Genomic DNA, 57,671 nt, shown 5'->3' with positions numbered 1-57,671 from the left:
CAGGAGAGGCCATCGGTGAGGAAATCGCAGATACGCCTCCAGGATGACCTCCGCAGCCCGCACATCCCGGGGGGCCCATCCGCTCGCCAACCAAACAGACCGAAGCCCATCGAGAAAAGGGAGCCATTCGTCCGGTTTGGCGATCATGAGATTCTCGGCCAGAGTAGCTGCATCGTACAGCGGCAAGTCTCCGATGGCCGCCCGGAGATCGCCCGGCCGCTCCCAAAGGGTCGCCACGGTCTCTAAACGCCAGCGACCCAAACAACAGAGACGGTTCTTCTGAGCCCGCTCCGACCATCTGCGGTAATCTCCTTCCTCCAACAACGCCAGGGCCTTCTGGCCCCCTTCTCGAAACGCCCTCACGGCGCCGCCGTCTGCATCCGGCGTTTCGGCGACCACGCGGTCGAGGGCAGTTAAACTCCGGCGGAATCCCGCTACCCAGGTTCCGTAGCGATCCGCCTTTCCGGATCCAGGCCGCGGGTGTCGGGCGAGCACCTTCACGAGCGCCCCCGTTACGGTACCGAGACTACGCCCATCCCCAGGGAGGATGACACTGGCCTCACCGGGGATCCACAGGCTGTACGTCCATCCGCCGGTCTCCACCCACAATCGCCCGCCAGGTCCCGCCGCCGGTCGGGGAAGAGCGACGACCCCTTCCGCTTCCAGGTCCTTCAAGACCTCCAGTCTCCACCGCAGGTTTTCGGGGGAAGAATCTCGGACGACGACGTAGCGGTGCCCGCCGCTCTCTACTTCAAACTCCCCATCGCCCTGGGACATGGGCACAACGTCGGCCAATCCGTACCACCAGGACACCGATTCCAGGATCGATCCCTTGGGTGCCATCCCTTGCCCCGTCATTCTTTCCGACGCCTCGGCACCACGAGCCACTGGCCCGGTTGGACGATTTCTCCGGACAACCCGTTGAGACGCATCAGATCGGTCACCGGCACCCGGTACTCTTCGGCAATCCCGAGCAGGCTCTCCTGCTCGTTCACCCGTCGGAACGTCAGTGTGGCGCTAGCGGGCATTTCCGCGCGTTGATACAATTTCGCCCAAGCGAAAGATTCGGGTCGCTCCTGTCCTGCCCTCACTGCGGTGACAGCAACCCGCTCACCTTCATCCACTGCCGTGGCAGCACCCGGTTCCTCCTCCATTTCTTCCCCAACCGATTCCTCGGTCAGCGGCACCTCAGGCAGCGAATCTGCCGGCCGCTCTTTTTCGCCGACCGCCCAGCCCGACCCTTTCTCCGTGAAATCCACTGGCACATCGGCCGGACCCGTATCTACAAAGCCCGAAGTGTCGTCCGCCACTCGCCCGTCTGGATGCTCCTCCCCGTCGACGCCCCTCTCCCCGGCGTGATCCGCATCCGCCTCCGGATCATCAGATCCACCCGCAGGATCGCCAGCTGGACTCGCCTGTTCTTCTCGAACGGACGACAGTTCCACCCCGGGTACCGGATCCATGGGACCCGTCGTCCACCCCGGCGGTGCACTCACAGGATCTTGACCGGCCTGGAACTCGAAAGAAGGTAAATCCTCCGCGGCTTCAGAAATCTCCTCCGGTTGGTCGGGCAACGACCTGCGGCCGACCTCCGTCGTTTCACCCGCCCCTTCCGGCCAAAACCCTTCTTCCTGGTCACCGCAGCGAAAATAATACCCCGTCGCTGAGAATCCGTCGACGATGAGATCCGCCCGGAGCTGAAGAACTCCGGGGCCGAGCACGTGAACGTCCCAGGAGCCCAGGCGCGTTTTGACGTGCAAGACCTCGCCCTCCTGGTCCTCCGCCCGCACCCGCAGCTCAAAGGGCAGCTTCTCTCGGATACTTTTGAGAGCGCCTTGATCCGCCACCGCATCGAACAAAAAACCCTCGGGCCGAGTCCAACCATCTCCCCGTCGATCCTCGGGAGGAGCGGCATACCCGATCACTTCAATATACCCTTCCAGGATGTAAGCGTCCCCCTCTCGGGAGAAGGAAGTGATCTCCGTGGCCAGGGCCATGTCCTCTAACGATTCATCCCCCTGCAACTCCGGGATTTCGCACTGGCGGTCGACACGCACCTGAATGGTCCGTTGCCGTTTTCCTTCCCGCACCCCGGTGCCCTCCCTTCATCGACCGCGCCCGCCCGCGGTCGCCCCGAGCGCCGCGTACGGGCAGTCTGTTCCCTTTAGGTCTATGTGTCCGGGAAATGTCCTATGACCGCTGGTCAAGCCATCCCATGCAAGAAGGCGGAACTTCGTCTCTCGCCCGAAGTTCCGCCCGACTCCTTGTGCCCGCCCAATTCCACACTCTCTCTTCACCGCACCGGAGATCTCCCATCGGTGTCGGTTACAACCGTTTCAGAGCATTCCGATGGGCCTCCAAAGTCCGATCCAGGTCCGCGTCACTGTGTGCCGTGGACAAAAACCGGGCCTCCAGTTGCGCGGGGGGCAGGTACACCCCTCTCTCCAGCATCAACCGGTGATATTTTGCAAAACGGCGCCCATCGGCCCGTTTGGCGCTTTCGTAATCCACCACCGGCTCCTCGCTAAAATAAAACCCGTACATGGAGCCGGACGCCGCCGCATACACCGGGATCCCCGTCTCCCGGGCCGCCTCCACAAGCCCGTCCACCAACCGTTTGCTCATCTCTTCGAAGCGCCGATACACGTCCTCGTTCAGATGGGAAAGGGTTGCGAGCCCTGCGGCCATGGCCAAGGGATTTCCGGAAAGGGTCCCCGCCTGATACACCGGACCCGCCGGTGCCACCAACTCCATAATCGACCGTTTTCCTCCAAATGCCCCGACCGGGAGGCCCCCGCCGATCACTTTACCGAACGTCGTGAGATCGGGATCGATCCCAAACCGCTCCTGGGCGCCCCCTCTGGCCACCCGAAACCCGGTCATGACCTCGTCAAAAATCAGCAACGCCCCGTACTCCCGGGTGATCTCCCGCAGTCCTTCCAAAAAGCCCGCCCGGGGAAGAACCAACCCCATGTTGCCCGGTACTGGTTCCACGATCACCGCGGCAATCCCCTCGCCGACCTTCGCAAACGTGTCACGAACAGCGTCGAGGTCGTTATAAGGCAAGGCTATGGTATTGGCGGTCACCCCCTCGGGTACGCCGGGGCTGTCCGGCAGTCCCAGGGTGGCAACACCAGAGCCCGCCTTGACCAGGAAACTATCCCCATGGCCGTGATAACAACCGATGAATTTCACCACCCGATCCCGGCGGGTGTAGGCCCGGGCCACCCGCAGGGCGCTCATGGTCGCCTCGGTGCCCGAGTTAACCATGCGGACGACTTCCACCGAAGGCATCAGTTGGCAGACCCTTTCCGCCAACTCGGTTTCCAATAGGGTGGGGGCTCCGAAACTAGTCCCCCGAGCGGCGGTCTCGGTGATCGCCCTCACCACATCCGGGTGGGCGTGGCCGAGGATGAGCGGGCCCCAGGACAAACAGTAATCAATGTACTCGTTTCCATCGATGTCGATCAGATGCGACCCCCGGCCCTCGGCAATGAAAACCGGGGGACCTTCCACCGCATGAAATGCCCGCACCGGACTGTTCACGCCGCCGGGCATCACTTTCTGCGCCGCTTCGTAGGCCCGCTCCGACCGTGTAGTCCCCTGAAACATCCCGACGCCTCCTATGCCCCGAGGCCGACCCGGGGCAGATATTTCTCCTCCCAAGCTTCCATTTCCGGGGTAAAGTATTGGACCCGGGTCTTTTTATATTCTTTCGTCGAATACAGAGCCCGCATCTCCCGGATGCCGGTCTCCCCGGCAATCGCTCCGAGAACGGCTTCACATTCCTTGACCGTGCGGCCGTGGACCATCGTAAAGATGTTATAGGGCCAGTCCTCGTAGGTGGGACGGAGGTAACAGTGGCTCACCGCCGCATACGACGCCATTTTCGCCCCCACCTCATCCGCCCGATCTTCGGGTACGGCCCAAACCCCCATGGCGTTAGCCCTAAAACCCGCCTCCCTGTGGTGCAACACGGCGGAAAACCGGCGCATCAGCTTTCGGTCGAGCAGGGACTGGGCCCCAGCCAAAAGGGCCTCGGTCTCGATCCCCAGGGCCTTGGCGGCGGGATCAAAGGGCCGCACCACCAGCGGAATGTCTTTTTGCAACTCCCGGATCAGCCCCTTATCCGCTTCGGTGAGGGGCTGTCCCTTGGGGATTTCCCGATCCCGGTCGCTGTAAGCCGCCTCCGTCGCCTTTCGGGTGACATTTTGCTTCCCCGTCACATCCAGTTGCACACCGATCTTGTACAACCGGAGCGTCGGCAGCATCCGAATCGAATCCACCCCGGCGAGCTCCCCTAGAAGCTGTACCGTCCGCTCCAGCCCGATCCGGCTATCCGGGGGTACGGCGATGGTGAACCACAGGTTGAACTCGTGATTCCGGCGGTAATTATGAGAAACTCCCGGGTGCTCATTAAACACCCGGGCCGCGTCTTCCAGCCGGGTGGGATTCACCCGGGCCGCCACCAGACTGGAACGGTACCCCAGGCTCCGGGTGTCGAAAATCGCCGAGATCTGCCGAATCACCTTGCCTTTCAGGCGTTGAATTCGCTCCAACGCCTCCTCCTGGCTCACGCCGCACCTTTCCCCCACCACCCGAAACGGCTCCGGGTCTAAGGGAAAGGACGATTGAATCAGATTCAGCAATTCCCGATCGATGTCGTCCATTTCAAATTTTGCCATTGTCCCGCCTCCTTATCCCCGATCTTCCCGGAGCCAACGGGCGACATCTTTCGCAAAATAAGTGATGATCAGATCCGCACCGGCCCGGCGCAGTCCCAACAGCGATTCCAAAACCACCGCCCGTTCATCGATCCATCCCCTCAAGCCCGCCGCCTTGATCATGGAATATTCCCCGCTCACCTGATAAGCGGCCACAGGGACATCAAAGCGCTCGCGAAGGTCCCGAATGATGTCCATGTAGGCCATGGCCGGCTTGACCATAATGACGTCCGCACCTTCATCGAGATCGCTCCGGGCTTCCCGGATCGCCTCCCGGCGGTTGGCGGGGTCCATTTGATGACTCCGCCGGTCGCCAAACTGCGGGGCGGAATCCGCCGCTTCCCGGAACGGACCGTAGAACGCGGACGCGTATTTCACCGCGTAGGACATGACGGGTACGTGCTCAAAGCCCCGCTCGTCCAGAGCCGACCGAATCATTTTCACCCGTCCGTCCATCATGTCGGAGGGCGCCACCAGGTCGGCCCCGGCGGCGGCGTGGGAAAGAGCGGTTTGCGCCAGGAGAGGGAGGGTTTCGTCATTGAGGATGACTCCATTCCGGACGATGCCGCAATGTCCGGCGGGATTGTACTGACAGAGACAGACATCGGTGGCGACCACCATCTCCGGAACTTCTTCTTTGACCGCCCGAATGGCCTGTTGCACGATGCCCCTCTCATCGTAAGCTTCGGAACTTCGCTCGTCTTTGTGGGCGGGGATCCCGAACAACAGAATCGACCGCACCCCGAGCTCCGCCAGTTCCACCGCCTCCCGGCGAAGTTCATCCACACTCAGGTGCTCCACGCCGGGCATGGAGGAAATCGGCTCCCGAACCCCGCTGCCGTGCACCGCAAAGAGTGGGTACATGAGTGTCTCTATCGAAAGGCGGTTCTCCCGCCACAGATCTCGCATGCCCGGCGTCCATCTCAACCGGCGATGCCGATCGAATTGCATGTGATCATCCCCCGTTTCATATGGCTCCGGCTTCCATCTCCCGGGCCAAAAGGTCCACCAAGCTATCAACGGTGGCCTGCTCGGCCACCCCCGCCACCTTCAGCCCCAGTTCCCGGGCAGTGGCTGCGGTCACCGGGCCGATGCAAAAGGCGGGAACATGCTCTAGCCATGGCCTCGCCTCTTCCCCGATGCCCTGGAGAAAAAATCGCACCGTAGACGAACTGGTGAAAGTCACGGCGTGAATCCGCCCCTCCCGGAGCAGGCCCCGAACCTCCTCCGCCCCTTCGCACCCGGGCTCCGTCCGGTACGCCTCCGCCTCGACCACCGCGGCTCCAGCCGCGGAAAGCACCTCCGGAACATCCCGGGACGCGAGGTTCGATCGGGGCAAGAGGACCACATCCCCGGAGGCGATGTGAGGAACAAGGGTCTCTGCCAAGGCTTGGCCCCGGTATTCCGAAGCCGTCAACTCAGGAATGACTCCCCGCTCCCGCAGTGCCTCCGCCGTCGCCGGGCCCACCGCTGCCATCCGAACCCCAGACAACCGACGGACGTCCAACTCCAGCGCTCTCATTCGGGACCATACGCTCTCCACGGCGTGACGGCTGGTCAACACGATCCACTTCAGGTCTGACCGGGTCAGCGCCTCATCCAAATCTGCCCAGGACGCCGGGGGTTCAATTCGGATCGCCGGGAACTCCACCGCTTCCCCGCCCAAATCCTCGATCTGTGCCGACAACGCAGAGGCCTGTTCCCGGGCCCGGGTCACGAGAATGCGCTTGCCAAAAAGCGGCTTCCGTTCGAACCAGTTCAGCCGCTCCCGGAGGCCCACCACTTCTCCCACCACAATAACCGCCGGGGAGCGAAAGTTCCGCCTCCGGACCTCGTCGACGATGGTATCCAAAGTCCCGGTCACCGTTTCCTGTTCCATTCGGGTGCCCCAGCGGATCAGGGCCACCGGCGTCGTGCCCGGACGGCCGTGTGCGGTCAACTGCTCGACAATGCCGGCGAGTCGCCCGACCCCCATGAGAAAAATCAACGTGCCCACCCCGGTGGACAGCCGGTCCCAATCGATCCACGACGTCTCTTTCTCCGGATCCTCGTGGCCGGTGACCACCGCAAAGGAAGGCGTATGGTCCCGATGGGTCACAGGAATTCCGGCATAGGCTGGCACCGCCACCGCCGAGGTCACCCCCGGCACCACTTCAAAGGGAATGCCGTGCTCCACCAGAAACTCGGCCTCTTCTCCTCCCCGGCCGAAAACAAAGGGGTCTCCCCCCTTCAGGCGGACCACCGTTTTACCATCCTGGGCCAGGCGCACCAACAGTTCCTGGATCTCATCCTGGGTCAGGGTGTGCCGGCCCTCTGCCTTTCCCACATAAATCCGCTCGGCGTCCGGCCGGAGGTAGCGCAACAGGCGGGGCGAAGCCAGGCGATCATACACCACGGCATCGGCCTTTTTTAGACACTCCATGCCCTTCACCGTGATCAACCCGGGATCCCCCGGACCAGCCCCCACCAAGTACACCGTCCCCGGTTTCCCGGTCCGCCCTTCCCCTTCACCCACCGAGTTCCGCCTCCTCCCGGGTTTCCTGTAGAATTCTGCCGGCACCGAGTTCAACGAGATCTGCCGCCGCCCGGCGGCCCACCTCAGCGGGATCTTCCCCTTGCACCACCACCCGAAACAATTCACTCCCGTCAGGCCGGGCCACCATGGCCGCCAATCGAATATGTCCATCCCGAATCTCCGCCAGGGCCCCGATGGGCACCTGGCAGCCCCCCTCCAGCGCCGCCAAACAAGTCCTTTCCGCTTCCACCGTCCTTCGGGCCGCCGCGTCTTCCACAGACGCCAGGGATCGCCGGGTGTCTTCATCGGCTTCCCGGCACTGCACGGCCAACGCTCCTTGACCGACGGCGGGCAGACAAATCTCCGGAGACAGGTACTCGGTGATGCGATCCCCGAGCCCGAGCCGCACAAGCCCGGCCGCTGCCAGAACCACCGCATCCACCTCTCCGGCCGCCAATTTGCGAAGGCGGGTATCGACATTGCCCCGCAGGGGAATAAATGCAAGGTCCGGCCGATATCGGCGCAGCTGGGCCACCCGGCGCAGGCTGCTCGTCCCCACCCGGGCGCCGGAGGGGAGATCATCAAAGGGCCGGCCATCCCGGGTGATGACCGCATCCCGGGGATCCTCTCGCCGGGGCACAGCACCGACCACCGTTCCCGGGGCCAACTGGGCCGGCAAATCTTTCAAACTGTGCACCGCGGCGTCGATCCGCTTCTTCAGGAGCGCCCGCTCGATTTCTTCGACAAAGAGGCCCTTGCCGCCCACCCGGGAAAGCGGCAGGTGAAGAACCTGATCCCCCCGGGTGGTCATGGGCACCACCTCGGCCGAAAGGCCCGGAACCCGTTTCTGCCACTGTTCAATCACCCAGCGGGTCTGGGTCATGGCCAGAGCGCTTTTTCGCGATCCGATCCGCAGAATCCCCATGATCCCCCGCCCCCCATCTCTCTAGAATGGCTTCGAGAACCGCCTTCGCCCCCGGCGCATCGCCGGAACGCCACCTGTCCAGCGCCTGAGACCTCCAAATCTCCGCAAAGGCTTCCCGCCGCTCCGAAACCCCGACCCCCGCTGCCCGCAACCTCTGTCTCGCTTCCACCATCTGCTCCACAAAAGGCCCATAAGCGGGGTCGATCACCTCTTCCAACAGCTTCCGAAACGCCTGAGCCAACCAGGGGCTTCCCCCGGCGGTGGAGACCGCCACCGTCAACGGCCCTCGGCGAAACGAGGCGGGAACCCGGAGATTGCCGAGTTCCGGCCGATCGGCGACATTGATCCAGACCCCCGAAGCCCGGGCATCCTCCGCCACCCGCCGGTTGACTTCCGGATTCCCGGCCGCCGCAAAAACCAACCGGTACGCCCCGGCTTCTCCCACGTGGTACTCCCGGGGTTCCCAGCGCACCGCCCCCTCCCGAACCCGGCGTTCGAGTTGTGGCGCCAGCTTCGGACTCACCACCGTCACCCGGGCGCCACACTGGATGAGCCCCTCAGTCTTCCGAGCTCCTACAGCCCCGCCTCCCACCACCAGGACCGGCAGCCCCCGCAAATCCAACGCGAGGAGGTAATCACACCGCAACTCTTTCTCCCCCGTCAATACGCCACCTCCGTTCACCAGCGGTGGAACTGGGAGAAATACATACCCACCACCAGATAATTCAGGACAACGCCGCCAAACCCCGCCACCGTAAGCCAGGCCGCCCGCCGAACCGGCCAGCGGGAGGTCACCCGAAGATAAATCACGGCCCCGTACAGAAGCAACAACAACAGGGACGCTAAGGGCTTTGCATCCCACAACAAAGGACGTCCATACTGGAGAACCGTCCAGATCGCCCCGAGAATCATCGAGATCAGCAGCAGTGGAAACCCGATCAAAACCATACGATAAGCCAGGCGGTCCAACCGATCCAGGGCCGGCAGGCGCCGGAATGTGGCGGTAAAACGTTTGGCTTTGAGAAGCCTCTCCTGAATGAGAAACATCACCGAAAAAATGCACGCCAATGAGAAGGCCGTATAACTGAGAAACGCCATCCCCACGTGCATGATCAACAGGTCCCCCTCCCGGGGCACCGACGCCGACGGCCCCCGGTGGGCAAACGTATCCAGTGCCACCACCGCGAATCCGATGAGATTCGCGAAAAACGTGAACAGGTCGATTTTATAAAAATAGTTCACCACCACAGAAACGGCCAGTAACACCCAGGCGAAAACGACCATCGACTCCGAGGTGGACCACACGGGGAAGTGCCCCAGTTCCCGTGTTCGAAATGCCAGAAAAAAAGTCTGCAGCCCCCATACGACGCATAACACAACAAACGCCGCGCGGTTCACGCGGGCATCGGGATTAAGAAAATCGAGAAAATAGAGCAATACGCTAATGGCATAAAGTACGGTCATCCCATCAAATATATAAGTCGCCAGTTGCACCGTGCGTCACCTTAGACGGAACCCAACCGCTGTTGTGCGGCCATGGACCCCAAGGGCATGTCCTGAACGCCCCTCTCCCGGGCCCCGACCTCCTGTTCGACGGCGGTTCCGGAATCGTCGGCCCCTCCAAGCGCAAACAACCGCCGGACCGTCTCCAGATAAAACGTCGCCTCCGGTTCGGTCGCCATCGCTTTCAACTGAAGGATGGGATCGCGAAGCAATTGGTTCACGATACTCATCGTGTGTTTGTGAAGGACCACCCGGTCTCGTTCGCTGAGGTCCGGAAACTTGTTCATCAGGCTCTCCATGACCGAACGTTGAACCTGCATGCCTTTCTCCCGCAAATCCCGTATGAGGGGGATGACCTCTTGCATATTGTACCACTGTTTAAACCCGCTTATCTCTTCTTCTAGAATATCTTCCACCCGGACGGCAGCCCGTTGCCGCTCTTGCAGGTTTTGGGCCACCACTTCCCGAAGGTCATCGATATCATAGAGAAACGCATCGGAAATCTCATTAATGGCCGGATCCATGTCCCGGGGCACTGCGATATCGATCAGCAACAAAGGCCGCTGCCTCCGTCGCCGGCATACCTTCGCCACCATGTCCTGATGGAGGACATACCCCGGCGCTCCGGTGGAACTGATCACGATGTCCGCCTCGGCCAAAGCCAGCGCCAGGGCGGACCAGTCGTAGGCCTCCCCCGAAAACCGATCCGCCAGTTCCCGGGCCCTTTCCCAGGTGCGGTTCACCACCAACACCCGGCTCACCCCTTGGTTCCACAGGTGAGTCGCCGTCAATTCGCCCATCTTGCCCGCGCCGATCAACAGCACCGCTTTATCCCGCATGGAACCGAACACTTTCCGGGCCAATTCCACCGCCGCATAGCTCACGGACACCGCGTGTTGACCGATCTCCGTTTCCGTATGGCCTCGCTTGGCCCCGGTGATCGCCCGCCGGAACAACTGGTTTAACACCGCGCCGGTGTTTCCAGCCGCTTGGGCGTGCTCAAAAGCATCCCGGACTTGGCCGAGAATCTGGGTCTCGCCGAGCACCATCGAATCCAGCCCCGCCGCCACCCGAAACAGATGATGAATCGCCGCGTCGTTCACGTGCAGATAGATGTATCTCGTAAAATCCGCCCGGTCAAGACCGGAAAGATTGGCGAGAAAAAGGCGAAGAAACTGCTCACCCGGGTGAAGGGCGTCCACCACCGCATAGATCTCCGTTCGGTTGCACGTGGACAAAATGACACTTTCAAGAACACTTCGCGTTTCCCGGAGCTGCCCGAGGACCCGTTCCATCTCCTCGGGACCAATGCTGAAACGCTCCCGGATTTCCACGGGCGCAGTGCGATGGTTGACGCCGATCACCAGGATGTGCATAACCTTCACCTCAATCATGGCAAGTCCGCTGCACGGGTCATTTGAATCTTATTATATCATCGACCCGTTCGATCTCCGGATGGAAATTCTGAACGATTTATGAAGGGGGGTGACCCTCCCGCCCTGATAGCCGCTCGACAACCCAGGTCCACACCTGGTCCCGCCCCGCACCCGTTTCGGCCGAAAATACGACGCACCGGCTCGGCTGCAGTGTCGCTTCTACCTGCCGGCGATGGCTTTCCCACCTGCTTCTGGCGATCTTGTCCGCTTTGGTGGCGACCACGAGGACCGCAAGATCATGGACCCGAAGCCATTCCGCCATCAACCGGTCATCGGCGGTGGGGGGGTGACGCAAGTCGACCACGTGGATCACCCCGGCCAAAGATTCGCGGTTCGCGAGAAAGTTCTCCACCATCGCCCCCCATCGGCGCCGTTCACTTTGCGATACTTGAGCATAGCCATACCCCGGTAGATCCACCAGATAGAAGCGAGAATTGATTCGATAAAAATTCAGCGTCCGGGTCCGACCCGGCGTGTTCGAGGTGTGGGCGAGTTTTTTCCGCATAACCAACCGATTAATGAGAGACGACTTTCCGACATTAGATCGCCCGACGAGAGCGAACTCCGGCAGACCGTCCTTGGGGAACCGATCGGGGGAAACTGCGGTCCCTGCGAGAATCGCCTCTGTCACCTGCATACTCCCTCACCCCTCAGGTCGGTTGCAAGACCGGCTCCCCCTGTTCGGCAACCGGGCGAAGGGCTTCTGCCAACACATCGTCCATATGAGACACGTACACAAAGGACAATTGCCGGCGAACTACTTCCGGTACGTCCTGCAGATCCTTCTCGTTATCTTTTGGAAGCAAGACCTTCTGGACGCCGGCTCGGTGGGCGCCAAGGCATTTTTCCTTCACGCCCCCGATGGGCAGCACCCTTCCCCTCAGGGTGATTTCCCCGGTCATCGCCACTTCCCGCGCCACAGGACGCCCTGTCAAGGCAGACACCAAGGCGGTGGCCATGGTGATTCCGGCACTGGGCCCATCTTTAGGAATGGCACCCTCAGGGACGTGGATGTGAACATCGTACTCGTCGGGAAACCCCGGCGGAATCTGTAGTTGCCGGGCCCGGGACCGAATGTAGCTGAAGGCCGCCTGGGCCGATTCCTTCATCACGTCGCCCAACTGGCCGGTGAGGGTCAGCTTTCCTTTGCCGGGAACCACCGCCACCTCAATGGATAACGTATCCCCGCCCGCCTCGGTCCATGCAAGGCCCGTGGCCACCCCCACTTGGTCCGTTTCCTCCGCGGTGCCGAAGCGAAACCGTTCGGGGCCGAGAAAAGCTTGAAGCCGGCTTTTCGTCACCGAAACTTTCTTCTTGCCGTCGACAATCATCCGGGCGGCCTTGCGACACACCGCCGCGATTTCCCGTTCAAGATTCCGGACCCCGGCCTCCCGGGTATAACTTCGAATGATTTTGAGCAAAGTCTCGTCGGAGATCGACAGTTGATCCCGGGTTAAACCGTGGGCCTCCAGTTGCTTGGGAACGAGATACCCCTTGGCGATCCGCAATTTCTCCACCTCGGTATACCCCGGGAGATGAATCACCTCCATACGGTCGAGGAGAGGCTGAGGAATCGTATACGCCACATTGGCGGTGGTGATGAAGAGCACCCGGGACAGATCGTAGGGCACCTCGATATAATGGTCACTGAAGGTATGATTCTGCTCCGGGTCCAGTACCTCAAGCAGAGCCGACGCCGGATCTCCGCGAAAATCATGGCTCATTTTGTCAATCTCATCCAAGAGGAAAACGGGATCCATTTCTCCGGCTTGTTTCATTCCTTGAATGATACGCCCGGGCAACGCCCCCACATAGGTGCGGCGGTGGCCGCGAATCTCCGCCTCATCCCGCACCCCGCCCAGCGAGACGCGGACAAACCGCCGTCCCAGGGCCCGGGCGATCGATTTGGCCAAACTCGTCTTCCCGACTCCGGGCGGGCCCACAAAACAGAGTATAGGCCCTTTTAACCGATGAGCCAGTTTTTGTACTGCGAGATATTCCAGGATCCGCTCTTTCACTTTCTCCAATCCGTAATGATCTTCGTCCAAGACTTGGGACGCCCGATCGATATCAATCTCCCGGGGCTCGGGCTCTTTCCAGGGCAGGGACATCAACCAGTCGATGTACGTGCGGACCACCGATCCCTCGGCCGACGCCTGGGGGATCTTTTCCAGGCGATCGATCTCTTTTTCGATTCGTTCCCGGATCTCACCCGGCATTTCCAGGGCGGCGAGCTGTTCCCGAAGTTGCTCCACTTCGGCCAGGCGACCTTCTTTTTCGCCCAGTTCCTTCTGAATCGCCTTCATTTGTTCCCGGAGAAAATATTCCTTTTGAGTTTTCTCCATCTGCCGCCGCACACGCTGGTTGATCTTTCGTTCGAGTTCCAGGACCTCCCGCTCGTCGGACAAGAGGCGCAACAATTGTTCCAGCCGCTCTTCCACATCGAAGGCTTCGAGGATGGTCTGTTTATCTTTGATCTTGAGGGGCAGGTGAGACGCGATCACGTCTGCCAGCCGTCCCGGCTCTTCAATATCCAGAACGGCCAAATATGTTTCATGGGTGATCTTTTTCGACAAACTCACATATTGCTCAAACTGGTGCAGAACGCTTCTCATCCGGGCTTCGATCTCTGGCGTCGGTTCTCCACTATCTTCATCCACCGTTTCCGCCTCGACCGAAAACACTTCCTCCGTTTCGAGATAGCGAAGGATCCTCGCCCGGCTCAAGCCTTCCACCAGGACGCGGATCGTCCCATTGGGCAGTTTAAGCATCTGTTTGATCTCCGCGACGGTCCCCACCCCGTAAATATCCCCGGTCTGGGGGTCGTCCACATGAGATTCCATCTGCGAGGCAAGCAGAATCTTCCTATTCCCCACCATCGCCCTCTCCAGGGCGTGAACGGACTTTTCCCGTCCCACGTCGAGATGGAGCACCATCGTTGGGAACACCAACAACCCTCGTAAGGGCAATAACGGCAATGTGACCGATTGAGCCACGGTACCGTCACCTCCTGCTTCGCTGCCGCCCAGGCGGCCGATTCGGGGTGCAGCACTCCTATTCTAAAGGAATGTAGACGCCGTGTAAAACGCCTATAAAGACGCATCCGCCTCCAGCCCCGAGCCGGCAGCCGCCACCGCCGGAGCCGGAAGATCCGGGACGGTTGGTAAAGGCGTCCCCTTGAGATAAACCAACGCTTCCCCAAAGTCCCGCACGGGGATGATTTCAAGCTCCGGGTCACAAGACCACCGCTCCGACCAATTGTCATCGGGAATGAGGACTCTTCGGGCTCCTGCCTTCCGAGCCGCCTCAATCTTCGCCGGCACCCCGCCCACCGCTTTGACCGAACCGGACAACGAAATCTCACCCGTTACCGCCAAAAAGCCGTCCACAGGAATCTCCCGGATCGCCGAATACATGGCCATAGCTATCGCCAACCCGGCCGAAGGACCATCTACCGGCACCCCGCCGGGAATGTTGATGTGAACGCTCCAGTCGTCCAGGGCAATCCCGAACCTCCGCAGAACCGTTTCGGCGTTCTCTACCGAACCCTGGGCGGTAGAGCGCCGTTTCATCCGCCGGGCCCCATGGCTCACCTCTTCCTCATCGATGACCCCGGTCACTCGGATCTGGCCAGCACCCGGCCGATATAGGGCACTGGCCTCGATCGGCAACACGCGCCCGACGTTGGGTCCATAAACCGCTAGTCCGTGCACCAATCCCACCGTGGGCCGGCCGGCCACCCGGTGATGCGGCTGTGGAGAATAGCCTGCCACTTGCACGACCCATTCGACGTCCTCGGGTTCGACGCGGTCCCTCCCCTCATTCTGCACCGCCCCTGCTGCGATTTGAACCAGGTTGACCGCGTCCCGGCCATTCCCGGCGTACCCGGCCACCGCCTGAACCGCCTCAGGGGGGATTTCAACCCCGATGCGGCGGGCCGCCCGCTCGGCGATTTGGGCCAATTCATCGGGATATAAAGGGCGAAAATAAATCTCCACGCATCGGGAGCGCAGGGCCGGCGGGAGTTCGTGAGCCGGGCGGGTGGTGGCCCCGATCAAGCGGAAGTCGGCGGGCAGGCCGTTTTGGAACAGATCGTGGATATGGGGCGGAATTGCGGAATCCCCAGGGCGATAATACGCGCTCTCCAGGAGAACCCGGCGATCCTCCAACACTTTGAGCAACTTGTTCATCTGGATGGGGTGTAGCTCCCCGATCTCGTCGATAAACAGAATGCCCCCGTGGGCCCGGGTCACAGCGCCCGGTTTCGGTTGTGGGATGCCCGCGGCCCCCATCGCCCCGGCGCCTTGATAAATCGGGTCGTGCACCGATCCGATCAGCGGGTCGGCGATTCCCCGCTCGTCAAAACGAACAGTGGTGGCATCCACCTCGATAAAGGGGGCCTCCGGCCCGAAAGGAGACTTGGGGTTCTCCTTGGCCTCCTCCAACACCAGGCGGGCAGCAGCAGTTTTACCCACCCCGGGCGGGCCGTAGAGGATCACATGCTGGGGGTGGGGGCCACATAAGGCCGCCCGCAAAGCTTTAATCCCTTCCGATTGGCCAACGATGTCCTCAAACCGTTGAGGGCGCACCCTTTCATTGAGAGGTTCGGTCAACGAAGTCTCCCGTTTACGCGCCCATTCGTCCAAGTCCCGACGGGAGTCCCGGACAGAGAATGGGCCAAAGGTGCGCCCCCCGGATTGGCTTTTCATGACATTCCAGATATAAAACCCGGCCAGCACCAGAAAAACCACTTCCGTCGCCAGCAGCAAAGCGCCCACCGCCGCCCCCTCCCTCGCGGAAAGTCTGGCACTAGTATGCCGCGCTCCCACAAAAACAAACGGAGGGGATTCCTCCCCTCCGCCCAGGTACGGTCTGGCTTCCCGACTGGTTTTACGCCGTTTCTTCTTTCTTTTTCTTCTTACGCCCGTCGGCCTTTACCAGAATTGGAGATTCCTTCAGCAAGACCGTCTCTTTGGTGACCACACATTTGGTGATGTCGTCCCTGGAGGGGATCTCATACATCACGTCCAGCATGATACCCTCGATAATCGCCCGCAGTCCCCGGGCACCGGTGTTTCTCTTAATCGCCTCCCGGGCGATCTCCGTCAGCGCCTCGTCCGTAAACTCCAACTGGACATCATCCAACTCCAGTAACCGTTGATATTGTTTAACCAACGCATTTTTCGGCTCCAGGAGTATCCGCTTCAGTGCCGTCTCATCCAGGGCAGCCAAGGTGGTGATCACCGGGAGGCGCCCGACAAACTCCGGGATCAGGCCATATTTTAACAAGTCCTCGGGAAGGACCTTCGACAGGACTTCATCCCGGCTCAGGTCGGTCCCTCGGGCTTCTTCACTGCCAAACCCGATGACCTTGCGGCCGAGGCGGCGCTTGATGATCTGTTCAAGTCCATCAAAGGCCCCGCCACAAATGAACAAAATATTGCTGGTGTCGATCTGGATGAATTCCTGATGGGGGTGTTTACGCCCACCCTGAGGCGGAACACTCGCCACTGTCCCCTCGAGGATCTTCAACAGGGCTTGCTGGACACCTTCCCCCGACACGTCCCGGGTGATGGAAGGATTCTCCGATTTCCGGGCGATCTTATCGATCTCGTCGATATAAATGATCCCTTTCTCGGCCTTTTCCACGTCGTAATCCGCCGCTTGGATCAACTTGAGAAGAATGTTCTCGACGTCTTCCCCGACGTATCCGGCCTCGGTGAGAGAGGTCGCGTCCGCGATGGCAAAAGGAACGTTGAGAATCCGTGCCAAGGTCTGGGCGAGCAGCGTTTTCCCGCTTCCGGTAGGCCCTATGAGCAAGATATTGCTTTTGGACAGCTCGACGTCATCCGGTTTACCCTGGGCGTTGATCCGCTTGTAATGGTTGTAAACGGCCACGGCCAGGGACTTCTTGGCATGATCCTGGCCAATGACGTATTGGTCGAGGATGGCGCGGATCTCCGTGGGTTTCGGGACATCGGTGAGTTCAAACTCTTCTTCTTCCCCGAGTTCTTCCTCTACGATCTCATTGCACAACTCGATGCACTCGTCGCAAATGTAGACTCCCGGGCCGGCCACCAACTTGCGGACCTGGTCCTGGGTTTTGCCGCAAAAGGAACACTTGAGCTGCCCCTTATCATCGCTGAATTTAAACATCGGCTCACCCCTCTACTTCAGGTCGACGGGCGAGATCACCTCATCGATCAGCCCATACGCCTTGGCTTCCTCGGCGTCCATAAAATTGTCTCGATCCGTATCCCGCTCGATCTTCTCCAAGGGCTGCCCAGTGCGCTCAGACAGAATGCGGTTGATCTTGTCCTTGGTCCTCAGAATCCAGTCGGCGTGAATCTTGATGTCCGCCGCCTGGCCCCGCACGCCGCCCAACGGCTGGTGAATCATGATCTCACTGTTCGGGAGGGCGAAACGCTTCCCTTTGGTCCCCGCGGCCAAGAGAAACGCTCCCATGCTCGCCGCCATACCGATGCACACCGTCGAAACATCGGGCTTAATATATTGCATTGTATCATAAATCGCCATTCCGGCAGTAATGGATCCCCCCGGGCTGTTGATATACAAACGAATATCCTTCTTGTCGTCTTCCGCAGCCAAAAACAGGAGTTGCGCCACCACGAGATTGGCGACGATGTCGTCGATCTCCGTCCCCAAAAAAATGATCCTGTCTTTTAGCAAACGGGAGTAAATATCGTAAGCTCTCTCCCCGCGGCTGCTCTGCTCGATCACCATCGGTACCAGACTCATGGGGACCCCCCTCCATGTGGAAAACGAGGCACCCTCGACGAGGGTACCCGCAAATGAATATCACCTCAGGCTCTTTCTATTGTACACCATGTTACGCCGATGTACTATTGGCCACGAGAAAGTCCACCGTCTTTCGGATCGCCAAATCCTGGCGAAGAGAATCAAGCTGGGACGGGGTCAGCAACTCTTTGAGCCGCGCTACATCCATCCGCATGGATTCCGCCGCTTTCTCCAACTCCGCCTCAACCTCTTCCTCCGTGGGTTCAATACCCTCCTGCTTCTGCACCGCTTCCAGCACGAGACTTGTCCGAACCCGCTTCTCCGCATCCGGACGCATCTGTTCCTTTACTTTCTCCTTGGACGAACCCGTCACCTCAAAATACATCTCCGTGGAAATCCCCTGGCGCTGTAGCCGATCGGCGAAATCGTGGTACAGATGCTCCAGTTCGTGCTCGACCATCACACTGGGGACCTCCACCACCGCCCCTTCGACCACCTTGTCCACCACCTGATTCTCGAGGTAGGTCCTGTGGTCTTGTTCCGCCCTCTGTTCGAGTTTATTCTTGAGATCGGCACGCAATTCCTCCAAGGTTTCAAACTCACTGATATCCTTCGCGAACTCATCGTCCAGCTCCGGCAGCCTCTTGCGTTTAATGTCGTGCAGATGGACCTTAAACAGGGCCTCTTTACCCCGAAGGCCCTCGACATGATAATCATCGGGAAACGTAACCCGGATCTCCCGATCCTCTCCCTGGGCCATGCCGATGAGTTGTTCTTCGAACCCCTGTACAAAAGTGCCAGATCCGATTTCTAATTGGTAATCTTCGCCCTGGCCGCCCTCCAGAGGCTCACCATCGACAAAACCCTCAAAATCGATCATGACGAGATCCTCGTTTTGGACCGTCCCGCCTTCGCCCACAACCTCGATCTGGGCGTGTTGACGGCGCAGGTTCTCCAGTTCCTTATCCACATCCTCCTCGGTAACCGGGAATTCCTTATCTTCCACCGTCACGCCCTTGTAGGTCCCCAATTCTACCTCGGGCTTGACGGTCACCTTCGCCTTAAAAATAAACGGCTTTCCTTTTTCGAGTTGGACGACGTCGATCTCCGGCTGGGACACGGGCTCAATCTGGGCTTCTTCCACCGCCTTGGCATACGCTTCGGGAAGCAGCAAGTCTAAAGCGTCGTTGTAAAGCGCCTCTACACCGAACCGGGCTTCAAAAACAGCCCGGGGAACCCGGCCTTTTCGAAAACCAGGTAAATTTACTTTTTTTACCACTTTTTTGAACGCCTGGTCCAGCGCTTGGGCTAGCGCCCCGGGGTCAACTTCGACTTCCAGGATGCCGAGATTCTTCTCGGTTTTCTCCCATTTCGTGATCATGAACACATGTTCCTCCTTGCCGCCTGTTCACAGTAATCGCCGGCCACGTCATAGTCACTATATCACGGCAACTAAACGGGCGCAATCACAGGAAGACCTAAGTTGCCGCTGGCCGGCCGGACAAAAAAAGACTCCTCCCGGAGTCCTCAAAGCACAGAAACCGCCGGAGCCGGCACCTCGACACCTCTTGGTCCCACCCGGACGAGACCTGATCGTTGGCGTCCCAGGAGGGATTCGAACCCCCGACACATGGCTTAGAAGGCCATTGCTCTATCCAGCTGAGCTACTGGGACAACGGTGGAGCGGGTGATGGGAATCGAACCCACGTAACCAGCTTGGAAGGCTGGGGCTCTACCATTGAGCTACACCCGCACTCTCCGGGGCGGCGCCCTTCCAGCAGAGACGTCCCCCCATTCGCCACAAAGCGTATTATACGAACCCCACCCTACCCCCGTCAAGAGCAACCGCGTGAGGTTCTCTCCCCGGGACCAGAAGCGCCCCTGTTAAACCGACGACGCTCCCGGGGTTCCTCCCCCTGGCCTGGACAATGCCTGGACAAGGGCTTCCAGGGCCCTTTTGCGATGGCTCACTCGATTTTTCGCCTCGGGCGGGGCTTCACCGAAGGTTTGTTGAAGCTCCGGGCTCCAAAACAAAGGATCGTACCCGAATCCTCCACTCCCCCTGGGCTGCGCCAAGATCCATCCCCGAGTCTCCCCGTGGAAGGTGTGAGTCTCCCCCGATGGCTCGACCCAAGCCAGGCAGCAAACGAATCGGGCAGCCCAAGGGGGCGGCGCAGGGCAGCGCTCCAGTTCCGCCAAAAGCAGCCGGTTGTTCTCCTCGTCTGTAGCCCCGGATCCCGCGAACCGGGCCGAAAAAACCCCCGGCCGTCCCCCGAGGGCTTCCACCTCCAGTCCCGAGTCGTCCGCCAGTGCCGGCAGCCCGAGGCGCTCCGCGGCATCCCGGGCTTTGATCAGCGCATTCTCACAAAAAGTCGCCCCGGTTTCCGGGGGCGGTACATACTCGGGGAATGCATTCAGCGGGAATATGTCCCAGCCCAAAGGGCGGAGCATCTCCGTGAACTCCCGGACCTTGCCTTTGTTGTGCGTCGCCAAAACGACGGTATACACGGCGGTTCTTTCCTTTCCTTTCGCCTCTTAAGGCATCATTATATCATGGAGCCCCGCCCTTTCACTACAACTGCGACGTATTGACAAATCGCGGCGCCGACACCGGTTTGGCAAGATCGAGACCCTTCACCACCGGCGTCTCCCCTTTGACCGTGAGTTTCACTTGGGACACATGAACACTTTGTGCAAGAGACAGCACCACAGCGGCCACCGATTGATCTGGTTTTTGGTCATTCCAGAAAGAGCGGTCGAAATCCACGGTGGCGAGATTGCCATCCAGGCTCGTGTGCAACACTTTCGCCCGCGTGGTCACCGGCGAACTCAATCCCTGGATTCCCGGGTCTGTCAACTGAGCCATCGTATCTTTCACCACATCGGTGGAGGAACCCACCGGAAGAATTTTGGTCACGGGCACCAAGTACGTATGATCTCCCGACCCCCCGCTGTAGTACAAGGTCAGCTTCTCCGTATTGGAGGGGTTGATGTTGCCAGCCACATTAAGATTGATACCCATCGCCCGCCCCAGGGGCTGCCCGATCGGGGTTCCCGCTACAGGCATCGTTTGAAGCTGCCGACCGTTCACGAGAATCTGCACTTGCTGGATCGTGGGGAACTCCGTCAACGCCCACACCACGCTATCCACGATTTGCCGTTCTTGTTGAGGCGTCTGATAGTGGAGGACCTCTTTCGAAAAATCGACCTTGGCCAACCCGTTCCGAATGTCCATCCCCAAAACCTTCGTCCCCGGTGGCAGGGATCCCTTTAATCCCCACTTGGCCGCCGTGGCGTCCCCTGGACCGCCCTGAACCATGTACTGGAGAGTCTCCGTAGCAATTCCGGTCACCTTCGGAATCGAATCGGCAATGGGCACCACATAACCCTGCGGGTTCACATAATACATCGTGGCCTGGACCGTTTCACCCACCTGATCTCCCTGAGGCGCGCTCGGCGCCGGGCCTCCTGGAGGCTGATCGACGGGCCCGGAAACAGGGCTGCCAAATCCACAGCCGACAGCGATCATCCCTACCGCTGCCACGATCAACCATCGCCACCGCATCCCCTTCACCGGCCTTCCCTCCTGTCCGTCACGTGCTCATCCCTATATATACGAGCATGACGGGCTGGTATGCCGGTTCCGGGAAGAGGCAAGGGTGAAAAACGCAAAGTAAAAGGCTCCCCACGGGGAACCTCTGCCGATTACTGAATATGGGCGATCAAATCTTTGAGCGCATCGGCCAAAATCGGAACTTTGCCGGGCTCCATACGCGCCAACACACCCCGGAGATAATCCCGACGCGCTTCCAGCACCTGTTCAATCATCGCCAGCCCCCGATCCAAGACCCGGAGCCGCACCACCCGTCGATCGATCGGATCCCGAAGCCTCTCCACCAAGCCATGCCGTTCCAACCGATCCACCAAATCGGTCGTCGTGCTGTACGCGAGAAACATCTTACTGCTCAATTCGCCCATGGTGAGCACGCCATGATCGCGGATCAACATCAGGGCTTCGAATTGAGGAGGTGTGATCTGAAAATTCACATGGATTTCCCGACCCTTCTGACGGACAATGCGGCTGATAAAGCGAAGCTCTTGCTCAATCTCGCTGACCAAATCCTGTCCGGGAACCCACCGCTGTTCCATAGAGGGCCTCCCATTCGCGTTTGCCCCCATTCTAATGTTCCTTACACCGAAACGTCAACGTAGGACCCGGGTTTGTCAAATTTTCAATTCTCCCATGCGGACCAACTCCACCACCGCCTGGGATCTTCCTTTGACATTCAATTTTTTCATGACGTTTGAAATGTGATTGCGCACAGTTTTCTCGCTAATATACAGTTGCTCGGCGATCTCCCTTGTAGTTTTATCTTGAACGAGAAGTTCGAACACCTCGCGTTCCCGAGCGGTCAAGAGTGATTTGCCTCGAACGTCTCCCACCGCTGTCACGGTTGATCCCTCCTTGTACGCGGCGTCAATGACAAGGGCAAGGGATACAGTCAACGTATCCTATGACCGCGCAGCAAGGATGGCAACTCGTCCATCCAGACATCCGCGCCCGCCACAAACCTCCCCGAATCGGGCGGGATGAATTGAGAGAGTTCGGGCGCATGATCTTTCCGGGCCACCATATGCACGGGGTTGGGCGAATGAGCCAGTCCACCCCGTGGCCATCGACCGGGTACCCCTTTCCGCGAACAGAAAAAGACCCGGCTCCGATTGTGCCAGGGCCGGGTTGCATTCGAAATGCCCTCGATTACTTCTTCAACCAACTTCCGATGGCATAGCTGTTGACTTCCCGATTCACGGCCGCGATCGACGTGGTCAACGGGATCCCTTTCGGACAGACCTGGACACAGTTCTGGGCGTTGCCGCATTCGTGAATACCGCCCTCGCCCATCATCGCCTCCAGTCGTTCCTCCCGGTGCATTTTCCCAGTTGGATGGGTGTTGAACAGCCGCACTTGACTGATGGCAAAGGGACCCATGAACGAGGTTTTGTCATTCACGTTCGGACATGCTTCGACGCAACAGCCACAGGTGAAGCATTTAGACAACTCGTAAGCCCATTGCCGCTCCCGCTCAGGCATCCTGGGGCCGGGGCCCAGGTCATAAGTGCCGTCGATGGGAATCCAGGCTTTGATCTTTTTCAGAGCTTCAAACATGCGGCTTCGGTCGACCACCAAGTCTCGCACCACAGGGAAGGTGCGCATCGGCTGCAGACGGATCGGCTGCTCCAATTGGTCAACAAGGGCCGTACAGGCCTGGCGGGGTTTGCCGTTGATCACCATGGAACAGGCGCCGCACACCTCTTCCAGGCAATTGGATTCCCATACCACCGGGGATACCGGCTCCCCCTTGGCGTTAACGGGATTCCGCTGAATTTCCATTAGACAGGCGATGACGTTCATATTGGGCCGATAAGGAACCTCAAACTCCTCGTCATAGGGCTTACTGTCCGGGGTATCCTGCCGCTGTATGATGAGGCGGATCGTTTTCTCGCTCACGCCTTGGTCTCCTCCTTCTCCACGTCGTACTTCCGCGGCCTGGGCTTGATCAAGGATACATCCACCGGCTCGTATTCGAATACCGGGCCATCGGGCGTATACTTTGCCTTCGTGGTTTTAAGCCAGTTTTCGTCATCCCGGTTGGGAAACTCCGGTTTATAATGAGCCCCCCGGCTCTCGTTGCGGTTCAGGGCCCCCAGGGTGATCACCCGGGCCAACTGCAACATGTTCCACAACTGACGGGTAAAGGGCGCCATCATGTTTTCCCACCGGGATTTGTCCGCAACGCCGATGCGGTGCCACCGCTCCATCAGCTCTTGAATCTTTTCGTCCGTCTTTTTCAAACGGTCATTGTAGCGGACAATGGTCACATTGTCGGTCATCCACTGACCGAGTTCCCGATGCAGTTTGTAGGGATTCTCCGGCCCTTCCATGCGGAGGATCGACTCAAACCGTTCCTCTTGCTTTTTCCTTTCCGTCTCAAACAGACCGTCCGGCAGGTCATCGGCCGATTTTTTCACGCCCCGGATCCACTCCACCGCTTTGGGGCCCGCCACCATGCCGCCGTAGATACAGGACAAGAGAGAATTGGCCCCCAGGCGGTTCGCGCCGTGGTACTGGTACTCCGCTTCGCCAGCGGCAAAAAGACCGGGGATATTGGTCATCTGGTCATAATCCACCCACAAACCACCCATAGAATAATGCACCGCCGGGAAAATCCGCATCGGAACCTTCCGGGGATCGTCCCCTACGAATTTTTCATAGATCTCCAGGATCCCACCCAGTTTCACGTTGAGGACATCCGCCGGGATGTGGGATACATCGAGATAGACCATATTTTCCCCGTTGATCCCGAGCCCCAGGTCCACACACACGTGAAAGATCTCCCGGGTGGCGATATCCCGGGGTACGAGATTGCCGTAGGCCGGGTATTTTTCCTCGAGAAAATACCACGGTTTCCCGTCCTTGTAAGTCCACACCCGGCCGCCTTCGCCCCGGGCCGACTCGGACATTAGGCGCAGCTTGTCGTCCCCCGGAATCGCCGTGGGATGCACCTGCACAAACTCCCCGTTTGCAAAATACACGCCTTGCTGGTACAGCGCCGATCCCGCAGAACCCGTATTGATGATCGAATTGGTGCTCTTGCCGAAGATCAGCCCAAGCCCCCCGGTCGCCATCACCACGGCGTCGCTGCGAAAAGCGTGGATCTCCATGGAGCGCAAATCCTGGGCTATGATCCCCCGACATACGCCCTCATCGTCGATGACCGCCTGGAGAAATTCCCAGCCCTCATACTTCTGCACCAAGCCCGCCGCTTCGAAGCGCCGCACCTGTTCGTCCAAAGCGTAAAGCAGTTGCTGGCCTGTGGTGGCTCCCGCAAAAGCCGTGCGGTGATGTTTCGTTCCGCCAAACCGCCTGAAGTCGAGCAACCCTTCCGGTGTTCGATTGAACATGACCCCCATCCGGTCCATGAGGTAAATAATCCCGGGGGCCGCCTCGCACATCTTCAAGACCGGAGGCTGATTGGCGAGAAAATCGCCTCCATAAACCGTGTCGTCAAAATGTTCCCAGGGGGAGTCGCCCTCGCCTTTGGTGTTCACCGCCCCGTTGATGCCTCCCTGGGCGCACACCGAATGGGAACGCTTGACGGGGACCAGGGAAAACAAGTCCACCGGCACGCCCGCTTCCGCCACTTTAATCGTGGTCATAAGACCGGCCAAGCCGCCGCCGACGACGATCACTTTCTGCTGACCCATGCCCGATTCCTCCTCACGCCGCCCCGTGGGTGAATGCGACTAGTGCGCTGATGCCGACATAGCTCAAAACGAGGAAAAAGACTCCGAACACGTAAGCGAAAACCCGTTGGGAACGCGGCCCCACCGTGATGCCCCAGTGAATGCAAAACGACCACAAGCCATTACTGAGGTGAAATACCGCGGCGACCACACCGATCACCATGAACCAGAAGGTCACTGGATTGGCGACAATGCGATGGACGAGGTCAAAGCTGGGGGCATTCCCGCTGAACCGCGTTGTCCAGAGGTGGAAAACAATAAAAATGAAGGTGATCACTCCGGTTACGCGCTGGAGGACGAACATCCAATTCCGAAACCAGCCGTAGCGTCCCACGTTGTACCCGGAGGTAAAGGCCACATACAATCCGTACACCCCGTGGTACAAGAGGGGGATAAAAATGAAGATAAACTCAATCAACGTCAGAAACGGGAGATTCTGAATAAAGGCGACAGCGTCGTTAAACGCCTGGGGGCCGTTAATGGCGCTGGCATTTGTGAACAAATGCTCAATCAGGAAGAGACCCACCGGCACCACACCCGCCAAGGTATGTAGCCGCCGAAAAATAAACTCCCTCTTGTCCTGTGACACCGCAAATCGTTCCTCCTTCTGTTGGCCTCAAAACAGCATAAAAGGAAGGCAATCCTAGGTGATTGCCCGCTCACCCCGAACCCATATCGATAGCATGCCCGAAACGTCGTCGCCGCGGCTCAACGTACAAAGAAATTTTAAAGTTTCCCGGTGGGCATGTCAAGGAAACGAGGCCGTCCACGAAGGCGAACAGGAGGGGATCATCTGTGGATACAGGTCAGGGAATTCACGTTTTTCATATTGCGTTGCGGATACAACACCCCAGCACGAGACGTTGTACAGAAACGAAAGCCCCCGGATGGGGACGGGGGCGCCCGGTCGGGACGTGCACCTGGTTCACCCCTCCGGGGCATATACCGATCGTGCCGCCGGGTTCAGGAACTCGCTGAGGGCCGCAGACATCTGTTGAAATTCCACTAAAAATGCGTCGTGACCGTACACCGAGCGAATCTCGCGATACTCCACCCTTTTACCGGTCGCCGCAAGTCCTTCGGCGATTTCGATCTGTTCCGCAGCGGGATACAAGATATCCGAATCGATCCCGATGCAGAGAAATTCCGCCTCCGTCCGGGCATAGGCGGCGGCCACCCCGCCCCGGCCCCGGCCGATATCATGTAAGTCCATAGCCTTGATCAAGTATAGGTACGAATTGGCGTCAAACCGCCGCACCAGTTTTTCACCTTGGTATCGAAGATAACTTTCCACTTGAAATCTCGCCTCAAAATCCACCGGCCCGTCCTCTTCTTCCCGCCCTACCACGCTCCGGCCAAACCGGGCGTTATACAACTGGGGCCCGCGATAGGTGATCATGCCCACCATCCGGGCGAGGGCCAAACCCGCCGCAGGTTTTTCCCCATTATAGTAATCCCCGCCGTTCCACGCCGGGTCATTCATGATCGCCAAGCGCATGACGTCGTTGTACGCAATCGCCATGGCAGACAGTCGAGCACTGGTGGCGATGGGAATACACCGCTCAACCCGGTCGGGGTAGGTCACCGCCCATTCCAAGGCCTGCATCCCGCCCATGGAACCCCCGATCACCGCGTAGAGATGAGTGATGCCAAGCTTCTCCAGCCACAACCTCTGGGCTTCCACCATGTCCCGGATGGTAATGGGAGGGAATCGCAGACCCCACGGGCGCCCATCCGGACCCGGGGACGCCGGCCCCGTCGACCCCGCACACCCCCCGAGCACATTCGAACAGACGATATAAAAACGATCCGTATCCAGGACTCGTCCCGGACCGATCAGCCCGTCCCACCATCCGGGCTGCCCGTCCAAATTCCCGGCGTGCGCGTCTCCGGTCAGAGCGTGACACACCAGGATCGTTCGATCCCGGGCGTTCTCCGGGTCTCCATAAGCTTCGTAGGCGATGTCCACCTCGTCCAGGACCCGCCCGCTGTCCAGGGTTACGGGTCCGACTTTTACCACACCTTTGACCCCGAAGGCATGACCCATCGCCCTCACTCCCTTCCTGACACGCCACAACTGAAAAGCCCCCTCTGCGAGAAGAGGGGGCTTGCAAGGGCAGTGTCCACCTCTTATCTCTCAGGATCCACCCAGGTCCTGCAGGAATTGGCACCTCTCCGCCTTCTGGCGGTGGTTGCCGGGTTTCATCGGGCCAGTCCCTCCACCACTCTCGATAAGAGTTCTCCGAACGATTCAATTGTTGTTTGTAAGCTTTGAGGTTGAGTGTACCACGGGTCAAAATCGCCTGTCAACCTGGCGGAGAAGCCCCGGAGAAAATCTCCCGTAACCAAGCGATCCGCTGACAGCCCTGGGCGCCAGCCGTCAATGTCCGGCCTTGGCCGACATACATTACCATCGACATCTGCGCCCCGCGGGGCAGCTGGAGGGACCCGCCATGTGGGATGCCGAATCCCGCCTCCGGCTTCGGATCTACTGCACGGAACGCGACCGGATTCACGGTCGTCCGACGGCCCGGGTATTGATGGAGTTGGCCCGTTCCACAGGCCTGGCAGGCGCCACGCTATACCGTGGCTTGGAAGGATTCGGCCGTAGCGGCGTGCAGAGGAGCTGGCGTTATTTTGAAACCGAATCGGCTTTGCCGCTCATTGTTGAATTCGTGGATGAGGAATCGGTGATCCGGCGCTATCTGAACGCCTTAGACCACCTGTCCTTTCAGGGGTTTTTGACCATCGAGCGCGTGGAGCAAATCACCTGGAGCGGCCCCCGCTAACGAGGGCCGCATCGACTTATGCTTTGACCGGATTGACCTTCTCTTCAGCTGAGGCGGACAATTCGAAGGTCTGGTGCAACACTTGTACCGCTCGTTTGACATCCCTGGCGTCGACGACACAAGACACTTTGATCTCCGAGGTGCTGACCATCCGGATGGACAGCCCCGCTTCAATCAGCGCGTCGAACATCCGGGCCGCCACGCCGGGGTTGCTAATCATGCCTGCGCCGACGATGGAGATCTTTGCCAATTCTTCTTCCGCCACAATCTCTCCAGCTCCCAGCTCCACCCGCAGATCTTCCAATACCCGAAGGGTCACAGGAAGGTCGTCCCGACAGACAGTAAAGGAAATATCATGGACATCGTTATGCACGATGCTCTGAACGATAATGTCCACGTTCACGTTTTCCTCCGCCAGGGCGTGAAAAACTCTACCTAGACTATCCCGCCGATTGGGGACCCCCACCAGCGACACCTTGGCGACGTTGAGATCATGAGCAATGCCCCGGACCACCTGTCCTTGTTCCACGTTCGCATCCTCCTTCACCCATGTCCCGGGTCCGTCATGAAAACTGGAGCGCACCACCAAAGGCACCCGATACAATTTGGCATATTCCACTGCCCGGGGGTGCAGCACCACCGCGCCGAGGTTCGCCAACTCCAGCATCTCGTCATAGGAGATTTCCGGGATCTTGGCGGCTTCCTTGACAATACGGGGATCTGTCGTGTACACGCCGTCCACGTCCGTGTAGATCTCACAGACATCCGCCTTCAAAGCGGCCGCCAGGGCCACGGCGGTGGTGTCCGAGCCGCCCCGGCCCAACGTGGCGATCTCCCCATCGTCGGTCACGCCCTGAAAACCTGCCACCACAGCAACATGGCCGTCGCGAAGCAGGGCGTCGACACGATCGGGCCTCACCTCCAAGATCCGAGCCTTCCCGAATACCTGCTCTACCCGGAACCCGGCCTGGCCTCCGGTCAAAGACGTCGCCGGTACGCCGAGCCCTTGGAGAGCCATGGTCAACACGGCGATGGACACCTGCTCCCCGGTGCTCAGGAGCATGTCCAACTCCCGGGCTGGCGGCCGCTCATTCACCTGCTTGGCCAGGGCGATGAGATCATCGGTGGTATCGCCCATCGCCGAGACCACCACCGCCACCTGATGACCTTCGGCCCTGGTTTTCGCAACCCTTTGCGCCACCTTTACCATGCGCTCCGCCGTCGCCACGGAACTGCCCCCGAACTTCATCACGATTCGCGCCACATTTCTCTCCTCCTCGCCGCGTGCGCCGGCCCCGCCGGCGGCCGGCGGCGGAACAGACACAAAAAAACAGCCGTAGACAGGCCCGATCTACCGCTGTTCATACTCACACGGAATCGCAACCTCTCTCCCACGCAGTAGCACTCCACAAGGGAACCCCTTGTGACAGTCCCGGACCTTTTCGATCCGGGCCCAGCGCCGGCGCCTTGAGGGCCGCCGCCGACGCTTCGGCGAAATCCCCTTTCCCGGGCGGATCGTCGGCCCCTTCGCCTCCCCGCCGGTACTCTTGGACCTCGCGCCTCTACCCCCGTTCGGGCATCGAGAGTGCGTCATTGAGTTCGCCACAAAGTATATCATAGATTCCCGGATTGTGTATAGGCTTGAAAAGGCGGGCCCGGGTCCCGCCAAACCGGTCCCCAGACCCGCCCGATTCTCCCGGGCGATCGTCGATTCATCTCCCCTTCACCCCATGGGCGGCCGGGCGGCAGCCCGTCAGGCGCTGGCCGCGGGGGAACCCGGGGAAACCTGCCGCCCAGGAGGTTTTGCCCCCACCGACAAAACCGTCCGGCCGAAGGTGCTGTTGATGACTCCCGCCGCGGAGGTGTACCAGGCAACCACCGCCGTCAGAATCCCCAGCCATCCGCCGACATGGGTTGCCCCCACAGAACCGAAAGCGCCGACGGTCAGCAGGACAAAGGTGAGGAACAAGAGCGTAAACACGGTGATGAGCGCCTTGTTGGTTCGAAAAGACCCGATCCACATATAAAACGTGAAAATCGTCCAGGCGAGAAGGAAAAGTCCCAATGCGACACCTGCGTCGACCTTAAAATCCAGCACCCCTTTTAACTGTAGGTAGACAAAGGTCCCCAGGGACATCCAAAAAGCCCCGTAGGAAGAAAAGGCTGTCGCTCCAAAGGTGTTGCCCGTCCGAAACTCCCACATGCCGGCCAACAATTGCGCCAGTCCCCCATAAAACAACGCCAAGGGGAGAAACGTCCCGAGTACCGCTTCCGGGAATAGCCCGGCATTGATGGAACTGAGCACAAAAGTGGTCAGGGCAAAAGCCGCCAGCCCCAGCGGCCCCGGGTCCGAAATCCCCGTGATCTTCACTTCGCTCGCCATAGCATCATACCCCCTCTGTCATCTGTGACCAGCCGCGATCTCACCGGTCGCGGCGGTGTCCCCGCTGTGGCTTGAATATATTACTCTTCTTTTTCTGCGTAGCGCGCTTTCAAGTCTTCCATGACCCCGGGATCCGCCAAGGTTGTGGTGTCCCCCAATACGCGGCCCTCGGCCACATCCCGAAGAAGGCGCCGCATGATCTTGCCACTGCGGGTTTTCGGCAACTCCGGCGCAAACACGATCTCCTCGGGCCGGGCCAGTGCCCCGATCTTTTCGACGACATGTTGTTTCAGCTCATCGACCAAGGCGGGATCGGATTCTACCCCTTCTTTCAACGTTACAAAGGCGGTAATGGCCTGCCCCTTGATCTCATGAGCCCTTCCGATCACCGCCGCCTCGGCCACTGCGGGATGATCCACTAGGGCGCTTTCCGCCTCCATGGTCCCAATTCGGTGCCCGGATACGTTGATCACATCATCCATTCGACCGAGAACCCAGACATATCCATCTTCGTCCTTGTGGGCGCCGTCCCCGGACAAGTAAATACCGTCGAATTTCCCAAAATAGGTGTTTCGGAACCGCTCGTCATCTCCCCAGATCGTGCGCAGCATGGAGGGCCATGGCCGTTTGAGTACCAGGTAACCTCCCCGGCCCGGCTCCACCGGGTTCCCGTCTTCGTCCACCACATCCGCCTCAAAACCCGGCAAGGGCAATGTGGCGGAACCCGGCTTCGTCGCCGTCAGCCCCGGCAGGGGAGCGATGACGGCGCAACCCGTCTCAGTCTGCCACCAGGTGTCGACGATGGGGCAACGCCCGGCCCCGATGTGTTCGTGGTACCACATCCAAGCTTCGGGGTTGATGGGCTCTCCCACCGTCCCGAGCAGCCGGAGAGAGGACAAGTTTCGGCGTTTGGGATACTCTGGACCCCATTTCATGAAGGTCCGGATGGACGTCGGGGCCGTGTAGAAGATCGTGACGCCGTATTTTTCCACAATCGCCCAAAAGCGATCCCGATCTGGATAATCTGGAGCTCCCTCGTACATCACCACCGTGGCTCCAGCCGAGAGGGGACCGTACACCACGTAGGTGTGTCCCGTGACCCACCCGACATCGGCCGTGCAGAAAAAGATGTCCTCGTCCTTGAGGTCAAACACGCTTCTCATCGACGTGTTTGCGCCCACCAGGTACCCACCGGTGCTGTGCACAATGCCTTTGGGTTTCCCCGTCGTCCCCGACGTGTACAGGAGATAAAGAATGTCTTCGGCGCCCATGGTCTCGGCCGGGAACGGAGTCGTCGGCGATTTGGCCATCTCCTCCGCCCAGTCCTTGTCACGATCCGGCGCAAAGGCCGCTCCGGACGCCTCGCCCACCCGTTTGACCACCAACACCGTTTCCACGGGTGTCCCCTTGACCGCTTCATCGGCATTCGCTTTGAGAGGTACCACCCGGCCCCGGCGCCAACCGCCGTCCGCCGTGATCAAGATCTTGGACTCGGCGTCCATGATACGGTCCTTCAGACTTTGGGACGAAAAGCCCCCGAATACCACCGAATGAATCGCTCCGATCTTGGCGCAGGCCAACATGGCAATGGGCAACTCCGGAATCATCGGCAGGTAGATGGTCACCCGATCGCCCCGCCGAACGCCCAGGCGGGTCAGCATGTGGGCCGCCCGATCCACCTCCCGGCCCAGCATTTCGTACGTATACACCTTGGAGTCGCCGGGTTCCCCTTCCCACAAGATGGCGGCCTTGTTCTTGCGCGGGCCCAACCGATGCCGATCCACCGCGTTGTACGCCGCATTGAGCTGACCATCCGAGAACCACCGGGCGTGGGGCGGATCCCATTCCAAAACTTTGGTGAACGGGGTCACCCAATCCAAGTGACGGGCTTGTTCCGCCCAGTATCCCTCCGGATCCTGCCGGGCCCGGTCATACACGGTCGGATCCCGGAAGTTCGCCTGATTGCGGAACTCTTCCGACGGTTCAAACCGGCGTGTTTCTTTGAGCAGGCTATCGAACTCCTCTTGCTGCACCCTCCCCAGACCTCCTTCGTTGGTCCATCTTTCCCCCACCCTGACGTCACGGCACCGACCCCGGGGTGTGCGGGATTCCGCAACCGCTTGGGCATGCGGAATCTCCGCACAAGTGCGGTATAGGGGAACTAGTTTAATTTTAGCGCAAGATTCGGGACATTGGCGTACTTTTTGCGCGAAATGCACACCCGGGAGCCTAAAATGCCGCCGGGCTGGCCCGAATGTGGCGAAATCGTGTCAACTGGAACGTCTGCCGCCGAGTCGTTCGAACAACTCCTTTACGGCATTTCGGCTGACGGGAATCTTGGTGCGGGCCCGATCGTTGAGGATCACTGTATACGCACCGTTGAACCAAGGTTCAATGGCGGATACGTATTCCAGATTCACCAGATAGCTGCGGTGGGTCCGGAAAAAATTGAGTCCCGCCAATCGCTCTTCCAGTTCCGCCAGGGTCCATTTCGCACTCACCGTGAGCGAATCCGTATGAATTTCCACGGCTCGACCGTTGCGAACCGCATATTGAACCGCCCCCGGGTGCAGAACGACCGTTTTTTCTCCATCATCGACCAAAAGTTTGGGACGACGGAACCCTCCGCCTCCCGGAACCGCGGAGGTGAGTAGACCCTTGGCTGCCCCCTCCCCACCCCGCTCTTGACCGGCCGTATCCCCACCTGCCCGGACAATCCCCGGGACGGTCCCCGTGCCGACCGCATGGCCACCCCCATCCCGGCCCCGGAACGCAAGGCGCCGGCGGATCCGTTCCAAGGTCTCGCCCAGGCGTTCTTCATCATAAGGTTTGAGCAGATAATCCACGGCATCTAGCCCAAAAGCTTCTACCGCATACTGTTCATAAGCGGTGACAAACACCACCTGGGGGGCTCGACCCTTCCAAGACCCGTTCCGCCACCGACGGGCCGCCTCGATGCCAGACAAAGAGGGCATATGAATATCCAAAAACACCACATCGGGGTGGTATTGGTCCACTAGCTCCAGAAGTTCCGACCCATTCTCGGCACCCGGACACAAAGTTACGTCCGGGTGGCAGGACAACAAGTAGGTCAACTCCTCCCTGGCTACCCGTTCGTCCTCCGCCACCATCACCTTCATGCTGCCTCACCCTCTCGCTTCGAGTATCTGATCCGCCGAAGATTCCGCCGATGACGGCCTCCCTTCTCCCGCCTCTGCCCCGTTCCCTTGCGCGATCCGGGGTAATCGAAACCGAACTCGAAGCCCTCCTTCAAGAGCCTGGTCAAACTGAAGGGCCGCCCCGGGGCCTAACAATCCGATCAAACGTTGGTTCACATTGTACAGCCCGCCCCCCGTCCCGTCTTCCCGCTCAATGGGCATCACCCCCAACCGGGGAAGAAGAACGGGATCGACGCCGGTGCCGTTGTCCTGAACTTCAATGACAAGGTCCCCACCTTCCGCACGCACAAAAACACCCACCCTTCCCCGGACAGCCCTTGATCGAACCCCGTGTTTCACCGCATTTTCCACCAGGGGCTGTAACGTCAACGGAGGGATCTGCACCCCGTCCACCAGCGATTCGTCCACGTCGAGAAACACGGTCAATTGGTCGGCGAACCGAGCTTTGACGATTTCTAAATAAGCCCGGAGGTGTTGCAGTTCCTGGGCGAGGGGAATCAGCGGATACCGTGCGGCCCTCAGGTTCATGCGGACAAAATTCCCCAATTGCACGACGATATGCCGGGCAAGGGGAGGGTTGACGCGGATGAGCCCACCGATCAGATTCAGGGTGTTGAACAGAAAATGGGGTTCGATTTGAGCCTGCAAGTGGCGCAATTGCGACTGGCGAAGCAATTCTCGCATCTCCTCGGCAAAAATGGCATCCAGTTGATGAGAAATGAGCCGACCCAACCCCTCCGCCAGGGCGATGTCCGCCGCCCTTAGCTGCTGGGGATGCCGGAACATCAGATTCACCAGGCCGATCGTTTCCCCAGATCGGCGAAGGGGCACCATAATCGCCGCCGCCAAGGGACAAGAGGGCTGGGAACACCCGAGGGCCGCTCGGTTCGGAGCCACCTGAATCGTCCCGGTCCGGAGGGCCGCCGAGCCGGCTTCGGTGCGAATGCCCGTGCCCGGTCCGTGGTGGTCCCGTCCCAATCCCTCATGGGCCAGCACCTTCTCCCGGTCGGTCAGAGAGACCGCCGCCACGTCGAGCTCATGAAGCAAAAACCGGGCAATGACCTCGGCGGTGTCATAACTCAGGCCCCGCCGAAGTTGTGGAAGGGTCTGCTCCGCCACCCGAAGAGCTTTCTCCGTCTGAAGGGCTGCCCCCTGCTCATACTCGTGCACCGCCACCCGGACAATCGCCGTAAACACCCCGATGGCCACGCTGTTGGTCAGGGTGAGGGGCAAACCCACATCGCTGACCAGCTGGATGGTCTCGGGGCCCGGCCGCCAAATCAACAACAGCGCCATGTGAAGAACGGGAAAAAACATGCCGATAAAGAATGCCTTTTCCGGGGCGATGACCCGTTCATCGGAGAAAAACCTCGCCGTCATTCCTGATAATACCCCGGCCAAAGGATACAACATCACGTCTGCCCCGTGTGCCCATCCGCCGATTTGGGCGACAAAGAGCGCAACCAACAACCCAGACAGACCGCCGACCCGAATGCCGCCCAGAAGTCCTGCGATCACCACCGCCACGAGCCCCGGCCCCAAGAGTTCCTGGTCCGGGCCCAGGTGCCAGATCCACCCGTGTTCCGTTACCCTGCCGCCATGGAGGAGAATGCCGCCCTCCACCCCTGCCACCGCAAGGACTGCGAACAACAGGGCATGGGCCGTGTAGCCGAAGGGACTCCAGCGCCGTTCCAATAGCCTGCGAAATGCTGGCGTACGGCTCACGAGAAACCCTGCCACCAAAAGCAGGCTGGTTCGTGACAACAATGAGAAGGTCAGGCCCACGACCCCTCACCCCCCGACGCAGTGCCTGTCGTTTCCCCTTGCCGCACGTGTCCGCGGAGAACTTCAAAACGCGTGGGGTCCGGCCGATCGCCCCCGAACCACGTTCCAATGACAGCGGCCAAAAAGCCGATGGGGATGGCCACAATCCCGGGTTCATCCAAGTGAATCTTTTCTAAAAACGGTAGCGTGACAGGAAGAAACCCTGCCGGGCTGAAAAACACCAAAGTCAAGGAAGCCACGAGCCCCGCCACGACTCCAATCATGGCGCCCCGTTCCGTAAACCGCCGCCAGAACAATGTAAAGAACAGAAGCGGGAGGTTCGTCGCCGCGGCGACGACAAAAACCAAGGACACCGGGGTTGCCACGTTGACCCGGCCCATGCCCAGGGAGATCGCCACCGCACCGAGACCCAGGACGAGCGCCGCAAACTTCGCCACCCGCAATTGTTCCCGATCTGAGGATCGACCGCCCCGGTACAGCTTATGATAGAGATCGTGAGAGACCGCCGTGGTGGCAGCCAGGAGCAGCCCCGTCACCACGGCAAGAATGGTGGCAAAGGCCACGGCCGACAGAAACGCCGTGAAAAAGTCTCCCCCCACTGCTTGGGCCACCGCTAACGCCGTAAAATTCCCCGTAGGATCGAGTCCTCGGATCGCCGCTCCGCCCACGAGGGCCAAAGCGCCAAGTCCGAGTACCACCGTCAATACATAAAACGCGCCGATCACCGAGGTCGCGGTCCATAGGGTGGCCCTCACCGCAGACTCGTTCGGCACCGTAAAAAATCGCATCAGGATGTGAGGGAGCCCCGCCGTTCCGAGAAAAAGGGACAAGAACAGAGACACTTCGTTGAGGGGATTTTCCAGCAGGTTCCCTGGGGCGAACAATCCACTCCCCCACGGACTGTGCTCCTTAGCCGCGGCGACCAGCCGACCAAAGTCCCAATGAAACGACGATAATACCATCAGGGCGACCAAAAAGGTGCCCGTCACCAGCAGCCCAGCCTTGATGATTTGAACCCATGAGGTGGACACCATGCCCCCGAAAATCACATACATCGTCATCAATATCCCCGTAGCCGCCACGGCAACGGGATAAGGCACATCCAGCAACAAATGCATCAGCCAACCCGCCGCAACCAACTGCGGAACCAGATACAGGGTTGAGATCAGGACCGTATCCACCGCCACCAACCCCCGCATTCGCCGGGACGGAAATCGGGCACACACCACATCCGCCAGGGTATAGCGACCCAGCCGTCTCACCGGTTCCGCCACCGCGAACAACAGGGCGTATGAACTCCAAAATCCCGCCGCATAAAGGAGACCGTCGAATCCGTGCAAGGCGATGGCCCCGGTCACGCCCAAAAAAGACGCGGCGCTCATAAAATCGCCAGCCATGGCCAGCCCGTTCTGCACTCCTCCTAAACTCCCGGAAAATCGATAGAATTGGGGGAGGGTCCGCCCCCTCTGGGCGGCCCAGTAGCTAATCAACAAGGTACCCGCCAGAACCGCGATAAAAAACACAATATACACAGGCTTCATCTGCCGGCGGCCCCCCAGATGGTTCGTATATCGAAACAGTCAACACCGACGCGGACCTCCCGCCTCGCCGGATTATTTCAAGGCTTGCAAGATCTGCTCCGCCAACCGGTCCCCGATGCCCGCCTGGCGAAATTCCTCCACCGAAGCTTGGCGAATCGCCTCCACCGAGCCGAAGTGTTGCAAAAGCTTTCGTTTTCGCTTCTCGCCAATGCCCGGAATATCATCTAGTACCGAATGCATGATCCGCTTGCCCCGGGTTTGCCGGTGAAAAGTAATGGCAAACCGGTGAACTTCGTCCTGAATGCGCTGAAGCAGATAAAATCCCTGACTGTGCCGGTCGATGGGCACCGGTACCGGATCATCTCCGAGGAACAATTGGTCCGTCCGATGGCGGTCGTCTTTCGCCAATCCGCACACCGGGATTTCCAGGTCCAGCTCGTCCTGCAGCACCTCTAAGGCCGCTCCGATCTGCCCCCGGCCCCCATCCACCACGATCAAATCTGGCAACGGCAACTTCTCCCGCAACACCCGTGTATATCGCCGCCGAATCACCTCCCGCATGGAGGCGTAATCATCCGGCCCCTGAACGGTTTTGATCTTGAATTTCCGATACTCTTTTTTCGCCGGCTGTCCGTCCACAAACACCACCATGGCGGCCACGGGGTCCGTCCCTTGCAGGTTGGAGTTGTCAAAAGCCTCGATCCGTCGGGGCGCGGCGATGGCCAACACGTCCCCCAACTCCCGCACCGCTCCCACCGTGCGCTCCAGATCCCGCTCCTCCAGAGCCAGTTTCTCCTGGAGCGCGATCCGGGCGTTCTCACAGGCCATCTCCACCAACTGCCGCTTGGGGCCGCGCTTGGGCACCACCACCCGGGCCCCCAGCCATTCCCCCAGCACGTCTGTCTCCACCCCTTCGGGCAGGTAAACCTCCTTGGGCCGCTCGGTCTCCTCAAAATAAAATTGCGCCACGTAAGAGCCAAAATCCTCTAAGGGATCGTTGTAAAAAGGAAAAATCTGCACCGCCCGTTCGATCAATTTCCCACCCCGGATAAAAAAGACCTGGACGCACATCCTTCCCCGTTCCGCATAAAATCCGAAAACATCCCTGTCCACCTGATCTTGAAACACGATCTTCTGCTTCTCCATCACCCGCCCGATGTGCTGGATCAAATCCCGGAGCTCCTTCGCCCGCTCAAAGCGCAGAGCTTCGGCTTCCTCGTGCATCCGCCGCTCCAGCTCCTCGACAATCTCCCCGTGGCCCCCGTTCAGGAACCGCCCAATGTCCTTGCGGATCGCCTCATACCGTTCCGGGTCCACGGGATACTCACACGGGGCCAGACACTGGCCGATGTGGTAGTACAAACAGACCTTTTTCTTGAGATTCCGGCACTTGCGCAACGGGTAGAGGCGATCCAACAAGCGCTTGGTCTCCATCGCCGAACCGGAGTTCGGATACGGGCCAAAGTAGGACGCTCCGTCCTTGGCCATCCGCCGGACGATCTCCAGGCGGGGGTGTTCCTCCCGGGTAATCTTGATATACGGGTAGGACTTATCATCCCGGAGCATGATGTTGAAGGGGGGTTGGTGCTGCTTGATCAGATTGCACTCCAGAATCAGCGCTTCCACCGCATTGTCCGTCACGATGTATTCAAAATCCCGGATTTCCGAGACGAGTTTCTGGGTTTTCGCATCATGGCTACCCGTAAAATACGAACGCACGCGATTTTTTAACGTTTTCGCCTTCCCGACGTAAATCACCCGGCCCTCGGCGTCCTTCATCAGATAGACGCCGGGTTTGCCGGGAAGGAGGGCCAATTTCTCCTTCAGCCAACGATGTTCCTCGATCATTCCGCTCACCCAGTTTTCATTGTATCCCGCTGGCGAAGCCAATGAAAGAGGAAAACTGCGGCCATGGCGGCCAAATCCCCCCCGACAAACCACCAGGATCCGGATTCCACCCAGCCGGCGATCGGCCGGGACCAAAAAGGATACAGGTAGGCCGGTGCAAATTGGCGGTGGGTGAACAGGTCCACGGCAATATGGAGCCCGGCCCCGGCGGCCACCGCTGCCGCGGCCCGAAATCGGCCGATGAGAGCCGCCACCATCACTGCGCTCCACAGGGGGAGGGAATGACTCAGGCTGTCCCCGGCAAACACCCACGGCCGCCCCATCAACCCGTCCAGGCCCTGCCGGAGCAACGTGCCCCCTCGGCCCGTCAGGATCATGAACAGCCCGGCACTCCACAACCACAGATCTGGCGCCAGGGCCCCGGCCACCAAAAAAGGAACGTCTCTTCGTTTTCGAAATATCGCGTACATCCAAAACCCATGTCCCAGAGTATCCACCCGACCCGCTCCTTTCCTTTCACTCCCCCCTAGGGTGCGGTGGTGACGTGAGGTTCATTCCAGCAAATCCCGCAGCTCCCAGTCCAACCCGTCCGGGGCCGAGAATGCCTACGAAGATCGGGATCAGGCGCAGATGAAGATCCGGGTCAAACCACCCCTCATAACCGGCCGCTTCAAGCCGCCGGGGCATGCCCAGCAACCGGCTCCGCTTTCCACCGGATCCGTCTCCCAGGTGAAAGGTATCCAGGACTACCCGGTCCGCCGCCTCGGCCAGCAGCCGGGCCAGCCGGTCCGGGTTCATGGGCAAAGCCGGGGACACCGCCGCTTGAGTGGGCACGCCGGCCCTCCGCAATCGCGCCAGGGCCCGAAGGCGCCCGGAGACCGGCGGCGAGGTCGGGGTGAGCAGGCGGCGGACCTGCTCGTCATCGGTCTCCACGGTGAGACTGACCCGCACTTTGTTGCCCAGGGCTCGCAGGAGATCCACATCCCGGAGGACCATGGGGGAACGGGTTTGAACCACCAGTTGGTCGACGCCCCCTTCTTCCGCGATCACCCGAAGCAGCTCCCGGGTGATCTTCCATCGCCCTTCCACTGGCTGATAGGGGTCTGTGGAGGAGCCCAGGAAGATTCTGAGTGTCTCTCCCCGATCCCGGCTGCGCCGCAGTTCCCGGCGGAGGCGTTCCGGGGCACCCTCTTTGACCGTCACCCAGGTCCCCCAGGGTTTTGGATGGAGTAAAGCCACCGGCAGGCGCCGCACGTAACAGTAGGGGCAACCGACGGTGTCCCGGCCGAGGTTGTCCACCGGTCGGCCAAAGGCGCACCCGATGTACGGGTTCAACGAATGGGTGAATCCTGTCAGATACCCCGTGGCCGGTTGCAACATCCGCCCGGCCGTCTTTTTCTCCACATGAACCTCGGCCAACCCCCGTCCCCCCTCGCCATCGACTATTTTGCCGAATGTAAAAAAAGACGTCAAAAAACGTCGAAATCTGTTTTCGCCGTGGCAGTCCGGTCCGACCTTTTGGTATGATAAAGGCCGAGGTGACCACGATGCGCGTATTTTCCGGGATGCAGCCCAGCGGCACGCCCACCCTGGGCAATTACCTCGGCGCCCTGCGCCATTTTGTCGACATCCAAGATGAAGCCGAATGTTTTTACTGCGTGGTGGACCTCCATGCCGTTACGGTCCCCCAGGAACCTGCCGCATTGCACCGGCAGACGAGACAACTCAGCGCTCTGTATCTGGCGGCGGGGATCGATCCTCGTCGGTCGGTCCTTTTCCTTCAATCCCACGTCCCCGCCCACTCCCAGTTGGGGTGGCTGATGGAGTGCCTGGTGCATTACGGCGAGCTCGGGCGCATGACCCAGTTCAAAGAGAAATCTGAGGGCAAGGAAGGCGTGAGCGCCGGCCTGTTTACATATCCTGCCCTTATGGCGGCGGACATTTTGTTGTATCAGGCCACCCATGTCCCGGTGGGGGAAGACCAAAAACAACACCTGGAATTGACCCGGGATCTGGCCGAGCGGTTCAACAAGCGGTACGGGGATACGTTTGTCATCCCGGAGCCCTTGATCCCCAAAGTGGGAAGTCGGATCATGTCCCTGGACGACCCGACGAAAAAGATGAGCAAGAGCAGCGCCAACCCTGGGAGCTACATTTCCCTGCTGGACAGCCCCGACGACATCCGGAAAAAGATCCGCCGGGCGGTGACCGACTCCGAGGCGGAAGTGCGCTTCGATCCCCAGCGGAAACCGGCCGTCAGCAACTTGCTCACCATTTATTCATCATGCACGGACAAAACGATCCCCGAACTGGAGAAACAGTATTCCGGGGTGGGATATGGACCTTTTAAGCAAGATCTGGCCGAAGCGGTGGTGGCCCGGCTGGAGCCGCTGCAAGAGCGGTATAGAGAGCTGGTCGACAGTGAGGAGCTGGACCGCATTCTCGCCGAGGGGGCGGCCAAAGCCAAGGCTGTGGCGGAACCGAATCTGCACCTGGTCTTCGAACGGATGGGATTTCTGTTGCCCCGTTGAAAACTGGGAACCCGCTCGGGGTTGCAGGGCCGTCGGGCGGGATGGAGCGGAGCGTCGAGCCCTTCCGCACCGCTCCATCCGGGCTGGTGCCTTTTAAATCGCAGCACGGCGAAGATCGGTGTCGATATCCAGGATCTCGTACACCGCCCGCAGGTCCCCGATGGGAAAGAGATGGGCGCCGGCCGCGAACTCCCTCAGTCCCCCGTACAACTCCCGGCAGAGGGCGATCCCCGCAGCCCGGCCGCCTTCTTCCACTTTCTGAATCACGTCTTCCCCCACCCGCACCCCGGGTACCTTCTCGTTAAAATAGCGGGCTTGGCGGGCGGACTTGAGCGGCAGAAGTCCGAACAGGATGTGGACCGGCAGGTGGCGGGTGCGCTCCCAGAAACGCAAGGCCGTCTCGATATCGAACACCGGCTGGGTCTGGACGAAGCGAACCCCGGCTTCCACCTTGGCCGCCAATTTGGCCACTTCGGCGTCCAAATCTTCCGCCCCGGGATTGGCCACCCCGCCGATCAAGAACCGGGTCGGGCCGCTCAGTTCGTGGCCGGTCAAGTCGTAGCCTTGGTTCAGTCGTTCAGCCAGCCGGGCCAAACCGATGGAATCGGTCTCAAACACCCCTTTGACCTCAGGATGATCCCCCCGGCTGGGAGAATCCCCGGTCAAGGTGAGGATGTTCCTCACCCCCAGGGCCGCCGCACCCAACAATTCGCTCTGAAGGCCGAGCAGGTTGCGGTCCCGACAGGTCAGGTGAAAAATCGCTTCAAGGCCCAGATCCTCCTGGACAATGTGAGCCAGGGCGATGGGGCTCATCCGCAGGGTGGCCATGGGACTGTCCGCGATATTCACCGCATCCACCTTGCCCCGGAGGAATTTGGCCGCTTCCATGGTGGGCAAGGGATCCGCCCCCTTGGGCGGCTCCAACTCCACCGTGGTCACAAACTTGCCGAGGGCTAACTTTTCCCGTAAACCGTGCACATTGTACATCCCCAGATCCCCCCACTCCGCGCGGCTTCCTCGCCTCCATCCCCTAAACCCACCAAAAAACCCCTTTCCGGTGGAAAGAGGTCGGACTGTTGTCCCCCTCTCTCATCTTCCGGGGTCTCCCCGCAGGAATTGGCACCGTGCCGGTGTTCCGACCGGTTGCCGCGGCATCATCGGGCCCGTCCCTCCGCCAACTCTGGATAAGAGTAAGGATCCATCGCGAGTATTCGGTTTAAAATTACCTTCACCTTACGTGAATTTCTCAGCCGTGTCAAGGGGCCGCATTTGGCACATCCGCGGGAGTTCCATTCGGCATTTCCAAGAACTCGGCGTGGTCTGAAGGGTTTTGGTGGTTTACCCACACCCTTCTCTTATGTTAGCCTAACCGTGTCGAGCTAGCCAAGCCATCATATCTCCCCTGTTCCGCATTTTACCCATGCGATACGACATTGGAGAGAGTGAAGGCGAGTCTGTCAGAAAGAGGTAGCAGAAATGAAGCGTTCAAAAATCTTCCACCTCAGCATTGTTTTTCTTTTGTCATCCACTTTTCTTGTGGCCTGTGGTTCCTCTTCCTCCTATCAGGGCGATATCCTGGAAACTACAGCCTCTGCTGAAGTATTGCCGACCTTTTTAAACAACCAGCAGGAAGCGGTCCGCCAAATCTATGCAGCCGCCGGCAAATCCACCGAACTGTTGCAATGGATCCCATGCTATTGCGGATGTGGGGAAAGCGCGGGGCATAAAAGCAACAGGGACTGCTTCATCCGCGCTGTCAATCCGGACGGGTCGGTGGTTTGGAATAGCCACGGTGCCGGGTGCGGCGTCTGTTTGGAAATCGCAGCTCAGTCCATAGGGCTGTGGAGAGATGGCAAAGGGGCGAAGGACATTCGGGCTTTTATTGAGGAGAAGTACAAAGAAGGGTACGCTCTGCCGACTCCAACCCCTCAGCCTTCCTAATCCTTCGGGCGACCGGCCCTTCTCCCCAGAAGGCGCCAGGATACCCAAAGAGTGTGACGATGAGGAGGGACTTTGGTGAACCCGGCGTATTTCATTGCCCATGGAGCCCCCACTTTGGCCATTGAAAACAACCCATACACACAGCTTCTGCAAAGCGTTGCTTCCCGTTTTCCAAAACCCAAGGCGGTGCTCCTATTCACCGCCCACTGGGAATCTCCCGTGCAGCTCATTGGCGCCCCCGAGCAATTCGGGATGATCTACGATTTTTTCGGATTTCCCGATGACCTTTATCGGATTGTCTACCCCGCCCAAGGAGCGCCGGAAGTGGCCGAAGAAGCTCGAGCCCTTCTTGACGAGGCTGGTATTCCAGCCAAAATCGATCAAAGCCGCGGGCTCGATCACGGCGCCTGGGTGGTGCTTCGCCTCCTGTTCCCCCATGCGGACGTGCCCGTGGCGACCCTGTCCGTCAATCCCGCCCTACCCCCGGAAAAGCAGTACGCCATCGGCCGGGCCCTCGCTCCCCTTCGTCGGGACGCGCTGATCCTAGGCAGCGGTGGGACGGTGCACAATCTGTGGTCTCTCGATTGGAGCCGAGAACAAGACGGACTGCCGGCAGACTGGGCGCAGAGCTTTGACGACTGGCTACGAGATCGGATCGAGAATTGGGACACCCGAGCACTTTTTCGCTATAAGTCCGAGGCCCCTTATGCCCACATGGCCGTTCCGCGAAACGAACATTTTGTTCCTCTCCTGATCGCCATGGGTTCGGCCGACGGGGACCGCGCGGCCCGGCGATTATGCCAGTATTACCAATATGGGTCCTTGAGCCTCAGTTGTTGGGAGTTCGGCACCAGCGGAATGTGAGGGACGAAAAAAGACGAGAAGGGTGGTGAAATCTACTCACCACCCCGTCACCGATCGTCTCCCATCTCCCTTTGGAGCACCTCGGCGTCCTTGTTTCGACAGCTTCGTTAAATGCGATCCAAAATCAAGCCGTGGGTGTCGCGCGAGTTCCGGAAGAGCCCCCTTGGGAGAACTCACCGCCGTGGGGCAGTTGTTCCGGATACCCCGATGCGCCGTGTTCACTGACATCCAGGCCGATGATCTCCTCTTCCCGGCTGATCCGAAGACCAACGGTGGCCTTGATCGCATAGAGAATGATGAACGACACCACGAACACATACACCCCGGCCGCCAGTACCCCGGCCGCCTGCACGCCAAGCTGGTGCAGCCCGCCGCCGTAGAACAGGCCCGGCGCGCCGACGCCCACAGATTTCACCAAATCCGGAGATGCAAAAAACCCCGTGGACAAAGTCCCCCAGATCCCGGCCACACCGTGAACCGAAAAGGCTCCCACCGGATCGTCCACCCGGGCTACCCTCTCAAAAAACTGCACCGAGAGGACCATGACCACCCCGGCCACCGCCCCGATGACCACTGCCGCCCAGGGCTCCACAAACGCGCAACTCGCCGTGATGGCCACCAAAGCAGCTAGGACCCCGTTGAGCATCATTGGAATGTCCGGCTTACCGAGAACGGCCCACGCGGTCAACAACGCCGCCACGCCCCCGGCTGCCGCCGCCAGATTGGTCGTCATAGCGATATACGCAAAAGAAACGTTCAATGCCGACAAGGTGCTGCCGGGGTTGAACCCGAACCAGCCGAACCACAGGATGATGACGCCGAGGACGGAGTATACGGTATTGTGCCCGGGCAGGGAATGAACGCTGCCATCCTTGCCGTATTTGCCGATGCGCGGACCGAGCAGCATCGCCCCCACCAGAGCCGCGACTCCGCCTTGAAGATGGACCACCGTCGATCCGGCAAAATCCTGCATCCCGAGACCGGACAGCCAGCCGCCGCCCCAAATCCAGTGCGCCACAACGGGATAGATGAGGGCTGAAAACAAAATCCCGAAAATGAAGTACACGATCAGTTTAGCCCGTTCGGCGATGCCGCCCCAAAAGATAGCCAGTGATACCCCTGCGAACACGACTTCAAACATGTACTTGGCGCCAAGGGGGACGTCGCTGTAAGACAACGAACCGAAAACTTGATTCACCATATCATCACTGACGTTGAGAAACCACCCCTGAGTTCCGACGAACGCATTTCCCTGCCCAAAACTGATGGCAAACCCCACCGCCCAGAAGACCAGCGCCGCCAAGCCAAAACTCAAGATGTTTTTCCCGGCGATGTGGCCGGCATTTTTCATTCGGGTCGATCCGGCCTCCAACAGGGCAAAACCGGCCTGCATGAAAAACACCAAGAACGCGGTCACCGCAACCCACACTGTGTCCACCGCCTGGGCGACATCCTTGACGGTCGGATCCGCCGCCAAGACCACAGACGGTACGAGAAGGACCAGAGCCGGCAGGAACCCCCATCTCGCCCATTTGATCATTGCCCACCCTCCTCAATCTCGCGGATATGAAAGAGACACTTTATATGATATATACAATAACCGCAGATGTCAATATTCATCACCAATAACAACGTCCGTTTTCATCCACGTAAAGAACTCTCCCCATTTTGTCAGACCTTTTCTTGTAAATAAGGTGAGAAATACACTCCATATCCGGGCAGTCAACAGGGCGTCGTTCAAAGCCCGGTGACGAGTCAGCGGCGGAATCGCCATGCGTTCAATGAGATAGTCCAAAGTGGCCTCGCCGCTGTCGGGCCACAGTCGCCGGGCCACTTGGGCGGTGTCCACGACCCGACGGGGCAACTCAATGCCGTAGAATTGGTTTAATGGAACGTTTAGGAAATTAACATCGTGTCCGGCGTGATGAGCGACCAAAACAGCGTCTGAGGAAAACGCCATGAACCGCGACAATACGTCTTGGACTTTGGGAGCTCGCCAGAGTTCTTGTTCACTCAGCCCGGTGATCCGCCGGACCACCTCCGGGACTCGGCGACCGGGTTCAAGAGCGATCAGTGATGAGAACGTTTGATCTTCGCGGACTTGCCCATTTTCCACCCGTACGGCACCGATCTCAATCAAGGCGTCGGTACGCCAATCGAACCCCGTGGTTTCCGTATCAAACACCACGTAGGTCAAGCGATCCAAGGGCTCTTCCCAGATATCCCGGCGGTTGATTTCCCGGACCATTTGGCGCAGAGCCGCCTCAGTGGCAACAGAACCCTCAGCGGACGCGGCGAGCAGTGCCGTGACATCGCGATTTTTCAACAGCCGTTGAAACCATCCCAGACGCTGCGGCTTCACGCTTTCTTCACCCCCGCCGGTAGAGATGCTGAAAATACTGATAGGTTCGTTTCTGAAGGGCCCGGGTCGCAGACAGAGCCCGGAAAAGCTGATCCACCATGTCCCGCGGCAACTCCGCAGGATCCACCCAATCATCCGGCGGCCGGTCTGCGAGGAGACAATCCCGATGCCTTTTCCAGCGAAGGGCAAGGCAGATCCGAAGGGCCTCAGCCGCCGCCCGGGCCTCTTCAGCACTCCAAAGTCCGCTCTTTTCGAGTACCTCGATCCGCTCGCGGGTCCCCGGTTCCTCGATCCCCGCCCGCAGGGCCCAAAGTCGGACGCTGCCCACCAAAGGGGCGTATAACCCGGTTTTGATATCCACCATCCCCTGCCGCTCCTCGGCCCCGGTACGGAGGCGCCCCAGGGCGGTCAGGGCCGCCCGCCCAACCCGCCAGCCGTGATCTGCCGCCGACCACAGGGCATAGCGGGCATCCCGAAGGGCGGAAACAACCCCTTTCCTCACGCGATGACCGAGCCCCGCGTCTCCGCAGGCCGGACGCTGATCGGCGGCAATTAACAACAGCCGTACATTGCTCCAATCCGGGTAATCCAGGTATCCCTGGATCCGGCGGGCCCATTGTTCTGGTGTGCCCCGCCACCGGGGGTTCACCGCCATGACATAGCCCCGGCACAGAGGGTACCCCGCGTCATCCAGCCCCCCGACCACGCGCCTGGCCATCTCTGCAAAATAGCCTTCCACGGCATGTTCGGCTCCTTCGGGCGAGTCGTAAACCAGGGCGTTGTCCTGGTCGGTGCTGATCATCTGCTCCCGCCTGGCCCCGCTGCCAAGTTCAAGCCAACAGTAACGAGCGGGGGCCGGACCCCAGCCGTCCCGCTCTAAAGCTTTCTCAGCCAAAGCCACGACGCGGCAGAATAAACGGTCATGGAAGGTCGACAGCATACGGGGGTCTGTAATCGTTCGGACCGCCGCAGCATGGAGCCTCCGCAAATCCACCGGGGTGCCGGCCTCATCGATCCGATCAAACAGTTGTCGGTCCACCCCACCCCACCCCCGGCGGAGTTTTTCCCATGCATTGACGTTAAATCTGTCATTATTAGTTATGTATTATATCACACGGACTGAAACGTGGCTATCTGTTTTTATTTTCCGTGGGTGCCATGGAAGTGGGACCAATGGGTGTTTTGCAGCGGATTGTGCTACAATTCAAATGAGATCCCGAAGGTTGCAATCCAGAACCCGGAGTTGGCCCGCCGGGGGTCACCGGTTTGGGGCACGAAAGGAGGAGCACCGGTGAGTTTTCCGCTGCTCTTTGATTTTTACGAACTGACGATGGCCTATGGGTATTTTCGCGCCGGAATCCACGAGCGCACAGCTGTATTCGATCTTTTTTACAGAAAGGGACCCTTCGAGCACCCGTACGTCCTTTTCGTCGGCCTGGAGGGGGTCCTGCAAGGTATCGAGAATTTTCGTTTCGGAGAGGACGAGATCCGATATTTACAAAGTGTAGCCCCTCAGATCCGAGACGAGCAATTCTGGGACCTGTTGCGCCGCTTTCGATTTCACGGGACAATCTACGCGCCCGAAGAAGGAACGGTGATGTTTCCCCGGGAACCCATGCTGCGGGTGGAGGGGAAATTATTCGAGGTTCAACTTTTGGAAACGATGCTCCTTACATACGTGAACCATCAGAGCCTCATCGCCACCGCCGCTCACCGGATGGTGGAGGCAGCCGCCGGCAAACCTGTGATCGAGATGGGAGCACGCCGGGCCCAAGGGGTGGACGCCGCCATCGACGGGGCCCGGGCCGCATACATCGGGGGAGTCAGTAAAACCGCGACAACTGAAGCGGGACGCCGATTCGGGATACCCATTACGGGAACCATGGCCCATAGCTTTGTTCTCGCTTTTCACCGTGACGTCCAGTCTCCGGATCAGGCGAAGGAAGCGGAACTTGAGGCTTTTACCGCCTACGCCGAGGCATTTCCCGACCAATGTCTTCTTGTCGTAGACACCACCGACGTGGAGCGCAGTGGCTTGCCCAACGCCATTGCTGTGTTCCGAAAGCTCCGGGAGAAGGGATACGAACCGATTGGGGTGCGCATCGACAGCGGGGACCTCGCCTATCTGTCCCGAGTCTGTCGAAAGGCTCTGGATGAGGCCGGGTTTCCGGGCGCCCAGATTATCGCTTCCTCGGATCTGGATGAGTTCGTTATTCGAGACCTTTTGGCCCAAGGCGCGCCCATCGACGCCTTTGGCGTCGGGACGAACTTGATCACCGCGCGGTCCGACCCCGCATTGGGCGGAGTCTACAAGCTGGCGGCAATTGAATGGGAGGAAAACGGGGAACGCCACCTGAGCACCCCGATCAAACTCTCGGAAAACCCCACCAAGGTCACCTTGCCCGGCCGCAAGAACGTGGTGCGCCTTTTGAAGGATGGACAGTTTGTCGGCGACCTCATCATTTTGGAGGACGAAGAAGACCCAAAAGGTCCTCTGCGAATGATTCATCCGGAATATCGCTGGAAACAAAAGGTGGTCACCGATTACGAAGCCATCCGACTGCTCCGCCCGGTGTACCGCGACGGTCGTCGACTGATCGATAAGATTACGCCGGATACCGCCCGACGGACGGCTGCCCAATCCTTGGCACAGCTCTCGCCGGAGCACCGGCGGCTCCACATGCCCCACGAACCCCACGTCGATCTGTCCGATGCCCTTTACGAGCGCTGGATGGCAGAGATCCATAGGCGCCGGATGGAGAAAGTCCAGTAGCCGCGTCAAACCGGGCAGGCCCACCTCACTGGCCGAGCCGCCCTACGATCCAATGCGGGCGGCTTTCCGGCTTTGACCGCTCAGAGGGTCGCCACTGTCAAGAGCGGCCGCTTACCCATCGGCCTCCGAGGCCGCAGACTCAGCAAAAGCCTCTTGCAACTCCCGGCTCCTCTCCGCCGCCTTTCGCACCGCCTCCCGGAGCGCCTCCGCCACGTGGCGCAGCTCCAACACCTGGATTCCCGCTTCCGTGGTCCCTCCCGGGGAGGTGACTTGCCGCCGCAGGGTCTCCGGCGACTCCTCGGTATTGCGGAGCATGAGCGCCGCTCCGTAAAGCGTCTGTTCCACCAACCCCCGGCATACCTTCTCGTCCAAACCCATCTCCCTGCCCGATGCCATCAGTGCTTCAGCCAGGTAATATACGTAAGCGGGACCGCTTCCCGACAACCCCGTGACCGCATCCATCTGGCTTTCTGGCACCACCACCACTCGGCCGACAGCAGCAAAGATCTGTTCCGCCAGATTCATCTGTTCCGCCGTTGCGTAACGGCCCGGGGCCAGGGCCGTGGCCGATTCCCCCACCCGACAAGAGGTGTTTGGCATAGCCCGGATGACTGGAATCTGTCCCCCGAGCTGCCGCTCGATCCATTCCGTCGGAATGCCCGCCAAAACCGAAAGGATCAGGGGCTGGCCCAGCAGGTGATCCCTCACCTCGACCAACGCGTCTCCGGCGTCTTTCGGTTTCATGGCCAGAATCAGCACCTCGCCCAGGCGAATCGCTTCAGGGCGCTCCACCGCCACCACGCCGTACCGCCGAGCCAGGCTGTCCCTTTTTTGCCCGTCCCAGCGATTGGCGACCCGAATCCGGTCCGCCCGGGCCGCCCCGGCATCCAACAATCCCCGAATCAATGCCTCGGCAATCGCCCCGGCGCCGAGAAAAGATAGATTCTTCTCGATCATTACCCGGCTCTCCTCTCCACGCGATCCGATCCTCGCGGCAATAAGAAAGCTCTCCCGTCTCAAAGGACGGAAGAGCCCCTTCCGCGGTACCACCTTCGTTGGCCTCGTCGGCCCCCTCATCCCGGACAACCCGGATCCGGTTAACGCCCGGCCACGGCTCACCTTCACGGATCCACGGCGGTCCGCTCCGGCAGCAGCTCCGAGGGGGGTTCCAAAGGGGACGGCGCGGGCCTCTCAGCCACGAGCCCGTTCTCTGGGGCCGTCTTACACCTCTGTACTGGTCCTCGTCTACGCCTTACCCCTTCTATTACCTCACACTATAGAATACTCGACTCCGGCGATCAAGGCCCTTTAGCTCAAATGGGGCCGAAGGGTCGCCGACAAGCGGGCTTTGTTCTGATAACCGATCACCTGCTGGACCACCTGCCCATTTTTGAACAAGAGCAGGGTGGGGATGCTCATGATTCCGAAACGGCCCGCCGTGCTCGGATTATCGTCGACATTCAACCGATAAATCTCCAGTTTTCCAGCCCATTCTTTTTCAAGTTCATCAAGAACTGGAGCCAACATCCGGCAAGGCCCGCACCAAGGCGCCCAAAAGTCCACCAATACCGGCCCGGCCACCTGCTCGACTCGACTGGCGAACGTGGCATCCGTCACTTCTTTCGACATGCCTAATCCTCCTTCCGAATACCCACAGAGGTAGTATACCGCAGACCGATCAATTGTGCATCTGGCACCTATCCGATTCTGCGTCGTCGGTCTCCAACCCTCGGAAATGGCTCAGCCCCTCTTAGATCCGAACCATCAATTGCATCGGGTTGCCGAGAAGCTGCATGATGTATCCCATAAACCGAGTGGCCGCGGCCCCATCGATGATTCGATGGTCAAAGGTCAGGGAAATCGGCATCATCCATCGCCCCACCACCCGGTCATCCTCCAACATCACAGGCCGCCGGACGATCTTCCCCGTGGCTAGGATCGCCGCCTGGGGATAGTGAATAATCGGAGTGGCAAACAGGCCGCCGAACGAACCGATATTGCTGATTGTAAACGTCCCGCCCCGCATCTCGTCCGGAGACAAGGACCCCGACCGGGCCTTCTCCTTCAGCTCTTCGATCTCTTCCGCGATCTCCAGCACACTTTTGCGATCGGCATCGTGAACGACCGGAACCAACAGACCATCCGGCGCATCCACCGCAATACCGATGTGGTAGCGGCGCTTGACGACAATCTCCCGGCGTTCGTCATCGAGAACCGCGTTGAAATACGGATACGCTTTTAACCCGGCCACCACAGCCTTCACGATAAAAGGCAGATACGTGATCTTGACCTGCCCCTCGGCGGCACTTTCCTCCACTTGCCGCCGGAAAGCCACCAACTCGGTCACGTCTGCTTCGTCCATCCCCGTCACATGGGGGATCGTAAATTTTGACCGCACCATATGTTCCGCGATGACCCGGCGAACCCCCCGAAGAGGGATCCTCTGCTCGTCCGCGTCTTGCCCTGGAGCGAAGGAACCCTCTGCTTCCCGGGCGCCAACTGGGGAGACGGCCTCTTGTCCCTTCGGTTCCGCAGTGGACAACGTTTGAGCGCCCGTCTCCGGACTACCTTCCCCAACCTGAACCTCCGGGCCGGGAGTGCCGACCCCCAGATCCCGGTCACCTCCCCGGGCGGCAAAGGCCCGCACGTCCTCCTCCAGAACTCGGCCCCCCGGACCCGTCCCGGGTACCTGATTGATATCGATCCCGAGTTCCCGGGCGAGCCGCCTCACCACCGGGGCCGCCTTGGCTCGCTGAAATCCATTGCCAGTACCCGGACTGCCCGGCGGCACCCGCCGCTCCGATTCCCGGCCCACAACGCCACTGGTAGCAGATCCCGCCGCCATGCCGTTGGCCGCCGCAACCCCTCTCAGTCCCGGCACTTGTCCCTCCTCGGTCTCGATCTCCACCAACACCGTTCCGACAGGCACCACCTGTCCTTCGTCCCCGTGTACCTCCACGACCTTTCCCGCAACTGGGCTTGGGATCTCCACCGTCGCCTTGTCAGTCTGGACCTCGAGTAGCACCTGATCCGCGGTGACCACCTCACCGGGCTGCACTCGCCAACGAACGATTTCCGCCTCGTGAATCCCTTCCCCCACATCGGGCAATCTCCACTGGTAAATCATGGCAACCTCCATTCCCAAAGCCGAAGAAACCTTTGGACGGTCTTAAAATGCTGCAACGCGGTGAATCGCTTCCACGACCCGATCAACGCTCGGCAACCAGGCGTCCTCAATGGCCGGGGGCGGATAGGGAGTGTCATAACCCGTCACTCGAACCATCGGCGCCGCCAAGGAAAGAAACGCGCTCTCCGCCAGCCGCGCCGCCACTTCTGCCCCCACCCCGCCGCTGCGCACAGCTTCGTGAACCACCACCACCCGCCCCGTTTTCTCCACCGAAGCCACCAGGGTTTCCGTGTCCATGGGCGCTATCGTGCGCAGATCGATCACCTCACAGGAATGGCCCCAAGCCTCCTGGGCCGACCGGGCCGCCCGCACCGCCACGGGGACCGTGGGGCCCCAAGCAATAACGGTCACGTCCTGCCCCGGGATCACCACCTGGGCCCGGCCGATAGGCACCTCGTACCACTCTTCGGGAACTTCTCCGCGAAAGGCCCGGTACAGTTTTAGCGGCTCCAGGTACAGGACGGGATCCGGATCGCGAACCGCCGCCAGAAGCAGCCCCTTCGCATCCCGGGGATTGCTGGGCATGACCACTTTGAGGCCCGGCGTGTGCAAAAACAAAGCCTCCAAACTGTCCGAATGCAACTCTGGGGTTCGCACGCCCCCGCCAAAAGGCGCTCGAATCACTATCGGCGCCGAATACTGCCCCCCGGAGCGAAAACGGATTCGCGCCGCCTGACCGGCGATTTGGTCCATCGCCTCATAGATGAATCCCAGAAATTGAATCTCCGCGATCGGCCGCATCCCCGCCACGGCCAGCCCGACGGCCGCCCCCACAATCGCCGACTCCGCCAAGGGGGTGTCCACCACCCGATCCGGCCCGAAGTGGGCCTGAAGCCCCTCGGTGGCCCGAAACACTCCGCCATTCTTCCCGACGTCTTCCCCGAGCACCATCACCCGATCGTCGCTTTCCAAGGCCATCTTCATCGCCTCGTGAATGGCCTGGATCATCGTCATCTCTCTCATTGCATTCCCTCCCTCCGGGAGGCGCGGGCCCTCCACTCGTCCCTCTGGTTGGACAGGTCGGGTGTCATCAAGGCGTATACGTGCTCAAAAGCGAAAGATGGATCCGCTTTAGGATAAGACTCCGCCCGAACCACCGCCTCGTCCACCATGCGCCTTGCTCGCTCCCACTCGGCGCGCTCCTGCTCTTCGGACCAGATCCCCCGTTTTTCAAGAAACTTCCGGAATCGCACGATGGGATCCCGCTGTTCCCGCCACCTTTTCAGCTCCTCTTCATCCCGGTATCGGGTGGGGTCGTCCGCTGTGGTGTGTGGTCCCAACCGGTAGGTCACCGCCTCAACCAAGGTCGGCCCCTCCCCGGCCCGGGCCCGATCTACAGCCCGGAGCATCCCTTCATAGACGGCCAGAACATCGTTTCCGTCCACGCGAATCCCTTCGATCCCGTACGCCACCGCCCGTTGCGCCACAGTCGCCGACCTCATTTGGTGAGACACGGGGACACTGATCGCCCACCCATTGTTCTGACAAAAGAAAACCACCGGCACGCTGAACACCGAGGCGAGGTTCAGCGCTTCATGAAAATCCCCTTCGGAGGTCGCGCCATCGCCAAAATACGAAACGGCAACGCTCCGCTCGCCCTTCAGACGGCAGGCCCATCCCGCCCCCACGGCGTGGAGGAGTTGCGAGGCAATGACGATCTGCACGGGAAACATGCGAGAATCCTCCGGCACCTTGGCCCCGTCCGGATGACCCATGCTGTAAAGCAACGCCCGCTCCATGGGCAATCCGTGATAAATCAGCCCGGCCAGTTCGCGATAGCTCGGAAACACCCAGTCGTCCTTTTCTAGGACCGCGAAACTGCCGATCTGGGCCGCCTCCTGACCGCTAAAGGGCGCATACGTCCCGATCCGTCCCTGCCGCTGCAGATTCAAAGCGCGTTCGTCAAAGGTGCGAGCAAGGACCATCCCCCGATACATCCCGACAAGCCGGTCTTCCGCGAGATCCGGTACAGGTCCCACGGGTGACCCTTCTTCATCGAGCACCCGATACAGCGGTTTGGGCTCGTCCGCCCGATACACATCCATCCTCTTCTCCCCTTTCGTGGACCCCGGCCGAGCAGGTCCGTCGGCACATCCCGGTCGGCGCGCCGCTCATCAGTCTGGAATCACCTTGCCGGGATTCATAATCCCTTTGGGATCGATCAACGCCTTGATTCCCCGCATCAGTTCAACCGCCTCTCCATGCTCTTCCGGCAAATACTTGCGTTTCCCCATACCGACCCCGTGTTCTCCAGTGCAGGTTCCACCCCGCTCCAAGGCATAGCGCACAATCGCGGCATTCACCTCTTCCGCCCGGGCGATGTCTTCGGGGTTGTCAGCATCTACAGCGAACCCGGCGTGATAATTGCCATCCCCCACGTGCCCGAGAATAAATCCATCCATCCCCCGCCTCTCCATCAACTCGCGAGCCGCATGCAAGGCACCCGGCAGATGGGAAATGGGGACACAAACATCGGTGGTCATCATCTTTTTCCCGGGCGCCATTGCCATCAGCGCCAACGCCGCGTGATGGCGGGCCTCCCAAAGCTTAGCCACCGCCTCGGGGTCGTGTTCATAGACAAAGGTCTGGCAACCCTCACTATTCACCAACTCTTCAGCCAGGCGGATATCTTCTTCTACCGCTTTTCGTCCGCCGCCAAATTCGAGAAACAGGGTCGGACTTTCCAGGTAATCGGTGCCTTTGAAGCGATTCACCGCCACGATGGTTTTGGCATCCACCAGCTCCACCCGCCCCACCGTCATCCCCGATCCAATCAGAGCCACCGCCGCTCGTCCGGCCGACTCGACATCCGGAAACACGGCCCTGGCCGCCGCCGTATGCTCCGGGATGCCGTAGACGCGCAAAATCACCTCGGTAATCACGCCCAAGGTTCCTTCCGAGCCGACGAACAACCCAGTTAAATAATACCCTGCCGAAGACTTGACCGACAGTCCCCCGGTGTGAATGATCCGCCCGTCCGGAAGCACCACCTCCAGGCCCAACACCTGCCCCCGCATCGCCCCGTAGCGCACCGCGTTGGTTCCACTGGCGTTGGTGGCGGCCATGCCACCGAGGGTGGCATCCGCCCCCGGATCAACGGGGAAAAATAATCCGTGCCTCCGCAAGGCTTGGTTGAGTTGGCTTCGGGTGACTCCGGGCTGGACGCGGACGAGAAAGTCCTGGGGCCGGATCTCCAGAATTTGATTCATTCGGCTCAAATCCAACGTGATGCCGCCCCGAACGGGGATGACGTGCCCTTCCAGGCTGCTGCCAACCCCAAAGGGTACCACAGGAATCCCGTTTTCATTGGCAAATCGTACAATGCGGCTCACCTCCTGGGTGTCGGTGGGAAAGACCACCGCTTCCGGAAGATGGGGGGCGTGATAAGTCAGATCGTGACTATGGTGCTCCAAGATTGTTTCGTTCACCGTGACTCGGTCCGGGTCAGCCAGCAGGGCGCGCAGGTCATGGATGGCGCTGGACACGTTCATCCACCGTTTCACTCCTTTCAGTTGGCAATAATCCGAACAATGATGCATTTTCTGCTAAAGTCTGTGCGATTCGGACTCGACTTGTATTTCGTGAAGCCTCTCCCGCCTCCGCTTTCGCTTAGAGGCGGGAGCTTCCTGGTTCATCGACCGCAGCCACATGGGTCTTACACAATCTCCCCAGGCGTAAGTTCGGGTGCTTCCAGCCCTACTAAGATCTTACTTAATTCACCCTTTGCAGGATGACCATCGCCGAGACCACGTCCCGGTCGGCGGTCAGCCCGCAATGCAGGCATTGGTGTATCCGGACGCTTAGGTCTTTGGGAACCGGATGCCCGCATACACAGGTTTGGGACGTGCCGACTGGAGGAACTTTCACCAGAACCTTGCCAAACTTTTTGGCTTTATATTCGATGTAGCTGATGAACTTGCTCCAGCCAGCGTCGGCAATGCTTTTGCTCAAATGGCGATTTTTCATCATGTTCTTCACCGACAAATCCTCGACGGCGATCCAGTCATATTTTTGGACGACGCCGTGGGAAATCTTGTGCAAGAAGTCTTTCCGCTGATTGGCAATCTTATCATGCAGCCTGGTTACTTTCGCTTTAGCCTTCCCTCGGTTGTTTGAACCTTTTTTCTTGCGGGAAAGCCGTCTTTGCAACCTGGCCAATTTCTTTTCGGATTTACGAAAGTATTTCGGGTTGTCGATTTTCGTGCCGTCTGAGAGTGCGGCGAAGGTTAAAAGGCCAACATCAATACCCACCTTGTTAACAATGTCTACTCCTTCGGACTCTTGGATTTCCGAGGTCAGATTGACGTACCATTTGCCGCCGTGGTACTTGACATTGATTCGGCTGACCTTGGCCGGGTTAAATTCAAAGTGAGCTTTCATTTTGACGTACCCAATCTTAGGCAAATAAATATGGCCGATTTTTTTGAAATGGTCCTGCTTGTCCGCCTGCGGGTAGGTGAAAGAACGGTAATGGTTCTGATCTTTGTAGTGCGGATACCCGGCCAGGCCAGCAAAAAACCGCTGGAACGCATGGTCTAACCTCTGCAGGCAATCCTGCAGGACTTGAGCATTGACCTGTTTGTATTCCGGAAATTCTTTCTTAAATGCCGGTAGTTCATTTTTTTGTGCGGTGCAAGAAGGTGACTTGCCTCTTTGCCGATAACAAATTTCTCTTTGCTCCAGGGCTGCGTTGTATAGCTGGCGGCAAAGCTCCAGGGTCTGAAACAGCTTTTGCTCTTGCTCTTTAGTTGGCTCGATGTGAAACCGGTGTACGATGATCATTGTTCTCACCCTGGGACTCGATGTATTTTTTGATCACTTCCATCGGAGCTCCCCCGGTAGTCAAAAGGCAAAAACTGCGGGACCAGAAATATTCTTTCCAGAGGTGTTTCCTGATTTCCGGGAACTCCTTTTTCACCAACCGTGACGAGGCGCTTTTAAAAGCGTTGATATATTTCGACAGAGTGCTGTTGGGGTGGGCACTGAAGAGTATGTGCACGTGATCGCGGTCATGGTTAAATTCCAAGAACGTAATGTTGTACCTTGGTGCTATATATTCTCCGATTTCCCTAATGCGTGCGGCCACTTGATCGTTGATAACTTTTCGGCGGTACTTGACCACCAAGACGAGGTGATAAGTGAGCTTAAACACTGAATGATAATTGCTGTCCAATTTCATAGCAACACCAAGACCTTCGCTAATTAGTAACTGATTATATGTTACAGCAACTTTTGGTAAACTGCAATCGAGTAGGAGGGGGCGGCTAGCCCCCGTCCTCTCACACCACCGGACATGCGGGTCCGCATCCGGCGGTTCACCA

Annotated in this window: 50 protein-coding genes, 2 tRNA genes and 3 riboswitches (1 of these 55 running past the window's edge); of the genes, 5 read left to right on the top strand and 47 right to left on the bottom strand. The window is 59.6% G+C overall.

Features of this window, described 5'->3' with window-relative positions; genetic code table 11:
* The 26 genes from K6T64_RS05645 to metX all read right to left on the bottom strand — a co-directional run.
* Nucleotides 1-858, bottom strand: the 5' portion of a protein-coding gene (locus K6T64_RS05645) for a hypothetical protein (protein ID WP_288008944.1). 90 nt of this gene lie to the left of the window's left edge; the window shows 858 of its 948 coding nt (coding positions 1-858); the start codon lies at nt 856-858; its stop codon lies beyond the left edge, outside the window.
* Nucleotides 855-2,090, bottom strand: coding sequence for a LysM peptidoglycan-binding domain-containing protein (locus K6T64_RS05640; RefSeq protein WP_288008942.1), 1,236 nt, complete (start codon nt 2,088-2,090; stop codon nt 855-857). Before K6T64_RS05640 ends, K6T64_RS05645 begins: the two co-directional genes overlap by 4 nt.
* A gap of 235 nt (nt 2,091-2,325) precedes the next feature.
* A complete protein-coding gene (hemL, locus tag K6T64_RS05635; protein ID WP_288008940.1) occupies nt 2,326-3,612 on the bottom strand; it encodes a glutamate-1-semialdehyde 2,1-aminomutase in 1,287 nt (428 codons plus the stop codon).
* A gap of 11 nt (nt 3,613-3,623) precedes the next feature.
* Complete coding sequence (ahbA, locus tag K6T64_RS05630) at nt 3,624-4,685, bottom strand: siroheme decarboxylase subunit alpha (RefSeq protein WP_170085203.1); 1,062 nt, start codon at nt 4,683-4,685, stop codon at nt 3,624-3,626.
* 12 nt (nt 4,686-4,697) lie between these two features.
* A complete protein-coding gene (hemB, locus tag K6T64_RS05625) occupies nt 4,698-5,675 on the bottom strand; it encodes a porphobilinogen synthase (RefSeq protein ID WP_100667161.1) in 978 nt (325 codons plus the stop codon).
* A gap of 16 nt (nt 5,676-5,691) precedes the next feature.
* On the bottom strand, nt 5,692-7,239 hold the full coding sequence (cobA, locus tag K6T64_RS05620) for a uroporphyrinogen-III C-methyltransferase (protein ID WP_288008937.1): 1,548 nt from the start codon (nt 7,237-7,239) through the stop codon (nt 5,692-5,694).
* A complete protein-coding gene (gene hemC / locus K6T64_RS05615) occupies nt 7,232-8,164 on the bottom strand; it encodes a hydroxymethylbilane synthase (protein WP_288008935.1) in 933 nt (310 codons plus the stop codon). The genes cobA and hemC overlap by 8 nt, the downstream gene beginning before the upstream one ends.
* On the bottom strand, nt 8,097-8,828 hold the full coding sequence (locus K6T64_RS05610) for a precorrin-2 dehydrogenase/sirohydrochlorin ferrochelatase family protein (protein WP_288008934.1): 732 nt from the start codon (nt 8,826-8,828) through the stop codon (nt 8,097-8,099). The genes hemC and K6T64_RS05610 overlap by 68 nt, the downstream gene beginning before the upstream one ends.
* Nucleotides 8,829-8,842: 14 nt before the next feature.
* The gene (locus tag K6T64_RS05605; RefSeq protein ID WP_170085198.1) at nt 8,843-9,658 is read right to left on the bottom strand and encodes a cytochrome C assembly family protein; all 816 of its coding nucleotides are present in this window, start codon (nt 9,656-9,658) and stop codon (nt 8,843-8,845) included.
* Between the two features lie 11 nt (nt 9,659-9,669).
* Nucleotides 9,670-11,043 carry a glutamyl-tRNA reductase gene (hemA, locus tag K6T64_RS05600; RefSeq protein ID WP_483306131.1) on the bottom strand — a complete coding sequence of 458 codons (1,374 nt, stop codon included), beginning with the start codon at nt 11,041-11,043 and terminating at the stop codon, nt 9,670-9,672.
* A gap of 97 nt (nt 11,044-11,140) precedes the next feature.
* Nucleotides 11,141-11,740: a ribosome biogenesis GTP-binding protein YihA/YsxC gene (gene yihA / locus K6T64_RS05595; RefSeq protein ID WP_288008931.1), complete on the bottom strand. Its 600-nt coding sequence runs from the start codon at nt 11,738-11,740 to the stop codon at nt 11,141-11,143.
* A gap of 13 nt (nt 11,741-11,753) precedes the next feature.
* The gene (lon, locus tag K6T64_RS05590) at nt 11,754-14,039 is read right to left on the bottom strand and encodes an endopeptidase La (RefSeq protein ID WP_483306130.1); all 2,286 of its coding nucleotides are present in this window, start codon (nt 14,037-14,039) and stop codon (nt 11,754-11,756) included.
* A gap of 153 nt (nt 14,040-14,192) precedes the next feature.
* Nucleotides 14,193-15,881, bottom strand: a complete 1,689-nt coding sequence (gene lonB / locus K6T64_RS05585) for an ATP-dependent protease LonB (RefSeq protein WP_288008929.1) — start codon at nt 15,879-15,881, stop codon at nt 14,193-14,195.
* 112 nt (nt 15,882-15,993) lie between these two features.
* Nucleotides 15,994-17,259 carry an ATP-dependent protease ATP-binding subunit ClpX gene (clpX, locus tag K6T64_RS05580; RefSeq protein ID WP_013074699.1) on the bottom strand — a complete coding sequence of 422 codons (1,266 nt, stop codon included), beginning with the start codon at nt 17,257-17,259 and terminating at the stop codon, nt 15,994-15,996.
* 12 nt (nt 17,260-17,271) lie between these two features.
* On the bottom strand, nt 17,272-17,862 hold the full coding sequence (gene clpP / locus K6T64_RS05575) for an ATP-dependent Clp endopeptidase proteolytic subunit ClpP (protein ID WP_100667153.1): 591 nt from the start codon (nt 17,860-17,862) through the stop codon (nt 17,272-17,274).
* A gap of 91 nt (nt 17,863-17,953) precedes the next feature.
* Nucleotides 17,954-19,243, bottom strand: a complete 1,290-nt coding sequence (gene tig / locus K6T64_RS05570; protein ID WP_170085194.1) for a trigger factor — start codon at nt 19,241-19,243, stop codon at nt 17,954-17,956.
* Nucleotides 19,244-19,459: 216 nt separating this feature from the next.
* Nucleotides 19,460-19,536 (bottom strand) — tRNA-Arg (locus K6T64_RS05565).
* A 5-nt stretch (nt 19,537-19,541) separates the two neighbouring features.
* Nucleotides 19,542-19,615, bottom strand: a tRNA-Gly gene (locus tag K6T64_RS05560).
* 131 nt (nt 19,616-19,746) lie between these two features.
* Nucleotides 19,747-20,370: an RdgB/HAM1 family non-canonical purine NTP pyrophosphatase gene (rdgB, locus tag K6T64_RS05555; RefSeq protein ID WP_170085193.1), complete on the bottom strand. Its 624-nt coding sequence runs from the start codon at nt 20,368-20,370 to the stop codon at nt 19,747-19,749.
* Nucleotides 20,371-20,434: 64 nt separating this feature from the next.
* Entirely contained in the window at nt 20,435-21,427 is a 993-nt protein-coding gene (locus K6T64_RS05550) for a GerMN domain-containing protein (RefSeq protein WP_232059816.1), read from the bottom strand.
* 140 nt (nt 21,428-21,567) lie between these two features.
* Nucleotides 21,568-22,011 carry a MarR family winged helix-turn-helix transcriptional regulator gene (locus K6T64_RS05545; protein WP_100667150.1) on the bottom strand — a complete coding sequence of 148 codons (444 nt, stop codon included), beginning with the start codon at nt 22,009-22,011 and terminating at the stop codon, nt 21,568-21,570.
* A 75-nt stretch (nt 22,012-22,086) separates the two neighbouring features.
* Nucleotides 22,087-22,314 carry a helix-turn-helix domain-containing protein gene (locus tag K6T64_RS05540; RefSeq protein ID WP_013074693.1) on the bottom strand — a complete coding sequence of 76 codons (228 nt, stop codon included), beginning with the start codon at nt 22,312-22,314 and terminating at the stop codon, nt 22,087-22,089.
* Between the two features lie 307 nt (nt 22,315-22,621).
* Nucleotides 22,622-23,371, bottom strand: coding sequence for a succinate dehydrogenase iron-sulfur subunit (gene sdhB / locus K6T64_RS05535; protein WP_170085191.1), 750 nt, complete (start codon nt 23,369-23,371; stop codon nt 22,622-22,624).
* Complete coding sequence (gene sdhA, locus K6T64_RS05530) at nt 23,368-25,128, bottom strand: succinate dehydrogenase flavoprotein subunit (RefSeq protein WP_288008923.1); 1,761 nt, start codon at nt 25,126-25,128, stop codon at nt 23,368-23,370. The genes sdhB and sdhA overlap by 4 nt, the downstream gene beginning before the upstream one ends.
* Before the next feature lie 13 nt (nt 25,129-25,141).
* Entirely contained in the window at nt 25,142-25,756 is a 615-nt protein-coding gene (locus K6T64_RS05525) for a succinate dehydrogenase cytochrome b558 subunit (RefSeq protein ID WP_288008920.1), read from the bottom strand.
* Nucleotides 25,757-26,092: 336 nt separating this feature from the next.
* Nucleotides 26,093-27,244 (bottom strand): homoserine O-acetyltransferase MetX, encoded by a 1,152-nt coding sequence (gene metX / locus K6T64_RS05520; RefSeq protein WP_288008917.1) that lies wholly within the window; start codon nt 27,242-27,244, stop codon nt 26,093-26,095.
* Nucleotides 27,245-27,294: 50 nt separating this feature from the next.
* A riboswitch (SAM riboswitch) is annotated at nt 27,295-27,405 on the bottom strand.
* A 215-nt stretch (nt 27,406-27,620) separates the two neighbouring features.
* Here metX and K6T64_RS05515 point away from each other — a divergent pair.
* A complete protein-coding gene (locus K6T64_RS05515; protein WP_288008914.1) occupies nt 27,621-27,956 on the top strand; it encodes a DUF190 domain-containing protein in 336 nt (111 codons plus the stop codon).
* Between the two features lie 16 nt (nt 27,957-27,972).
* On the opposite strand, the gene K6T64_RS05510 is transcribed toward K6T64_RS05515, so the two are convergent.
* The 9 genes from K6T64_RS05510 to K6T64_RS05470 all read right to left on the bottom strand — a co-directional run bounded on the left by K6T64_RS05510 (nt 27,973) and on the right by K6T64_RS05470 (nt 40,111).
* Complete coding sequence (locus tag K6T64_RS05510; RefSeq protein ID WP_288008913.1) at nt 27,973-29,220, bottom strand: aspartate kinase; 1,248 nt, start codon at nt 29,218-29,220, stop codon at nt 27,973-27,975.
* A 127-nt stretch (nt 29,221-29,347) separates the two neighbouring features.
* Nucleotides 29,348-29,529: riboswitch (Lysine riboswitch) on the bottom strand.
* A gap of 180 nt (nt 29,530-29,709) precedes the next feature.
* Nucleotides 29,710-30,339: an acetate uptake transporter gene (locus K6T64_RS05505; protein WP_288008911.1), complete on the bottom strand. Its 630-nt coding sequence runs from the start codon at nt 30,337-30,339 to the stop codon at nt 29,710-29,712.
* Between the two features lie 80 nt (nt 30,340-30,419).
* A complete protein-coding gene (gene acs / locus K6T64_RS05500) occupies nt 30,420-32,372 on the bottom strand; it encodes an acetate--CoA ligase (RefSeq protein ID WP_288008910.1) in 1,953 nt (650 codons plus the stop codon).
* A 237-nt stretch (nt 32,373-32,609) separates the two neighbouring features.
* A complete protein-coding gene (locus K6T64_RS05495; RefSeq protein ID WP_288008909.1) occupies nt 32,610-33,479 on the bottom strand; it encodes a LytR/AlgR family response regulator transcription factor in 870 nt (289 codons plus the stop codon).
* Between the two features lie 6 nt (nt 33,480-33,485).
* Nucleotides 33,486-35,303: a histidine kinase gene (locus tag K6T64_RS05490; RefSeq protein ID WP_100667140.1), complete on the bottom strand. Its 1,818-nt coding sequence runs from the start codon at nt 35,301-35,303 to the stop codon at nt 33,486-33,488.
* Entirely contained in the window at nt 35,294-36,844 is a 1,551-nt protein-coding gene (locus K6T64_RS05485; protein WP_288008907.1) for a solute symporter family protein, read from the bottom strand. Before K6T64_RS05485 ends, K6T64_RS05490 begins: the two co-directional genes overlap by 10 nt.
* A 72-nt stretch (nt 36,845-36,916) precedes the next feature.
* Nucleotides 36,917-38,692 (bottom strand): excinuclease ABC subunit UvrC, encoded by a 1,776-nt coding sequence (gene uvrC / locus K6T64_RS05480; RefSeq protein ID WP_170085185.1) that lies wholly within the window; start codon nt 38,690-38,692, stop codon nt 36,917-36,919.
* Nucleotides 38,693-38,697: 5 nt separating this feature from the next.
* Nucleotides 38,698-39,189: a hypothetical protein gene (locus K6T64_RS05475; protein WP_170085184.1), complete on the bottom strand. Its 492-nt coding sequence runs from the start codon at nt 39,187-39,189 to the stop codon at nt 38,698-38,700.
* Nucleotides 39,190-39,208: 19 nt separating this feature from the next.
* On the bottom strand, nt 39,209-40,111 hold the full coding sequence (locus tag K6T64_RS05470) for a radical SAM protein (protein ID WP_288008905.1): 903 nt from the start codon (nt 40,109-40,111) through the stop codon (nt 39,209-39,211).
* A gap of 128 nt (nt 40,112-40,239) precedes the next feature.
* On the opposite strand from K6T64_RS05470, the gene trpS reads away from it, so the two are divergent.
* Nucleotides 40,240-41,223, top strand: a complete 984-nt coding sequence (trpS, locus tag K6T64_RS05465; RefSeq protein ID WP_288008903.1) for a tryptophan--tRNA ligase — start codon at nt 40,240-40,242, stop codon at nt 41,221-41,223.
* Between the two features lie 93 nt (nt 41,224-41,316).
* On the opposite strand, the gene K6T64_RS05460 is transcribed toward trpS, so the two are convergent.
* Nucleotides 41,317-42,210, bottom strand: a complete 894-nt coding sequence (locus tag K6T64_RS05460; protein ID WP_288008902.1) for a methylenetetrahydrofolate reductase — start codon at nt 42,208-42,210, stop codon at nt 41,317-41,319.
* A 99-nt stretch (nt 42,211-42,309) separates the two neighbouring features.
* A riboswitch (SAM riboswitch) is annotated at nt 42,310-42,414 on the bottom strand.
* 285 nt (nt 42,415-42,699) lie between these two features.
* On the opposite strand from K6T64_RS05460, the gene K6T64_RS05455 reads away from it, so the two are divergent.
* Both K6T64_RS05455 and K6T64_RS05450 read left to right on the top strand, forming a co-directional pair.
* On the top strand, nt 42,700-43,164 hold the full coding sequence (locus tag K6T64_RS05455) for a PCYCGC motif-containing (lipo)protein (protein WP_288008901.1): 465 nt from the start codon (nt 42,700-42,702) through the stop codon (nt 43,162-43,164).
* Nucleotides 43,165-43,239: 75 nt separating this feature from the next.
* A complete protein-coding gene (locus K6T64_RS05450) occupies nt 43,240-44,028 on the top strand; it encodes a DODA-type extradiol aromatic ring-opening family dioxygenase (protein ID WP_288008900.1) in 789 nt (262 codons plus the stop codon).
* Between the two features lie 124 nt (nt 44,029-44,152).
* Here K6T64_RS05450 and K6T64_RS05445 read toward each other — a convergent pair whose 3' ends face one another.
* The 3 genes from K6T64_RS05445 to K6T64_RS05435 all read right to left on the bottom strand — a co-directional run bounded on the left by K6T64_RS05445 (nt 44,153) and on the right by K6T64_RS05435 (nt 47,429).
* The gene (locus tag K6T64_RS05445; protein WP_288008898.1) at nt 44,153-45,568 is read right to left on the bottom strand and encodes an ammonium transporter; all 1,416 of its coding nucleotides are present in this window, start codon (nt 45,566-45,568) and stop codon (nt 44,153-44,155) included.
* Between the two features lie 69 nt (nt 45,569-45,637).
* Entirely contained in the window at nt 45,638-46,390 is a 753-nt protein-coding gene (locus K6T64_RS05440) for a 3'-5' exonuclease (RefSeq protein WP_157935376.1), read from the bottom strand.
* Nucleotides 46,391-46,397: 7 nt separating this feature from the next.
* Nucleotides 46,398-47,429, bottom strand: a complete 1,032-nt coding sequence (locus K6T64_RS05435) for a DUF294 nucleotidyltransferase-like domain-containing protein (RefSeq protein ID WP_288008896.1) — start codon at nt 47,427-47,429, stop codon at nt 46,398-46,400.
* 252 nt (nt 47,430-47,681) lie between these two features.
* On the opposite strand from K6T64_RS05435, the gene K6T64_RS05430 reads away from it, so the two are divergent.
* A complete protein-coding gene (locus K6T64_RS05430; RefSeq protein ID WP_288008895.1) occupies nt 47,682-49,163 on the top strand; it encodes a nicotinate phosphoribosyltransferase in 1,482 nt (493 codons plus the stop codon).
* 111 nt (nt 49,164-49,274) lie between these two features.
* Here K6T64_RS05430 and proC read toward each other — a convergent pair whose 3' ends face one another.
* The 8 genes from proC to tnpA form a co-directional block, all read right to left on the bottom strand.
* The gene (proC, locus tag K6T64_RS05425) at nt 49,275-50,120 is read right to left on the bottom strand and encodes a pyrroline-5-carboxylate reductase (RefSeq protein WP_288008894.1); all 846 of its coding nucleotides are present in this window, start codon (nt 50,118-50,120) and stop codon (nt 49,275-49,277) included.
* Between the two features lie 351 nt (nt 50,121-50,471).
* Nucleotides 50,472-50,792, bottom strand: coding sequence for a thioredoxin (gene trxA, locus K6T64_RS05420; RefSeq protein ID WP_013074673.1), 321 nt, complete (start codon nt 50,790-50,792; stop codon nt 50,472-50,474).
* Between the two features lie 121 nt (nt 50,793-50,913).
* Nucleotides 50,914-52,290: a dihydrolipoamide acetyltransferase family protein gene (locus K6T64_RS05415; protein ID WP_288008892.1), complete on the bottom strand. Its 1,377-nt coding sequence runs from the start codon at nt 52,288-52,290 to the stop codon at nt 50,914-50,916.
* A 42-nt stretch (nt 52,291-52,332) separates the two neighbouring features.
* Nucleotides 52,333-53,313, bottom strand: coding sequence for an alpha-ketoacid dehydrogenase subunit beta (locus K6T64_RS05410; protein ID WP_288008891.1), 981 nt, complete (start codon nt 53,311-53,313; stop codon nt 52,333-52,335).
* The gene (gene pdhA, locus K6T64_RS05405) at nt 53,310-54,395 is read right to left on the bottom strand and encodes a pyruvate dehydrogenase (acetyl-transferring) E1 component subunit alpha (protein ID WP_170085178.1); all 1,086 of its coding nucleotides are present in this window, start codon (nt 54,393-54,395) and stop codon (nt 53,310-53,312) included. The genes K6T64_RS05410 and pdhA overlap by 4 nt, the downstream gene beginning before the upstream one ends.
* Before the next feature lie 69 nt (nt 54,396-54,464).
* The gene (locus K6T64_RS05400; protein ID WP_288008888.1) at nt 54,465-55,841 is read right to left on the bottom strand and encodes an FAD-binding oxidoreductase; all 1,377 of its coding nucleotides are present in this window, start codon (nt 55,839-55,841) and stop codon (nt 54,465-54,467) included.
* A gap of 220 nt (nt 55,842-56,061) precedes the next feature.
* A complete protein-coding gene (locus K6T64_RS05395) occupies nt 56,062-57,132 on the bottom strand; it encodes an RNA-guided endonuclease InsQ/TnpB family protein (protein WP_288008887.1) in 1,071 nt (356 codons plus the stop codon).
* Nucleotides 57,095-57,529, bottom strand: coding sequence for an IS200/IS605 family transposase (tnpA, locus tag K6T64_RS05390; RefSeq protein ID WP_288008968.1), 435 nt, complete (start codon nt 57,527-57,529; stop codon nt 57,095-57,097). The genes K6T64_RS05395 and tnpA overlap by 38 nt, the downstream gene beginning before the upstream one ends.
* Nucleotides 57,530-57,671: the final 142 nt, after the last annotated feature.

Source organism: Kyrpidia sp. (assembly GCF_023512215.1).
Lineage (GTDB): Bacteria > Bacillota > Bacilli > Kyrpidiales > Kyrpidiaceae > Kyrpidia > Kyrpidia spormannii.
The sequence above is the reverse complement of the archived record's forward strand: the minus strand, read 5'-3'. Positions and strand labels throughout refer to the sequence as shown.

What these genes read in the sequence shown, in the direction of transcription:
- hemL (WP_288008940.1), bottom strand. Translation starts at nt 3,612, where the DNA reads ATGTTTCAGGGGACTACACGGTCGGAGCGGGCCTACGAAGCGGCGCAG.
- ahbA (WP_170085203.1), bottom strand. Translation starts at nt 4,685, where the DNA reads ATGGCAAAATTTGAAATGGACGACATCGATCGGGAATTGCTGAATCTG.
- hemB (WP_100667161.1), bottom strand. Translation starts at nt 5,675, where the DNA reads ATGCAATTCGATCGGCATCGCCGGTTGAGATGGACGCCGGGCATGCGA.
- hemC (WP_288008935.1), bottom strand. Translation starts at nt 8,164, where the DNA reads ATGGGGATTCTGCGGATCGGATCGCGAAAAAGCGCTCTGGCCATGACC.
- hemA (WP_483306131.1), bottom strand. Translation starts at nt 11,043, where the DNA reads ATGCACATCCTGGTGATCGGCGTCAACCATCGCACTGCGCCCGTGGAA.
- yihA (WP_288008931.1), bottom strand. Translation starts at nt 11,740, where the DNA reads ATGCAGGTGACAGAGGCGATTCTCGCAGGGACCGCAGTTTCCCCCGAT.
- lon (WP_483306130.1), bottom strand. Translation starts at nt 14,039, where the DNA reads ATGGTGCTCCATCTCGACGTGGGACGGGAAAAGTCCGTTCACGCCCTG.
- clpX (WP_013074699.1), bottom strand. Translation starts at nt 17,259, where the DNA reads ATGTTTAAATTCAGCGATGATAAGGGGCAGCTCAAGTGTTCCTTTTGC.
- clpP (WP_100667153.1), bottom strand. Translation starts at nt 17,862, where the DNA reads ATGAGTCTGGTACCGATGGTGATCGAGCAGAGCAGCCGCGGGGAGAGA.
- tig (WP_170085194.1), bottom strand. Translation starts at nt 19,243, where the DNA reads ATGATCACGAAATGGGAGAAAACCGAGAAGAATCTCGGCATCCTGGAA.
- K6T64_RS05550 (WP_232059816.1), bottom strand. Translation starts at nt 21,427, where the DNA reads ATGCGGTGGCGATGGTTGATCGTGGCAGCGGTAGGGATGATCGCTGTC.
- K6T64_RS05545 (WP_100667150.1), bottom strand. Translation starts at nt 22,011, where the DNA reads ATGGAACAGCGGTGGGTTCCCGGACAGGATTTGGTCAGCGAGATTGAG.
- sdhA (WP_288008923.1), bottom strand. Translation starts at nt 25,128, where the DNA reads ATGGGTCAGCAGAAAGTGATCGTCGTCGGCGGCGGCTTGGCCGGTCTT.
- K6T64_RS05515 (WP_288008914.1), top strand. Translation starts at nt 27,621, where the DNA reads ATGTGGGATGCCGAATCCCGCCTCCGGCTTCGGATCTACTGCACGGAA.
- K6T64_RS05505 (WP_288008911.1), bottom strand. Translation starts at nt 30,339, where the DNA reads ATGGCGAGCGAAGTGAAGATCACGGGGATTTCGGACCCGGGGCCGCTG.
- K6T64_RS05495 (WP_288008909.1), bottom strand. Translation starts at nt 33,479, where the DNA reads ATGAAGGTGATGGTGGCGGAGGACGAACGGGTAGCCAGGGAGGAGTTG.
- K6T64_RS05485 (WP_288008907.1), bottom strand. Translation starts at nt 36,844, where the DNA reads ATGAAGCCTGTGTATATTGTGTTTTTTATCGCGGTTCTGGCGGGTACC.
- uvrC (WP_170085185.1), bottom strand. Translation starts at nt 38,692, where the DNA reads ATGATCGAGGAACATCGTTGGCTGAAGGAGAAATTGGCCCTCCTTCCC.
- trpS (WP_288008903.1), top strand. Translation starts at nt 40,240, where the DNA reads ATGCGCGTATTTTCCGGGATGCAGCCCAGCGGCACGCCCACCCTGGGC.
- K6T64_RS05460 (WP_288008902.1), bottom strand. Translation starts at nt 42,210, where the DNA reads ATGTACAATGTGCACGGTTTACGGGAAAAGTTAGCCCTCGGCAAGTTT.
- K6T64_RS05455 (WP_288008901.1), top strand. Translation starts at nt 42,700, where the DNA reads ATGAAGCGTTCAAAAATCTTCCACCTCAGCATTGTTTTTCTTTTGTCA.
- K6T64_RS05445 (WP_288008898.1), bottom strand. Translation starts at nt 45,568, where the DNA reads ATGATCAAATGGGCGAGATGGGGGTTCCTGCCGGCTCTGGTCCTTCTC.
- proC (WP_288008894.1), bottom strand. Translation starts at nt 50,120, where the DNA reads ATGATCGAGAAGAATCTATCTTTTCTCGGCGCCGGGGCGATTGCCGAG.
- trxA (WP_013074673.1), bottom strand. Translation starts at nt 50,792, where the DNA reads ATGTCGAAAGAAGTGACGGATGCCACGTTCGCCAGTCGAGTCGAGCAG.
- K6T64_RS05415 (WP_288008892.1), bottom strand. Translation starts at nt 52,290, where the DNA reads ATGATTTACCAGTGGAGATTGCCCGATGTGGGGGAAGGGATTCACGAG.
- K6T64_RS05410 (WP_288008891.1), bottom strand. Translation starts at nt 53,313, where the DNA reads ATGAGAGAGATGACGATGATCCAGGCCATTCACGAGGCGATGAAGATG.
- pdhA (WP_170085178.1), bottom strand. Translation starts at nt 54,395, where the DNA reads ATGGATGTGTATCGGGCGGACGAGCCCAAACCGCTGTATCGGGTGCTC.
- K6T64_RS05400 (WP_288008888.1), bottom strand. Translation starts at nt 55,841, where the DNA reads ATGAACGTGTCCAGCGCCATCCATGACCTGCGCGCCCTGCTGGCTGAC.
- K6T64_RS05395 (WP_288008887.1), bottom strand. Translation starts at nt 57,132, where the DNA reads ATGATCATCGTACACCGGTTTCACATCGAGCCAACTAAAGAGCAAGAG.
- tnpA (WP_288008968.1), bottom strand. Translation starts at nt 57,529, where the DNA reads ATGAAATTGGACAGCAATTATCATTCAGTGTTTAAGCTCACTTATCAC.